The following is a 57,671-nucleotide window of genomic DNA, read 5'->3' as shown; positions in this document are numbered from 1 at the left end:
GACGACGGTGTCGGCATAGCGGGCGAAGGCGTCCACCGTCACGCGTGACGTCCAGCCGCCGCGGTCTTCCAGGGCTTGCGGCAGGTCCCAGTGGAAGAGCGTCACCCAAGGCTCGATGCCATGCTTCTTCATGCTGGCGAAGAGGCGGCGGTAGAAGTCGAGACCCGCGGGGTTCAGTTCGCCGTCACCCTTGGGGTAGATGCGCGGCCAGGCGATGGACAGGCGGTACTTCTTGATGCCGAGCGAGGCCATCAGCGCGAAGTCCTCGTCGAAGCGGTGGTAGTGGTCGCAGGCCACGTCCGGCGTCTGGCCCTGGTAGACCTTGCCGGGGATGCGCGCGAAGCGGTCCCAGACGGATTCGCCCTTGCCGTCCTCGAAGGCCGCACCTTCGATTTGCGGCGCCGCCGCAGCGACGCCGAAGGCGAAGTCGGCGGGGAAGGGGCTGGAATATGTCAGCGCTGTCATCGCCGGCGCGGCAGGGCGCTGCTGGGTTGCGGCCAATGCGGCAGGCGCGAGCACCGGCAGCGTGGCGGTGGCAAGGAGTTGGCGGCGGCGCAGGGGGCGGGTCGGGGTCATCTGGATCTTCCTCGGTAGGCCGCGAGGCGGGCGGAAATCCGCTGCGGCGCGAGGAATATAGGCTTCACGGTTTCAGCCCGGTTTCAGGTCAGAGGATGCGGCGATGCCGGATGACATCGGCGTAGTAGTGCGCCGACAGCTTGGGCGTGCGCACTTGCGTGGCGTAGTCGCAATGCACGATGCCGAAGCGGCGCTGGTAGCCGTCTTCCCACTCGTAGTTGTCGATGAAGCTCCACAGGAAGTAGCCGTGCAGCGGCACGCCGTCGCCGATGGCGCGGTGGGCTTCGCGCAGGTGGTTGCGCAGGAAGTCGCGGCGGTGCAGGTCCAGCACCTCGCCGTTCACCACCGGCTCGTCGTTGTAGCCGCAACCGTTCTCGGTGATGTAGAGGGACTGGTGGCCGTAGCACTCATGGGCCAGGCGCGTGGCCCAGTAGATGGACTGGGGCACCAGGCGCAGCCAGGGGCTGTCGGCGCGCGGGTAGTTGACGGGCGGAGGCAGGGCTTCGAAGGCCGCGCCGTTCTTGCCGGCGCGCACATAGGTGCCGGTGTAGATGTTGAGGCCGAGATGGTCGGTGGGCAGGCTGATGAGATCGAAATCGCCGGGCTCGACCTTCGGCGCGTCGGGGCCGACGCGCTCGAGGTAGTCGGCCGGGTAGTGGCCGGCATGCATGGCGCCCAGCACATGGGCGTTCATCTGCAGGAACCAGGCCTTGGCGGCGGCGATGTCGGCGGGGGTCTCGGTGACGGGGATGCAGACGTCGAGGTTGTCCGTCAGGCCGACGACCGCGCCGGCACCACCGAACTCGCGCACCGCGCGCACGCCGTGGCCGTGGCAGAGCAGGGCGTGGTGGAAGGTCTGGTTGACGACGGCGGCGCTCTCCTGGCGGCCCGGCGCCTTGGTGCCATAGCCATAGGCCAACTGCGTGAAGCAGCGGATCTCGTTCATCGTGATCCAGTGCTTGACTTCACCGGCGAAGGCCTTGACGACGGTGTCGGCATAGCGGGCGAAGGCGTCCACCGTCACGCGCGAGGTCCAGCCGCCGCGGTCTTCCAGAGCCTGGGGCAGGTCCCAGTGGAACAACGTGACCCAGGGCGTGATGCCGTGCCTCTTCATGCTGGCAAACAGCCGGCGATAGAAGTCCAGGCCGGCCTGGTTCAGTTCGCCGTCGCCGTTGGGATAGATGCGTGGCCAGGCCAGGGACAGGCGGTAGTTCTTGACCCCCAGCGAGGCCATCAGCGCGAAGTCCTCGTCGAAGCGGTTGTAGTGGTCGCAGGCGACGTCGAGGGTGTCGCCGTCGTGCACCTTGCCGGGTTGGCGGGAGAAACGGTCCCAGATGGATTCGCCCTTGCCGTCGGTGAAGGCGGCGCCCTCGATCTGCGGGGCTGCGGCGGCAACGCCGAAGACGAAGTCGGCGGGGAAGGGGCTGGAGTAGGTCAGGGAAGTCATGAGAGGTACTGCGGCCGTCCGTCAGGGAGCGAGCCAGGGGGTCAAGGTGGCGTCCAGGCTGCGGGCCCAGATGTCGTAGCCCTGCGGGCTGAGATGCAGCCAGTCCGGCAGGATGTCCTTGGACAGCGTGCCGTCCGGATTCGTGAGCGCGCGGCCGATGTCGAGGAAGACGACCTGCTTGCCATCCGCCAGTCGCGGCAGCAGCGCGTTGATCTCGGCGTTGTGGCGGCGCATCAGGTCGTCGGGCTTCTCGCCGCGCGGGAACAGGGCCAGCAGCAGCACCTTGGCCTGGGGCTGGCGGCGGCGGATCTCGTCGAGGTTCTTCCTGATGCCGGCGAGGGTCAGTGCCGGGGCTTCCAGGCGGTCGCCAGTGTTGTTGGTGCCGATCATCATGACGACGGCCTTGGGCGTCATGCCGTCCAGCTCGCCATGCTGCAGACGCCAGAGCAGGTTCTCGGTGCGGTCGCCACCGAAGCCCAGGGCCACGGCGTTGTACTTGGCGAAGTTGGCGGCCCAGGCCGCCTTGCCCTCGTTCTCCCAACCCTGGGTGATGGAGTCGCCGAGGAAGACCAGGTCGACACGCCGGCCGGCTTCGCGGTGGGCCCGGATCTCGGCCAGCTTCTGCTCATGGCGCGGCAGCCACCAGTCCACGGCCCAGGATTCCTGCAGGCGTTCCGGCGTGACGGACTGGGTGCGGTAGTCGGGGCAGGCCGTCGTCGCCTTGCCGTGCTTGTTGAAGCGCAGCTGGTTGATCTGCACTTCGCCGCTGCCCGTGCCTTCCAGCGTGAAGGGCACGTCGACGTTGGAGAAATCGTCGCCATCGCGCCAGAAGCACTTGAGCGCGAAGGACAGATGCTGCTTGCCTTTGCCGATCAGCTCACGGCCGGCGAACAGGAAGGGGATCTTGCGTTCGCAGTCCTTGCCGCAGCCGAGCTTGAACTTCATGCCGCCGTTGGCGAGGTCGACGACATTCAAGTCAAACTCGACGGTGCCCTGGGCCAGGTAGGGGTTCAGGTTCAGCGGCTTGCCGCCCTGCCAGCGCAACTGGGCGATCCAGGAGTTGCTGAACTGCAGGGTCAGCGCGCCATCGTCGCTGCGCTTGGCGGCGACATGGCTGTTGGGCACGCGCGGGTTGGCGGGCTTGGGCACGGTGACGTTGTCGCCCGTCAGCTTGGCCTCGCCTTCGAAATCGGTGACGGCGATCTGCCAGCCTTTGCTGAGGTCGAGTGACTGCGCTGTAAGCGGCAGTGCGGCGAGGAGGGCGACAAAAAGAAAGCGATTCATCTTCTTCAGTGAATGGTCTTGGCCTGGCCAGGCTTGAGATGCAGGGCTATCACGCGGTCGCCGATGCGCACGCGGCCACCACCGGCGCCGGCCACCGAGCGCACGGTGGCGCTCGTGACGCGGCCGCGGGCCCAGGCGATGTCGACCTCGAAGCCGCCGCGGGCGCGCAGGCCCTTGACCGAGCCTTCAGGCCAGGCGGCAGGCAGGGCGGGCAGCAGGTCGATCACGCTGCCATCCTGCGATTGCACCAGCATCTCGGCGATGGCCGCGGTGGCGCCGAAGTTGCCGTCGATCTGGAAGGGCGGATGGGTGTCGAAGAGATTGGGATAGGTGCCGCCCTGGTGGACCTCGGCGCCCGCAACGGCCTTGTGGGCGCCGGGCGTGGCCAGCAGGCCGCGCAGCAGGCTGTGAGCATGGTCGCCATCGCGCAGCCGCGCCCAGTAGCCCATCTTCCAGGCCATGGACCAGCCGGTGCTGACGTCGCCGCGGGCTTCCAGCGTCTTGCGCGCTGCAGCGGCGAGTTCGGGCGTGCGCGCCGGCGAGATCTGGTGGCCGGGGAAGAGGGCGAACAAGTGGGACACGTGGCGGTGGGTATCGCGCGGCGTGTCCAGCACCGGGTCCTTCAGCTCTTCCAGCCATTCGAGCAACTGACCCCAGCTGCCGACACGCGGGCCGGCAAGGCGGTCGCGGATGCCGACCGCCTTGGCCTGTGCGGCCTTGTCGCCCAGCACGTCGGCCGCCTGGGCCATGTTGTCGAACAGGTCCCACAGGATCTGCTGGTCATAGGCCACGCCGTCCTGGATGGGCCCGTGCTCGGGCGACCAGCCGTTGGGTGCGACCAGCCTGCCGTCGGGCGTTTCCTTGAGCCGGTCTTCCCAGAACTCGCCCACTTCCCTCAGCACCGGCCAGGCGGTGTCTCGCAGCCAGGTCTTGTCCTGGGTGAAGGCGTAGTGCTCCCAGAAGTGGCGGGCATACCAGGCGTTGCCCGTCATGTTCCAGAGATAGCCCATGGCGCCGAAGGGATTGGTCTCGGTGCGCAGCGTCCAGCCGCGCACGGGTTGTCCGTCCCGGGTCAGAAAGGTCTCGACCGGCGGTTGCACCGAGTTGTCCCAGGGCGGCGTTTCGGGCGGCAGGGACTTGACGTCTTTCAGTGCCAGCGCCGCGCGTTCGGCGACGGGCTTGCGCCACTCGGGAATGAGTCGCTGCACAAAGCGATGCAGGGGGCGCGCGGCTTCGGCGAGGTTGGTGACCTCGGCCGGCCAGTAGTTCATCTGCAGATTGATGTTGGAGTGGTAGTCGCTGTTCCACGGCGGCTGCAGATGGTCGTTCCACAGGCCCTGCAGATTGGCGGGCAGGGCATCGCGCGAGCTGCTGACGAGCAGGTAGCGGCCGAAGTGGAAATACAGGGCCTCAAGTTCGGCGTCGCCGCCTTCCTGGGTGTAGGCGGCCAGGCGGGCGTCAGTCGTCAGCGCGCGGCGTTCGGGTGGCGTCTTGCCGACGTCGAGCTGCACGCGGCCGAGAAGCTTGCCGACGTCGCGTTCATGCTCGGCGCGCAGCAGGGGCCAGGGTTTGGCGGCGGCAACTTGCGCCTTCACGCGCGGCAGCGGCGGCTGGCCGTCGGCAAAGCTGGTGCCGGCGCCGAGGACCAGCGTCAGCGCGTTGCAACCGCGGAAGACCAGCGTGTTGCCGTCAATGACGACGCTGCCGCCCTCGTTGATCACGCGCAGCTGGCTGGCGTAGACCAGGCCATTGGGCAGGCTGCCGATGGCCGTGAGCGTCTGGTTGGCCTGACTCAGCGTGGCGCCATGACGGTCGGTCAGCGCGATGCGGCCGTTGTAGCGGCCCGGCTTGTCGGAAGTGAGCCGCCAGGCAATGACCTGGGCCGGATGGCTGGCAATGGCTTCGCGGGTGAAGCGAGCACCGGCCTGGGTGTAGCTGAGGCGGTTGATGGCATGCGCAATATCGAGCTCGCGGCGGTAGCCGCTCACCGGCGCGTCGCCCTCCAGCTCCAGCACCACATCGCCAAAGGGCTGGTAGGCGCCCATGGCCTTGGTGTTGCCGGTCCATAGCGTGATGTCGTTGAACTGCAGCCGGTCGCGCGTGACCTGGCCGAAGAGCATGGCGCCAAGCCGGCCATTGCCGATGGGCAGGGCCTGCTGCTCCCAGCCCTTGGCCGTGTCCGGCGCGGGCTGGTCATAGCGCAGCACCAGCTCGGCCGCGTTCGAGTTGAGCATGACCGAGCCGCCGAGCATGACGGCGGCGCGCAGCAGCCGCCCCATCCAGCGGCCGCCGTGGAACCGGCTTTGCCGGGCCACCAGCGGCGCCCCCTTGAGGGGGCCGGCGAAGCCGGTAGGGGTGGAGCTCATTGCCGGGGGCGGCCCATCTTGACCTTGAGCATGACGGGCTCGGCCGGCAGGTTCAGGCCGTAGTCGACCTGGTCGCCGTTCCAGACGCGTTCCATGACCCAGCGGCCCTTGTCATCGAAGCGGCCCTGCTCGGCGCGCAGCATCATGCCGCTGGTGCCGGCGGCGGGTTCCATGCGCACACGCACGCGGTTGCCGATGATGAGGAACTCGTCAGGGCCTATCTGGGCCAAGGCGGCGCCGCCGTTCGGCTCCTCGGTGCCGGGCGCGGGCTTGGCGAACTCGCCGCCCCAGCTGGCTTCGCCGAAGCGGCCGAGGCGGTAGGTCAGCTTGGCCGTCCAGCCAGGGAAATCCAGCTGCTGGGGCTTGCGGTCGTCGCCCTCGCCCATGCCTTGCGTCTTGCCGTCGAAAGCCCATTGCGCCCACTGACGCTGGATGGGCGCGAACATGCGGTAGACGCGCTCGAAAGGTTCGACCAGGGTTTTGTCCGTCGCCGTCGTACCCAGCGGATGGTTGGTGTAGTTGAAGTAGTCGACGCCGAAGGGCGAGACGCCGATGGCGCCGCGGCCGAGCATGGCGTAGAGGTAGCGGCCATAGGCCGGCTTGGTGCCGAACTCGGGGACCCACAGCGGGTTGTCGGCGCGCTGGAACAGGCCGAGGTTGGCGTTCACCTGCGCCGACTCGGGGTTATAGATGTCGGGGCTGGCGATGTCGATGGCCGGCGCCGCGGCCTTGTAGATGTCGATGACGTCCCAGGTCGGGCCGCCGCTGGCGTACTCGCCCTTCCAGGGCTTGGGCGGCTGTTCCAGCGGGTTGCGCAGCGCGTTGTTGACGTACATGGGCAGGTTGTAGACGGCGCGGCCGGCGGCGGCGATGTCGCCGATGTAGCGGGCGATGGCCCAGGCGTGGAAATACTCGTCGGCGTAGTCGCCGTAGACCTCGCGCCAGCTGCCCGAAGCGGCCACCACCGGCTTCTTGCGCGCCAGCACCGCGGCCGGCACGGGCTGCTCGAAGGCGGCCTGCGCCTTGCTGCCGAAGTCACGCACCAGGCCATAGGTGCCGACCTCGTTCTCGACCTGCACCATCAGCACGGTGCGCTTGTCGGCGTCGATCTTCTTCAGATGGCCCATCAGTGCGACGAAGGCGCGTCTGTCGGCCTTCAGCGTCTCGTCGCCAAAGGGCGTCAGGCAGTAGCTGGGCTTGCCTTCCTTGTCGAGCATGGCGGGGAAGCGCTGGGGTGCCAGCTTGACCCATTCGGGCGTGTACTGGGCGCTGGTGTTCTTCCAGGTGGCGAACCACAGGATGACCAGGCGCTTGTTTTCCTTGCGGGCTTCGGCGACGAGGGTGTCGACGAAGCTGAAATCGAAACGCCCCTCCTCGGGCTCGACCTGCTCCCAGGCCACCGGCATCAGCACGGTGTTGGCCTTCAAGTCCCGCGCCGCATCCCAGACGGGCTTGAGGGCGCCGGGATAGTTGCTGGAGTTGTGGGCCTGGGCGCCGAGGATCAGGAAAGGCTTGCCGTCGACGAGCAGCGCATGGCGGCCGTCCCGCGTGACAAGGCGGGGTGCCTCGGCCGCGAGTGCGGTTTGCGTCGTGATCAGGCAGGCCAGTGCCGCCGCGAGAAGGGGTGTGGTCTTCATCGGAATTCCGGGTGAAAGGCCCGGCGGCCGGAGCAGCCGCCGGGCGTTGCCAACGCTCAGAAAGAGTAGCTGGCTTGCACCGAGTAGCGGCGACCGGTGTAGTTGACGCCGCGGGTCATGAAGCCGATGTGCTGCTGCATCAGCTGCCGTGCCAGCGCGTTGTTCAGGTTCTGCCCTTCCAGGCTCATGCTGAAGCTGTCGCTGAAGCGGTAGGTCACGCCGGCATCGAGCTGGCCATAGCCGTCGCTCCAGGTCGGCAGGGCCCAGGCCACGCCACCGCCGTTGTTGGGCAACTGGCCGTCGCCACCGTTGGTACCGTTGACGTTGACGCCTTGCAGATACTTGGAGCGCCAGCTGTAGGCCAGGCGCGCCGAGACCGGGCCGTAGTCATAGAGCATGGCCAGGTTGTAGGCGTTCTTGGACAGGTTGATCAGCGGCAGGTTGCCGAAGGTGCGGCCGTCGGTGTCGCAACCGTTGATGTTGAGGTTGAAGTTTTCCGGGCCGGTGCTGGTGCCGCTGCAATACGCCGACATGACCGGGTTGTAGGGCGTGGTCTTGCTGTCGACGTAGGTGTAGTTGGCCTGCACGCCGAAGCCCGACAGCCAGCCCGGCAGCATGTCGAGGTAGCGCTGGAAGGCGATCTCCAGGCCGCGGGCATGGCCCTTGGCACCGTTGACCGGCGAGGTGATGGTGAAGTTGACCGGGTTGCCGGCGCCGTCGCGCAGCGTCGTCGTGGCCGACTGCTTCACGATGACGTCCTTCAGCTCCTTGTCGAACAGGGCCACGGTCAGCGAGCCCGTCTTGGAGAAGTACCACTCGCCGGTCAGGTCCAGCTGGTTGGACTTGACGGGTTTGAGCATCGGGTTGCCGTTGGCCTTGCCGGTCAGGGCGACGTTGTCGACGACGACGGTGTTGCCGACCGTGTGCTGGGTGGTGTCCAGCGACAGGGCCGTGTAGGCCTGCATGTCGGAGAAGTCGGGGCGCGAGATGGCCTGGGCCGCGGCGAAGCGGAACTGCAGCTGGTCGCTGGCCTTGAGGCGCAGATTCAGGCTGGGCAGCACATTGGTGTAGGCCTGGTTCGCGTCCAGCGGCTTGGCGAAGGCGGTCACCGACGGAATGGCCACGCCGCCCAGCGACTGGCCTGCCTGCAGCGTCGGCGCGTTGGTCTTGAAAACCATGTAGCCGGCTGCCTTCATGTCCGTGCGCACGACGCGCAGGCCGATGTTGCCGTCCACGGGCATGGGCTGGTCTTCCCAGCCGAAGCGCAGCTGGCCGTAGGCCGCTTGCGTCTTCTCATGCTGCTCGTTGGTGCCCAGCGGGTCCGTGCCGAAGGTGGCCGGCGTCCAGGCCGCGCAGCCGCTGCCCCAGCCGGCCGCGGCCGTCTGCTCGGCGCAGAGGATGTCGTGGTATTTGTGCAGAGCCGTGTAGGTGCTCGGGTAGCCCTGGGCCAGCGACACGGCCGGCACATAGATGCTGGGCACGCTCTGGCCGCCGAAGAAGTTCTTGAACTCGTGCAGCGTCGTCGGCGCGTTGAAGCGCGGATCGTTCAGGCGGGCCACATGGTTGATGTCCCAGCCTTGCTGCCAGGTCTGGGTGATGGCGGCCCAGTTGTAGCTCGGCGTGGAATTGATCGTCGTCGCGTTGCGGTCGGTCAGGCGGATGCCGAAGCGCAGGTCCTGCAGCACGGCGTTGTCGAAGTTGAACTTGGCATCGGCGCGCCAGACCTTGGAGTCGGCCTTGCTCTTGTCCAGGTGTTCCATCGTGAACGCCCAGTAGTAGTTGCCAAGGTCCTTCAGGCCCGCCAGGTCAGCCGCGTCGAAGACGACGCGAGGCGTCGAGCCGGTGAGGTCCAGGGTCTCCTTGGGCATCTGCAGGCCGGTGGCGACGGTGGAGTCGAAGGCCTGGGTCTTGGACTTGACGATCTGCAGGTCGGTGCTGAAGCTCCAGCGGTCGCTGGCCTTCCACTTCAGGTTCCAGCCCAGGTCGCGGGTGCGGGAGTCACGCGTCATGTAGCGCGTGTCGGCGCCGAAGTTGATGCCGCCGTCGGCCGGGTCGGTCAGCGTGCCGGTCAGCAGCGCGCCATTGGCGCCATAGGTGGCGCCGGAAGAGATCTTCAGGTTGGACGGCGTGGACTGGGCGAACAGCGCGTTCTCGTCCCAGTGCATGCGGTACTTGGATTCGAAATAGGTCAGCGAACTGCTGACGTCGTCCTTCTTCCACTGCAGGGCGCCGTAGGCACCATCGCGGGTGCGGTCGAAATTGGAGTCGCGCCATTGCGCGCCCTTGGGCGCCCAGTGCGTGCCGTCGATGTTGTAGTAGGGCTCGGCCTGCCAGAGGTCGGTGCGCGTCGTCGTCTTGCTGCGCGCCAGGCTCAGCAGGGCACCGAACTCGCCGGCGTCGGTCTTCCAGCGGTTGGAGATCAGGCCAGAGGCTGCGGGGCTCCACTTGCCCTGCAGGTCGTTGTAGTTGCCGCCCAGCGTGATGGCACCCTTCAGGCCCTGGTAGTCGAAGGGCATGGCGGTGCGCAGGTTGACCAGGCCGCCCACGGCGCCTTCGACCTGCTCGGCCGAGGGGTTCTTGTAGACGTCCACGCCGGCCATCAACTCGGGCGGCACGTCTTCGAAGTTCAGCGCGCGGCCGCCGTTGGCGGAGAAGGTGTCGCGGCCGTTCACTTCGGAGCGCACATAGGACAGGCCGCGGATGTTCACGCCCGAGCCTTCCACCGAGTAGTGCTCGGGGTCGCCCTTGGCCATGGTGCGATCGATGGTCACGCCGACGATGCGTTGCAGCACCTCGGTGACGGACTTGTCCGGCAGCTTGCCGATGTCGTCGGCATTGACGGAGTCGACGATTTCGTCGGCCTCCTGCTTGATCTTCTGTGCGGACTGCAGGGCCGCGCGGCGGCCGCTGACGGTGACGGTCTCGATCTTCTGCGTCTTGGCGTCGGGTGCGGACGCCGCGGCGGCCGGGGCGGGTGCGGTCTGCGCAAAGGCAAAGCCGCTGGCGAGCAGGGCGGCCTGGGCGGCGGCCAGGGATATGGCGGTTCGGCGGTATTGGGTTTTCACTGTGTCTCCTCTCGTTGTCATCTGGGGGGCTCTTGGCCTGTGTCTTACTGCTGGTTCGGCGGGATGGTGGGGATCAACATCGGCCCGACCGATCGGCGCCTGTCGTTTGAGCGAGGGTGTTCGTCATTGGCAGCGTTGTCGGTCGGGCTGAGCTGGGCGGGACTGCGTGGAAATGGAGGGTCAGGGCGTCAGGCGCAGAAGCGGAGAGCGAAGGTCAACCGCAGAAGCGGTTGAAGAGGTTCTCCAGCACCTCCTGGCGGCCCGAGACGGGCGCCACGTCGGTGTTGGCTTCGAGCACCTGGTTGGCGAGCTCGCTCAAGGAGCGACGGCCTTGCAGGATGTCCTGGCCGGCAGGCTGGTCCCAGCCGGCGTAGCGGGCGTCGACGGCGGCCTTGAGGCGCCCGTCATTGATCATCTTTTCGGCAATCAGCAGGCCCTGGGCACAGACGTCCATGCCGCCGATGTGGCCGTGGAAGAGGTCGGCCGCGTCGATGGACTGGCGGCGCACCTTGGCGTCGAAGTTCAGGCCGCCCGAGCCCAGGCCGCCGGCCTGCAGCACGTGGTAGAGCGCCAGCGCCGTCTCGGGCACGTTGTTGGGGAACTGGTCGGTGTCCCAGCCCAACTGCGGGTCGCCGCGGTTCATGTCCAGGCTGCCGAGAATGCCCAGCGCGCCGGCGGTGGCGATCTCGTGCTCGAAGCTGTGGCCCGACAGCGTGGCGTGGTTGGCTTCGATGTTGACCTTGACCTCCTTTTCGAGGCCGTAGCGGACGAGGAAGCCGTAGACGGTGGCGGTGTCGAAGTCGTACTGGTGCTTGGACGGCTCGCGCGGCTTGGGCTCGATGAGGACGGCGCCCTTGAAGCCGATCTTGTGCTTGTACTCGACCACCATGCTCAGGAAGCGGCCCAGCTGGTCCAGCTCCTGGCCCAGGCGGGTGTTCAGCAGGGTCTCGTAGCCTTCGCGGCCGCCCCAGAGCACATAGTTCTCGCCGCCGAGCTTGAGCGTCGCGTCCATGGCGTCGCGCACCTGCAGCGCCGCCATCTTGAAGAGCTCGGGGTCGGGATTGCTGGCCGCGCCCGACATGAAGCGGCGGTGGCTGAAGAGGTTGGCCGTGCCCCACAGCAGCTTCAGGCCGGTGGCCTGCTGCTTCTCGCCGAGCACGTCGACGATGCGCAGGAAGTTGTCGTGGCTCTCGCGCGGCGTGGCGCCTTCGGGAGCGACGTCGCGGTCATGGAAGCAGTAGTAGGGCAGGCCGAGCTTGGCGAAGAACTCGAAGGCCGCATCGGCCTTGGCGCGTGCCAGCTCCATCGGCGTGCCGCCCTGGAACCAGGGGCGCTCGAAGGTCGCGCCGCCGAAGGGGTCCAGGCCGGTCCAGACGAAGTTGTGCCAGTAGCAGGCGGCGAAGCGCAGGTGGTCCTCCATGCGCTTGCCCAGCACGATGCGGTCCTTGTCGTAGTGCTTGAAGGCCAGCTCGTTTTGGCTGTCGGCGCCCTCGTAGCGGATGGGCTGGATGTGTTCGAAGTAGCTCATGTTCAGTCGGAATAAGACTCAGTTGTCTTTGGCGAATTGAATTTGCGGGCCGAGCGCCGGGCCGCTCCCTAGCCGGCCCGAAGGGCGACGTGCTTGCGGCTCAATGCCGCAAGCGGCGCCGTCCCCTCGGGGGACCGGCTGGGAGCGCCCGCGTTCAGCGGGGCGATCACGGACGAGGGGCTCACGTTGAGGCGCAGGTACAGGTCACGGAAGCGCGCCAGGCGCGGGGCCAGGCGGGCATGGCGTTGGGGGTCGGGAGAGAAGAGGGCGGCAACGGGTGGTCGGCTGCAGACGGTGTCGACGCTGCCGCCGGTGGCGAGCCAACCGAGGCGCGCAGCACCCAGCGCGCCGCCGGCTTCGCTGCCGGTGTGCAGCACGATGTCGACCTTCAGCGCATCGGCGATCAGCTGGGCCCAGAAGTGGCTGCGCGAACCACCGCCCACCAGGGACAGCTGATGGACCTGGGTGCCGGCGGCGCGCAGCGCGTCCAGCCCGTCGGCCAGGCCGAAGGTGACGCCCTCGAGCACGGCGTAGGTGCAGTCGGCTCGATTGGTGAGCGCCTTCAGGCCGTGGAAGACGCCGGGGGCGAAGGGGTCGTTGTGCGGGGTGCGCTCACCTGCGAGGTAAGGCAGGAAGATTGGCGCATTGACTGCGCTGTCATTTGGTGAAAGCTCAGCCAGCAAAGTGGCTTCATCCGCGCCGACCAACTGGCAGAACCAACGCAGGCAGCTGGCCGCCGACAGCATCACGCTCATCTGGTGCCAGCGCTGCGGCAGGGCATGGCAGAAGGCATGCACCGCCGACGCCGGGTTGGGGCGGTAGCGGTCGTTGACGACAAAGAGAACGCCGGACGTGCCCAGCGAGATGAAGCCGTCGCCCGGCTGCGTCGCGCCGATGCCGATGGCGCTGGCCGCGTTGTCGCCGGCGCCGCCGGCAATGACGACCTCGGGGCCCAGGCCCCAGGCGGTGGCCAGTTCGGGCTTCAGCACGCCGCTCGGCTGGTTGCTCTCGACGAGGCGCGGCATCTGCGCACGCGTCATGCCGCAGGCCGCCAGCAGCTCGTCGGACCAGTCGCGCTTGGCGACGTCCAGCCACAGCGTGCCGGCCGCATCGGACGGATCGGATACCTTGTCGCCGCTGAGCTGCAGACGCAGCCAGTCCTTGGGCAGCAGCACGCTCTTCACGCGGGCGAAGACCTCGGGCTCGTGCTTGCGAACCCACAGCAGCTTGGGGGCCGTGAAGCCGGGCATCGCGAGGTTGCCGGCGATGTCGTGCAGGCGCGGCGCGGCGGTGGTCAGCGCTTCGCACTCGGCGTGGCTGCGGCCGTCGTTCCACAAGATGGCCGGGCGCAGGATGGCATCAGCCTCGTCGAGCAGGACTGCACCGTGCATCTGGCCCGACAGGCCGATGCCGCGCACGGCGGCGAATTCGGTGGGATGAGCGGTGCGCAGCTTGGCGATGGCGGCTTGCGTGGCAACCCACCAGTCGTTGGGGTTCTGCTCCGACCACAGCGGTTCGGGCGACGACAGCGTCAACGCGCTGCCCGCCGTGCCGACGATGTTGCCGCTGTCGTCGAGCAGCAGCAGCTTGACTTCGGAGGTGCCGAGATCGATGCCGAGGTACATCAGGCTGTCTCCTCGCTGATGTTCTCGCCCAGGGCCGTGACGGCGCCGCTGTCAGCCAGAGGCAGGGCAGGGCGGGTCAGGCGATAGCGAGCCAGCGCCGCTGCACCGACAGCAACGGCATTGGCGCCGAACATCGATGTGCGCACGCTGGGCGGCGGCAGGCTGGCGGCGGTCGCGTAGTCCAGCAGCGTGTCCAGCGCCGGCTTCAAAAAGGGCTCACCCAGCTCGACCACGCTGCCGCCCAGCACGATGCAGGCGGGGTCATAGGCCGTGGCCAGGTTCTGCAGCAGCACGCCGAGATAGCGGCCGGCGGAGTTGACGGCCTTCAGCGTCTCGGCGTCCTCATCGACGAGATGTGCTCTCACTTCGGCCAGCGAGCGCAGGGCCGCCTCGTCGCCGCTGCCATGCAGCATGGCGCGCGTGGCGATCAGCGCTTCGGCGCAGCCGCGACGGCCGCAGGAGCAACGCGGGCCGTTGAGTTGCAGCACCATATGGCCGACCTCGCCGGCAAAGCCGCGGCTGCCGGTCAGCAGGCGGTCGCCGACGATGACGCCGGCGCCCAGGCCCTGGTTGATGGAGACATAGAGCAGCGGGTCGGCCCCCGGCGCGGGGTTGAACTCCATCTCGCCCAGGGCCGCCACATCGGCTTCGTTCTGTATGAAGAGGGGCACACCGGCCAGCGAAGTGTCTTGCAGCTTGTCGGCCAGCAGCGTGCCGAAGGGGATGTCGCGCCAGCCAAGATTGGGTGCGAAGTGCAGCACGCCGCGTGCCTCGTTGACGCCGCCGGGCAGGCCGACGCCGATGCCGAGGATCTGCTGGCTGGCGTCCAGCTGCTTGCGCAGCTTGACCAGGGCCGTGGCCAGCGTGCCGATGCAGGCCTTGGCCGTGCGGCTGGCGCCATGGTTGGCGACGGTGCAGGCCTGCACTTCGCCGGTCAGCGAGGTGGCGACGACGCGCACGGATTCGATGCCGACCTCGGCGCCCAGCAGCAGCAGGCGGGTCGGGTCGATGAAGAGGGGCGTGGGGCGGCGGCCCAGGTCGCCGGTGGCGACGACCTCGCGCTCGATGAACCAGCCTTCGGCGATCAGCTCGCGGGCCAGCAGGCTGACGGTGGACTTGGTCAGGCCCACGGCCACGGCCAGGTCGGCGCGCGACAGCCCCGGGTTGGCACAGAGGTGCCTCACCAGCGCCATGCGATTGATGACCTTGAGCAGCTGTTGGCTGCCTGCGGCTTCTGCCTGCACCTTGTCTCCTGTGTTCTGCGGCCCCCGGTTGGTGGGAGTGGGGACCTTGTTGAACACATATTAGTTCGGCCATCGAACGAAGTAAATACGGTGTTGACCCCTATCGCGATGCCATCGACCTGGCCGAAGATCGCGCCGCCCGCCGGTCCTTGCCGGTCAGGTACACAAGAATTCCTTTGGCCCGAGACAGCCATGTCAGACCCTTCCATCCGCAAGATCGTCATCGTGGGCGGCGGCACCGCCGGCTGGATGGCGGCCGCGCCGCTGGCCCAGCGCTTCGCGCCCGTGGGCGGGCCGTCGGCTTGCGAGATCGTGCTGGTGGAGTCGCCCGACATCGGCACCATCGGTGTCGGCGAGGCCACGCTGCCGCCCATCCGCGCTTACAACAGAACGCTGGGCCTGGACGGCGCCGACTTCGTCAAGAAGACGCAGGGCAGCTTCAAGCTCGGCATCGAGTTCCGCGACTGGGGCCGCGTCGGCCACCGCTTCTTCCACGGCTTCGGCGATTTCGGCCCGGCCATCGAGAACCGCGCGCCCTGGCAGCACTGGCTGCGCCTGTCCCGCGTCACCGATGGGCTGCCAAGCTATGAGGACTGGTCAACGTCCACCGTCATGGCCAAGGCCAACCGCTTCACGCCGCCGGTCGACGGCGCGCCGTCGGCGGCCAATGCCTATTCCTTCGCCTACCACTTCGACGCCGGCCTCTACGCCGCCTATCTGCGCGAGTACGCGATGGAGCGAGGTGTCCAGCGCATCGAGGGGTTGATCATCGACGTCGAGCTGCGACCCGAGGACGGCTTCGTCGCCGCGGTCAAGCTGAAGGACGGCCGCCGCATCGAGGGCGATCTCTTCATCGACTGCTCGGGCTTTCGTGCCCTGCTGATCGGCGGCGCCATGCAGTCGCCCTTCGAGGACTGGACGGCCCTGCTGCCCTGCAACAGCGCCCAGGCCGTGCCGAGCGAACGTGTCGAGCCGCTGACGCCCTACACCATGTCCACCGCCAAGGCCGCGGGCTGGCAGTGGCGCATTCCGCTGCAGCACCGCACCGGCAATGGCCATGTCTATTGCAGCCACTTCATCAGCGACGATGAAGCCACCGCCACGCTGCTGGCGGGCCTGGACAGCAAAGCCCTGGACACGCCGCGCCAGCTGCGCTTCACCACCGGCCGGCGCAAGCAGGGCTGGGTCAAGAACGTCGTTGCCGTCGGCCTGGCCGGCGGCTTCCTGGAGCCGCTGGAGTCCACCAGCATCCAGCTCATCATGGACGCCGTTGGTCGGCTGATCCAGTTCTTCCCGGACAAGCACTTCAAGCCGCATCTGGCCGCCGAGTTCAACCGCCGCATGGCCCTGCAGTACGAGTCCATCCGCGACTTCATAGCTCTGCACTACAAGCTGACCGAGAGAACCGACTCGGAGCTGTGGCGCTATTGCGCGGCCATGCCCATTCCCGATTCGCTGGCCCACCAGATCGAGCTTTTCCGCAGCGCCGGCCGTGTCGCCATCTTCGATCCCGAGGGCTTTGCCGAGCCCTCGTGGGTCAGCCTCTTCCTCGGCCTCGGCCTGCGGCCCGAGAGCTACGACCCCTTCGTCGACCACGTCGATCCGCAGGCCCTGCTGCAGCACTTCGCGCGCCTGCGCCAGGCCATCCAACAGACCGTGGGCGGCATGCCCGGCCACGGTGACTACATCTCACGCCACGTGAAGGCACCATCCATTTGAGGAGTTTGAGACAGCCATGAAGTTCACTGACGGACAGTGGATGCTTCAGCCAGGCATCGCCGCGCACTACGCGGCCGAGGCCTACGCCATCGAAGCCCACGAAGACCGCCTCGTCGTGCTCGCCACGACCCGCCCCATCAAGCACCGCGGCGACACGCTGCAGGGCCCCACGCTGACCGTGACGCTGAGCTCGCCCCTGCCCGGCGTCATCCGCGTCAGCGTCGAGCATTACTCGGCCTCGCAGGCGCCGCGCCTGCACATCCCCATGGTCGGTGCCGGCAAGCATCCCGTGCAGATCGTCGACGGCGAGACCCAGGCCACGCTCACTTCCGGGCCGATCTCGGTCGACGTGAAGAAGGGCGAGGGCTGGGGCCTGGTGTTCCGCGAAGGCGAGCGCGTGCTGACGAAGAGCGACTGGCGCGGTCTGGGCTATATCCAGTGGGGCCCCAAGGGCAACCATGTGCACGAGCAGCTGAGTTTGGCCGTCGGCGAGAACGTCTACGGCCTGGGCGAGCGCTTCACGCCCTGGGTCAAGAACGGCCAGATCGTCGAGAACACCAACAAGGACGGCGGCACGGCCTGCGAGCAGGCCTACAAGAGCGTGCCCTTCTACCTGACCAATCGCGGCTACGGCGTCCTCGTCAACGAGGCCGGCCCGGTGTCCTTCGAGGTCGGCTCCGAGAAGGTCGCACGCGTGCAGTTCAGCCGCGAGGGCGAGAGCCTCGACTACTGCGTCATTGCCGGCCCCACGCCCAAGCAAGTCGTTGGCCGGTTGACAGCGCTGACAGGTCGCGCGCCCCTGCCGCCGGCCTGGAGCTTCGGCCTGTGGATGACGACCTCGTTCACCACCAAATACGACGAAGCCACGGCCACCCACTTCATCGATGAGATGGCCCGCCGCGAGTTGCCGCTGTCGGTCTTTCACTTCGACTGCTTCTGGATGCGCGAGTTCCAGTGGTGCGACTTCGAATGGGACCGCCGCGGCTTCCCCGAGCCCGAGGCCATGCTGCAGCGCCTGCATGCCAAGGGGCTGAAGATCAGCTTGTGGATCAACCCCTATGTGGCACAGAAGTCGCCGCTGTTCGCTGAAGGCGTCAAGCAGGGCTACTTCATCAAGAGAACGAACGGGCTGACCTTCCAGACCGACCAATGGCAGCCCGGCATGGCCATCGTCGACTTCACCAACCCGGCCGCCAAGGCCTGGTACCAGGGCCATCTGCGCCGCCTGCTGGCCACCGGCGCGGACTGCTTCAAGACCGACTTCGGCGAGCGCATCCCGAGCGAGGGCGTCAGCTATTTCGACGGCTCCGATCCCGTCGAGATGCACAACCTCTACGCCCTGCAATACAACCAGGCGGTGTTCGAGCTGCTGCAGGAAGTGCAGGGCAAGGACGCCATCGTCTTCGCGCGTTCGACTTATGCGTCAGGCCAGCGCTTCCCCGTGCACTGGGGGGGTGACTGCTGGTCCACCTTCGAGTCCATGGCCGAGAGCCTGCGCGGCGGTCTGTCGCTCACCTCCTGCGGCTTCGCCTTCTGGAGTCATGACATCGGCGGCTTCGAGGGCAACCCGCCGCCGGCCGTCTACAAGCGCTGGATCCAGTTCGGCCTGATGTCCTCGCACAGCCGCTTGCACGGCAGCAGCAGCTACCGAGTGCCATGGCTGGTCGACGAAGAGAGCTGCGACGTGCTGCGCGTCTTCACGCGGCTCAAGCACCAGCTCATGCCTTATCTCTACGCCAAGGCTCACGAGGCGACCGAGACCGGCGTGCCGCTGATGCGCTCCATGCTGATGGAGCACCCGCAGGACCCCGCCTGCGCAACGCTGGACCGGCAGTACCAGCTCGGCGAGAGCCTGCTCGTCGCCCCCGTCTTCATCGAAAGTGGCGAGGTGGACTTCTATCTGCCTGGAGCGGAAGGTTCGGGCCAATGGACCCATCTGCTGTCCGGCGAGAAGAAGCAGGGTGGCCGCTGGCATCGCGAGACGCATGGCTTCCTTTCCATGCCGCTCTATGCGGCACCCAACAGCGTCATCGCCTGGGGCGCCGAGACCGAGAAGCCGGACTACGACTACAGCCGCGGCACGGTGCTGCGCGTGTTCGAGCTGGACGACGGCGCGAGCGTGGCCTTCACGATCGTGGCGGCAGACGGCAAGGTCGCTGCGCGCGGCACGGTCAGCCGCCAGGGCCAGCGCTACGCCGCAGAGGTGACCGAAGGCCAGCTGCGCGACTGGAGCCTGGACGTCGACGGTCGCCGCAGCCCTGTACAGGGCGACGGCAAGGCGCTGTACTGGACCATCAGCTGATGCGCCGCCTGCTGCTGTCGCTGGCGTTGATGGCGGCAGGCGTCGTCAGTGCTGAGGGCATTGCCGTCAACCAGATCGGCTACCCGCCCGGTGCGGTCAAGGTCGCGGCCGTGCCGGCGGTGGCGGCTTCGGCCTTCACCGTCGTCGATGCCGACACCGGCGGCACCGTGCTGCGCGGCCGCCTTGGTTCGGCCGCACGTTGGGAGCCTTCCGGCGAGGACGTGCGCCTGGCCAATTTCTCCGCGTTGAAGAAGCCGGGCCGCTACCGGCTGCGGGTCGACGGCCTGCCCGACTCGCCGGCCTTCGACGTTGCCGCTGATGTCTATGCCGCCGTCAACGCGGCCAGCCTCAGGGCCTATTACTACAACCGCGCCAGCACACCGCTGCTGGGCGTGAATGCCGGCCGCTGGGCTCGGCCCGCAGGTCATCCCGATGACCACGTCATCGTGCACGCCTCCGCCGCCGGTCCCGGTCGCCCGGAAGGCACGGTCATCGGTGCGCCCAAGGGCTGGTACGACGCCGGCGACTACAACAAATACATCGTCAACTCCGGCATCACGATCTACACGCTGCTGGCCGCTTGGGAGCATTACCCGGCGGTGTTCAAGGCGCAGAACCTCAACATCCCCGAGAGCGGAAATGGGTTGCCGGACCTGTTGAACGAAGCGCTGTGGAACCTGGAATGGATGCTGGCCATGCAGGACCCGGCCGACGGCGGGGTCTATCACAAGCTCACCAACAAGGGCTTCGACGGCGTCGTCATGCCGGCCGATGCCCGGGGCGAACGCTATGTGGTGCAGAAGACGACTGCCGCGGCCCTGGACTTCGCCGCCGTCATGGCCCAGGCCAGTCGCGTCTTTGCAGCTTTCGAGAAGCAGAGGCCGGGTCTGTCGGCGCGCATGCTCGCCGCATCCCGCCGCGCCTGGGACTGGGCGCAGGCCCATCCCAAGGACGTCTACAGGCAGCCACCCGACATCCGCACCGGCGGCTACGGCGACGACAAACTGGACGACGAATTCGCCTGGGCGGGTACCGAGCTCTGGGTGACCACCGGTGACGCCCGCTACCGGCCCAACCTCGACAAGCTTGCCATCAGCGTGCCAGGCTGGGGCGATGTAAAGGGCCTGGCATGGGTAACCCTAGGGCAGTTCCAGCGCAAACTCGGACAAAATGACAGCGTTGTCTTCAAAGCCAAGCTGATGGAACTCGCGGATGAACTCGTTGCGACCTGGAAGGGCTCGGCCTGGCGCGTCGGCATGCGTTCGCGCGACTACGTCTGGGGCAGCAATGCCGTCGCGCTGAACCAGGCGCTGATGCTGGTGCAGGCCTATCGCCTGAGCCCCAAGGCCGACACCCTGGCCGCGGCTCAGGCCCTGTTCGACCATGTGCTGGGCCGCAACCCGCTGGGCCAGTCCATGGTGACGGGCTTCGGCACCAAACCGCCGCTGCATCCGCACCACCGGCCCTCGGAAGCCGATGGCGTCGAGCCACCCGTGCCGGGCTTTCTCGTCGGCGGACCCAACCCGGGTCGGCAGGACCAGAAGGGCTGTCCCGCCTATCCGTCCGCGCAGCCGGCCATGGCTTACCTCGACAACTTCTGCAGCTACGCCAGCAACGAGATCGCCATCAACTGGAATGCGCCGCTGGTCTATGTCTCGGCGGCCCTGCAGGCGCTGACGCCGCGACCGCACTGACTCAATAGAACACAACGGAGACCCCATGTCCTCGACCTCCCGACACCCGCTCATCTGGGTGCCCTCGCTCTACCTCGCCATGGGCCTGCCCAATGTCATGGTGGGCGTCGTCGCGGCCATCATCTACAAGAACCTCGGCATCTCCAACGAGGACATTGCCCTGTACACCTCGCAGATGTACCTGCCCTGGGTGCTGAAGCCGCTGTGGGCGCCGCTGCTGGAGACCTACCGCAGCAAGCGCTTCTGGGTCATCAGCATGGAGTTCACGATGGCCGCGGCCCTGGGCCTCGTGGCCCTGTGCCTGCCCATGGAGGGCTTCTTCAAGCTGTCGCTGGCCTTCTTCTGGATCGTCGGTTTCGCCTCGGCCACGCAGGACACCTGCGCCGACGGCGTCTTCATGACGACGGTCAGCAAAACCGACCAGGCGCGTTACTCCGGCCTGCAGGGCATGTGCTGGAACCTGGGCGCCGTTGTCGCCTCGGGGCTGTTCGTGTCGCTGACCGGCTATCTGCACAACCACCAGGGCATGAGCTGGGTGCAGTGCTGGGTCGTCGTCGTGTCGCTGGCCGCCGCGGCCATGGCTATCTTCGGTGTCTACCACCTGCGCGTCTTGCCGCCTGGTTCGCCCTCGCACCTGCATGGCGCAGGTCTCGGTGGCGGTCTGAAGGCGACGGCCGAGGCCTGGATCACCTTCTTCCAGAAACCGCAGATCTGGATGATGCTGGCGGTCATCTTTTTCTACCGATTCGGCGAAGGCTTCATCGAGAAGTTCGGCCCGCTCTTCCTGCTGGACTCGGTGAGCGCCGGCGGGCTGGGCATGGACAACGAAGCCCTGGGCCACATCAACGGCACCGTCGGCACGCTGACCTTCATCGCCGGCGCCTTCCTCGGTGGCTTCCTGGTGGCGAAGCGCACGCTGCCGCGTACCTTCTTCATCCTGGCCCTGGTGCTCAACATTCCGCACCTGACCTACTTCTACCTGGCGCAGACGATGCCGACGGACACGGTCACCATCGCCGTCATCGTCTCCATCGAGAAGTTCGGCTTCGGCATGGGCTCGGTCGGCCACATGCTCTACATGATGCAGCAGATCGCCCCGGGGCCCTTCCGCATGGCCCACTACGCGATGGCCACTGGCGTCATGGCCCTCACCAAATGGGGCACGGGCAGCGTCAGCGGCCTGCTGTGGAACTACGTCAACCACCAATACATGAGCTTCTTCGGCTGGGTGCTGATCTTCTCCATTCCGCCGGTCATCCTGGCCTGGCTGGCGCCCTTCCCGCATGACCACGAGCAGGCGCCCGAAGGTCACGAGGCCGCGGTAGGGGCGCACTGATGGCGGGCCTGCTGATGAGCCTCGCTCTGGCCGCTGCCGCCCAATGCGGGCCTGACGTGCTGGGTACCTCGCGCACGCTGACCCTCAAACGCGAAGCCGCCGCCTGGGGCTCGGCCCAGCACGCCGCCCTGCCGACGCTCGCGCCCAAGGAAGTCGTGCTGACCTTTGATGACGGCCCGCGGCCCGAGTCCACGCCCGTCGTGCTGAAGGCCCTGGCCGAGCAATGCTCACAGGCCAGCTTCTTCATGATTGGCGAGCCGCTGCGCCAGCACGCGGCCCTGGCCCGCCAGGTGCGTGACGCCGGCCACACGGTGGGTATTCACAGCGACCGGCACGAGCATTTGCCGCAGCTGCCGCCGGCCGCGCAGACGGCCGACCTCGACGCCGTCGTGGCAAACTACCGCACCGTATTCGGCACCGAGCCGGCTGCCTACCGCTTCCCCTTCCTCGAAGAAACGCCCACGCTGCTGGGTGCCTTGAAGGAACGCGGCCTGACCGTCATGTCCATCGACGCCGGCGCCGAGGACTGGCTGTCCGACCAGACGCCGCAGATGCTGGCGGACAAGCTGTTGGGACAGCTCGCCAAGAGCGGCGGCGGCATCATCCTGCTGCACGACGCGCAAGACCAGACGGCCAGGGCGCTGCCGTTTCTGCTGCAGGCGCTGAAGAGCAACGGCTATCGGGTCGTGCATCTGAACTGGAAATAGTTCAGCGACTGCCTCGCCCCCAAACCCTGAGTTCGCCTTGAACTCAGGGTTTTCCTTTTTGGGCGCCGCGCATCCAACTAGTTGACGTTTGAACTATTGATTTCTAAAGTTGTGTGATGCGCATCACCTGCATCGGCGGCGGCCCGGCCGGCCTCTACTTCGCCCTGTTGATGAAGAAGGCCGATCCGGCACACCAGGTGCGCGTGCTGGAGCGCAACCGCGCCGGTGACACCTTCGGCTGGGGCGTCGTGTTGTCCGACCAGACCGTGGACGCGCTGCGCGAGGCCGACCCGGAGACGGCGGCTGAGATCGCCGACGCCTTCAACCACTGGGACGACATCGCCGTCCACATCGGCGGCCGCAGCATGGTCTCCAGCGGCCACGGCTTCTGCGGCATCGGGCGCAAGAAGCTGCTGAACATCCTGCAGGCGCGCTGCGAGCAACTGGGCGTGGAGCTGGTCTACGAAACCGACGTGCCGGACGACACCGGCATCGAGGCTGACCTCATCATTGCCGCCGACGGCCTGAACAGCCGCATCCGCCAGAAGTACGCCACCACCTACCAGCCCGACATCGACCTGCGCGCCTGCCGCTTCGTGTGGCTGGGCACCACCCAGCTCTTCGACGCCTTCACCTTCGATTTCCAGCAAACCGAGTGGGGCTGGTTCCAGGCCCATGCCTACCGCTTCGACGCGACGCACTCGACCTTCATCGTCGAGGCCCCCGAAGACGTCTGGCGCGCTGCCGGCATCGAGGACATGAGCAAGGAAGAGGGCATCGCCTTTTGCGAGAAGCTGTTCGCCAAGGTGCTGGACGGCCACCCGCTGATCTCCAATGCGTCACATCTGCGTGGCTCGGCCTCGTGGATCCGTTTCCCACGCGTCGTCTGCAAGACCTGGGTGCACCGCAACGACCGCGGCATCCCCGTCGTGCTGATGGGCGACGCCGCCCATACGGCCCACTTCTCCATCGGCTCGGGTACCAAGCTGGCGCTGGAAGATGCCATCGACCTGGCGCGTGACATCCAGGCGAACGCCGATCTGTCGACGGCGCTTGCCGCCTACGAAGCCACCCGCAGCATCGAGGTGCTGCGCATCCAGAACGCGGCCCGCAACTCCACCGAATGGTTCGAGAACGTCGAGCGCCACGCCCGCCTGGCACCCGAGCAATTCGCCTATTCGCTGCTGACGCGCTCCCAGCGCATCTCCCACGAGAACCTGCGCCTGCGAGACGCCCGCTACGTCGGCGAGTTCGAACGCTGGCTGGCCGGCCGCAGCGGTGTGGATGCACAAGTGCCGCCGATGTTCACGCCCTTCAAGCTGCGCGGCCTCACGCTGAAGAACCGCGTCGTCGTCTCGCCCATGGCCCAGTACAGCTGCGAGGACGGCATCCCGGGCGACTACCACCTGGTCCACCTGGGCGCGCGGGCCCTCGGCGGCGCCGGCCTCGTCATCGCCGAGATGACCTGCGTGTCGGCCGACGCGCGCATCACGCCCGCCTGCCCGGGCCTGTGGAGCGATGCCCAGGGCGCGGCCTGGCAGCGCATCGTCGAGCACGTGCATGCCAGCAGCAGTGCCAGGATCGGCATGCAGCTCGGCCACGCCGGCCCCAAGGGCTCGACCTGCGTGCCCTGGGAAGGCGAAGATCAGCCGCTGATCGAAGGCAACTGGCCGCTGATCTCGGCCTCGCCGCAGCAATACCTCAAGGGCATCAGCCAGACCGCCCAGGCCATGACGCGTGCCGACATGGACCGCGTGCTGGAGGACTTTGTCGCCGCGGCCCGCCGCGCCGCCGATGCCGGCTTCGACTGGCTGGAGCTGCACTGCGCCCACGGCTATCTGCTCTCAAGCTTCATCTCGCCGCTGACCAATCAGCGCGAGGACGACTACGGCGGCTCGCTGGAAAACCGGCTGCGTTATCCGCTGCAAGTCTTCACGGCCTTGCGCGAAGTCTGGCCGCTGGACCGTCCCATGTCGGTGCGCATCTCGGCCCACGACTGGGTGCCCGGCGGCACCACGCCCGAGGACGCCGTCGCCATCGCCGCCGCCTTCAAGGCCGCGGGTGCCGACCTCATCGACGTGTCTTCCGGCCAGGTCAGCAAGGCGCAGAGGCCGGTCTACGGCCGCATGTTCCAGACGCCGTTCGCTGAAGAAATCCGCAACCGCGTCGGCATCGCCACCATGGCCGTTGGCGCCATCTCCGAGGCGGATCACGTCAACAGCATCATTGCCTCGGGCCGTGCCGACTTGTGCGCCATCGCCCGCCCGCATCTGGCCAACCCGGCCTGGACGCTGACCGAGGCCGCGCGCATCGGCTACGCCGGCCCCATCGGCCTGGAATGGCCCAAGCAATACCTTTCCGGCAAGAGTCAGCTCGAACGCGAGTTCGAACGCCAGCGCGCCGGCAATGTGGCCGCGGCTGAACAAGCGAACAAGGCATTGGGCGTATGAAGAATGCAGTCGTGACCGGTGGTGGGAGCGGCATTGGCGCCGCGGTGGCGAAGCGGCTGCTGGCAGAAGGCATGCGTGTCACGCTGATGGGGCGCAACCCGGCGCGCCTGCAGGCCCAGCAGCTCGAACTCGGCGACGTCGCCATCCAGGCCTGCGATGTGTCCGACGAGGCCAGCGTGAACGCGGCCTTCGCGGCGGTCGGCGATGTGGACATCCTCATCAACAACGCCGGCCAGGTCGAGACCGCGCCCCTGCACAAGACCTCGCTGGAACTCTGGCAGCGCCTGCTCAACGTCAACCTCACCGGCACCTTCCTCTGCAGCCGCGCCGTGCTGCCCGGCATGCTGGCACGCAAGCAGGGTCGCATCGTCAATGTGGCCAGCACCGCAGCGCTCAAGGGCTATGCCTACGTCGCGGCCTATTGCGCGGCCAAGCATGGCGTGCTGGGCCTGACGCGCGCCCTCGCGCTGGAGGTGGCGACCAAGGGTGTGACGGTGAACGCCGTCTGCCCCGGCTACACCGAGACCGACATCGTGGCGAATGCTGTCGACACCATCGTCGCCAAGACCGGCCGCACGCCCGAGCAGGCCAGGGCCGAATTGGCCAAGGCCAATCCGCAGGGCCGGTTGATCCAGCCCGAGGAAGTGGCCGACACGGTGGCGTGGCTGGTCCATGCGGCCGGCGTCAACGGCCAGGCCATTGCCGTCTGCGGCGGGGAGACGATGTGATGGCAGAGATGGATCTCGAAACCCGCCTGTCCGACGACGACCACCAGGCGCTCAGACTCTGGCTGCGTCTGCTGTCCTGCACCACGCGCGTCGAAGACCAGATCCGCCAGCGCCTGCGCGCCGACTTCGGCACCACGCTGCCGCGCTTCGACCTGCTGGCCCAGCTGGAGCGCCACCCCGACGGCCTGACCATGCGCGAGCTGTCCAAGCGCCTGATGGTGACGGGCGGCAACGTGACCGGCATCACCGACCAGCTCGAGGCCGAGGGCCTGGTGCTGCGCGAGACGCGTGCCGAAGATCGCCGCAGCTTCATCGTCAAGCTCACGCCCCAGGGCCGTCGCCAGTTCAAGCGCATGGCGGCCACGCACGAGGGCTGGATCGTCGAGCTCTTCGCGGGCTGGTCGCCAGCGCAGAAGACCCAGGTCCACGATCTGCTCGCCCAACTGAAAACGCATCTGGCCAAGGACAACGCCCCATGACGCCCCACCTGACCTCCGGCAACCACCTCAGCCTGGTCGGCCACGAAGCCCAGCACTTCCTCTGGCAGCAGCAGGGTACTGTCGGCGTCATCACGCTGAACCGCCCCGAGCGCAAGAACCCGCTGACCTTCGAGTCCTATGCCGAGCTGCGCGACCTGTTCCGCGCCCTGGCCTATGTGGACGAGGTCAAGGCCATCGTCATCGAAGGTGCGGGCGGCAACTTCTGCTCGGGCGGCGACGTGCGCGAGATCATCGGCCCGCTGACCGGCATGGGCATGCCCGACCTGCTGGCCTTCACGCGCATGACGGGCGACCTCGTCAAGGCCATGCGTGCCTGCCCACAGCCCATCGTCTCGGCCATCGACGGCGTCTGCGCCGGCGCCGGCGCCATCATGGCCATGGCCTCGGACTTGCGCGTGGGCACGGCCCGCAGCAAGACGGCCTTCCTCTTCACCCGCGTCGGCCTGGCCGGTTGCGACATGGGCGCCTGCGCCATGCTGCCGCGCATCGTCGGCCAGGGCCGCGCGTCGGACCTGCTCTACAGCGGTCGCAGCCTGGGCGGCGAGGAGGCGCTGAGCTGGGGCTTCCTGAATCGCCTCGTCGAGCCCGAGCAGCTGCTGGACGAAGCCCTGAAATGGGCCGGTGAGATTGCCGCGGGACCCAGCTTCGGCCACGCCATGACCAAGCGCATGCTGCACCAGGAATGGTCCATGGGCGTGGACGAGGCCATCGAGTCCGAGGCCCAGGCCCAGGCCATCTGCATGATGACCAAGGATTTTCATCGGGCCTACGAGGCCTTTGTGGCCAAGCAGAAGCCGACGTTCCAAGGAGACTGACCGTGGAGCATCTCGACTGGCCCTTCTTCGATAACAGGCACCGCGAGCTGGCGAGATCGCTGGACGCCTGGTGCGTGGCGAATCTGCAGGTCGACCATGACGCCGATGTCGACGCGCAATGCCGCAGCCTGGTCGCCCAGCTCGGCGCCGCCGGCTGGCTGCACCATGCCGTGGCAGGCGAAGGCCAGGCCATCGACACCCGCGCCATCTGCCTGATCCGCGAGACCCTGGCCAGGCATGACGGCCTGGCGGACTTCGCCTTCGCCATGCAGGGCCTGGGCTCGGGCGCCATCTCGCTGCAGGGCTCGCCGGCCCAGCGCGAGCGCTATCTGCCGCGCGTGGCGCGCGGCGAGGTGCTGTCGGCCTTCGCGCTGTCCGAGCCCGAGGCCGGCTCCGACGTCGCCGCCATGCAATGCAGCGCCACCGAGGACGGCGACGCCTATCTGCTGAACGGCGAGAAGACCTGGATCTCCAACGGCGGCATCGCCGACTTCTACGTGCTGTTCGCGCGCACCGGCGAAGCACCCGGTTCGCGCGGCATCTCGGCCTTCATCGTGGACGCCGGCATGCCCGGCTTCGAGATTGCCGAGCGCATCGACGTCATCGCGCCCCATCCGCTGGCCCGGCTGCGCTTCACGAACTGCCGCGTGCCCAAGAGCCAGATGCTCGGTGCGCCGGGAGAGGGCTTCAAGCTGGCCATGCGCACGCTGGATGTCTTCCGCACCTCCGTTGCTGCCGCGGCCCTGGGCTTTGCGCGGCGCGCGCTGCAGGAAGGCCTGGCCCAAGCCAAGGCGCGCCCGATGTTCGGCGCCCGCCTGGCCGATCTGCCGCTCACGCAAGCCAAGCTGGCCAACATGGCCTGCACGGTGGACTCGTCGGCCCTGATGGTCTATCGCGCCGCCTGGCTGCGCGACCAGGGCAAGACCATCACGCAGGAGGCGGCCATGGCCAAGCTGATGGCGACCGAGGGCGCCCAGCAGGTCATCGACGCGGCAGTCCAGCTCTTCGGCGGCCGCGGCGTGCGTCGCGGCGAGATCGTCGAATCGCTGTATCGCGAAATCCGTTCGCTGCGCATCTACGAGGGCGCCAGTGAAGTGCAACAGCTCATCATCGGGCGTGAGCTTTTGAAGCAGGCTTGACCATGCATCCATCGGCCCATCAGGACACGTTCGCAAGAGATCACCTGCCGCCGCAGGACCAGTGGCCCGAGCTGGTCTTCGACCTGCCCGAGCTGCAGTTCGGCCCCCGGCTGAACGCGGCGACCGAGCTGCTGGACCGCTGGGTCGAGCAGGGGCAGGGCGGCCGACCCTGCGTGAAAGGTGGCGGCGTACGCTGGACCTATGCCGAGCTTCAGGCCGAGGCGAATCGCATTGCCAATGTGCTGGTCAACGAGCTGGGCGTCGTTCCCGGCAACCGCGTGCTGCTTCGTGGCAGCAACACGCCGCAGATGGCGGCCTGCTGGTTCGCCGTCATCAAGGTGGGCGCCATCGCGGTGGCCACCATGCCGCTGCTGCGCGCGGTGGAACTGGGCAAGGTCATCGCCAAGGCCGAGGTCACCCACGCGCTCTGCGACGCTGCCCTGGCTGCCGAACTGGCAACGGCTCAACAGCAGAACCCGGTGTTGCGCGGCATCTGCCATTTCCGCAGCACTGAGCCCGACGGCCTGGAGGCCCGTGCCGCGCGCCAGCCCGCCACGTTCGCGAATGTCGACACTGCCAGCGACGACTGCGCATTGATCGCCTTCACCTCCGGCACGACCGGCCAGCCCAAGGGCACCATGCACTTCCATCGCGACATCCTCGCGATCTGCCGCTGCTGGCCGGTGCATTGCCTGCGCGCCGAGGCCAGCGACGTCTTCATCGGCAGCCCACCGCTGGCCTTCACCTTCGGCCTGGGCGGCCTGCTGCTCTTCCCGATGAGCGTCGGCGCATCGACCGTGTTGTTGGAGAAGGCTGCGCCCGACCTGCTGCTGGCGGCTATTTGCCAGCATCGCGCCACGGTCTGCTTCACGGCGCCAACGTCCTACCGCGCCATGGCGCCGCTGGTGGCCCAGCACGACATCTCGTCCCTGCGCAAATGCGTCAGCGCCGGTGAGGCCCTGCCGGCCGCCACGCGAGCGCTGTGGAAGCAGGTGACGGGCCTCGAACTGCTCGACGGCATCGGCGCCACCGAGCTGCTGCACATCTTCATCTCGCACACCGAAGACAACGCCAAGGGCGGCGCCACCGGCAAGCCGGTGCCCGGCTACCAGGCCTGCATCCTCGACGACGCCGGCCAGCCGCTGCGCGCCGGACAGGTCGGCCATCTCGCGGTGAAGGGCCCGACCGGCTGCCGCTATCTGGCCGACGAGCGCCAGCACCAGTATGTGCAGGACGGCTGGAACCTGACCGGCGACTCCTACCTCATCGACGACGAGGGCTACTACGTCTACCAGGCCCGCACCGACGACATGATCATCTCGGGCGGCTACAACATCGCCGGCCCCGAGGTCGAGGCGGCGCTTCTGAGCCATCCGGCCGTCGCCGAGTGCGCCGTCATCGGCGTGCCCGACGAGGAGCGCGGCCAGTTGGTCAAGGCCTTCGTCGTGCTGCGCGAAGGCCATGCCGGCGACGCGCGCGCGCTGCAGGAGCATGTGAAGGCGACCATCGCGCCCTACAAATACCCGCGGGCCATCGAGTTCCGCCATAGCCTGCCGCGCACCGAGACGGGCAAGCTGCAGCGCTTCCGCCTCAGAGACACTGCCTGATCCTTTCACCGGAGAGCCTGTTCATGAAGAAGACCCTCGCCGCAGTTGCCTTCGGCCTCGCCCTGCTCCCCGCGGCCCAGGCCGCCGACAAGCTCAAGGTCGGCTTCCTCAGCACGCTGTCCGGCCCCGGCGCCGGCTTGGGGCTAGACATCCGCGACGGCTTTGCGCTTGGCCTCAAGCACAGCGGCGGCAAGCTGGGCGGCCTGCCCGTCGAAGTGATCACGGCCGACGACCAGCAGAACCCCGAGGTCGCCAAGCAGACTGCCGAGCGCCTGATCAAGCGCGACAAGGTCGACTTCATGACCGGCATCGTGTTCTCCAACATCATGCTGGCCGTCGGCCCCGCGGTCTTCGACGCCAAGATCCCTTATGTCAGCGCCAATGCCGGCCCCTCGCAGTACGCCGGCGAGCAGTGCAACCCGTACTTCTTCAACGTCGCCTGGCAGAACGACAACCTGCACGAGGCCGTCGGCAAGACGGTGACCGAGAAGGGCTTCAAGAAGCTGGTGCTGCTGGCGCCCAACTACCCGGCGGGCAAGGATGCGATGACGGGTTTCAAGCGCTATTACAAGGGCGCCGTCGTCGAGGAGATCTACACCAAGCTTGGCCAACTGGACTACGCCGCTGAGCTGGCCCAGGCCCGCGCCGCCAAGCCGGATGCGATGTACATCTTCCTGCCGGGCGGCATGGGCATCAACTTCATCAAGCAGTTCGTCGGCGCCGGCCTGTCCAAGGACGTGACCCTGTTCGGCCCCGGCTTCTCGGCCGACGAGGACGTCATCAAGGCGGTGGGCGAGCCCATGCTGGGCATGTTCAACAGCTCGCATTGGGCGCACGACATGGACAACCCGGCCAACAAGAAGTTCGTCGCCGACTTCGTGAAGGACTACGGCCGCCTGCCGTCGCTGTATGCGAGCCAGGGCTATGACGCGGCGCTGCTGATGAATGCGGCGGTGCGCGACGTGAAGGGCAAGACGGAGGACAAGGCTGCGGTGCTGAAGGCGCTGAAGGCGGCGAAGTTCGAGTCGGTGCGGGGGGCGTTCAAGTTCAACAAGAACCAGTACCCGATTCAGGACTACTACCTGCGTGTCATCACCAAGGATGGCCAGGGAAGGGTGACGAACCGGACGCTGGGCAAGATCTTCACGCAGCATGAAGACGCCTACGCGGCTTCCTGCAAGATGAACTGAGTTGGGCTGCGCGGTGGGAGCGGTGTTTTGCGTGAGGCCCAGCCGGGAGTTCGCCCCGGCGGGCGACCTACTTCTTTGGGCGCCCAAAGAAGTAGGCAAGTTCTCGAAGAGCGGCGAAGCCAAAGCCGCCCCGACAAAACCGCCCCTGCGGGGTGCTCTGCGATGCTCGAAGACCGAGGCCGCGCGGAACTCCCGCCGCCACGCTCTGGTCAAACACCCGCGCTCGAGTCAGTTCTTGAGGCGTGCAAAGCACGCGCCTCGGTCTTCTGTGCTTCTCGGCGGTTTTGAAGGGGGAGTTGCCAAAACAGCCGAACAGCCAACGGCCAAGCCCGCAAGCCGTTCGCAACGAGGTATTTCTCTTCCCCCCTTGAGCCCCGCCGAGGAGCGCACGGCCTTGAGGCCGCGTGCGCAGCACGCTTCAACAACTGACTCCGCGCAACTGTCTGACCAGAGCGTAGCGGCGGGAGTTTTGCGCGGGGCCTCAAGGGCGGCGCACCGCAGGGAACCCCTCGCTGTGCGAGGGGCGGGGCGGTCGGGGGCGATTTCTTTGCCTACTTTCTTGTTCGCACAAGAAAGTAGGTCGCCCGCGGGGGCGAACTCCCCGCTGGGCCTTCGCGTCAACCAGCCATCAGCGAAAGCAACCAACTGATGGACTGGATCCTCATCACCGAACAAGCCCTCAACGGCCTCCAATTCGGCCTGATGCTCTTCCTGCTCGCCGCCGGCCTCACGCTCGTGTTCGGCATCATGGACATGATCAATCTGGCCCATGGTTCGCTCTACATGGTGGGCGCCTACCTGGCCGCCGCCACCGCTGCAGCCACCGACTCCTTCCTGCTTGCCGTCCTCGCCGCACTCGTGGGCACTGCCATCCTCGCCATGGCTCTCGAAGTCACGCTGCTCCGGCGCCTGTACGCGAGAGACCACCTCAGTCAGGTGCTCGCCACCTTCGCGCTCATCCTGATGCTCAACGAAGGCGTTCGCATCGTCTGGGGTGACCAACCCTTGATGCTGAACACACCCGCCGCGCTGTCCGGCCCCGTCGAACTGCTGCCGGGCCTGAACTACCCGGCCTACCGCCTGCTCATCATCGGCGTCGGCCTTGCGGTCGCGCTGCTGCTGTGGGTGCTGGTCACGCGCACGCGCTACGGCGCCTGGGTGAGGGCGGGCGCCTCCAACCGGCAGATGGCCACGGCCATGGGGGTCAACATCCGCATGCTGTTCACTGCCGTGTTCGGCCTCGGCGCGGCACTGTGCGCGCTGGCCGGTGCGCTGCTCGGCCCGCTGCTGGCCGTGCAGGTGGGCATGGGCGAGAGCATCCTGATCCTGGCCTTCGTCGTCATCGTCGTCGGCGGCATCGGCTCGGTGCGCGGGGCCCTGGTGGGCTCGCTGTTGGTCGGCGTCGTCGATACCGCCAGCCGCACGCTGCTGCCGGCCCTGCTGCGCCAGCTCGCCTCGCCCGAGGTCGCCTCCAACCTCGGCCCGGCGCTGGCCTCCATCCTCATCTATGTGCTGATGGCGGCCATCCTGTTCTGGAAGCCTCGCGGCCTCTTCCCGGCCCATGGCTGAAGCTCACAGCCTTCATCACCGGGGCCTGGGCCGTTGGGTCTGGTTGCTGCTGGCCGCACTCGCGGCTTTGCCGCTGCTGCTGCAAGCGACTGGTCTGGAGTTCTATACCGTCGTCGCGACGCGCATCCTCATCTTCGCCATCGCGGCGTCCAGCCTCAACCTCATCCTCGGCTTCGGTGGCCTCGTCAGCTTCGGGCACGCGGCCTATGTCGGCGTGGGCGCCTACACGGTGGGCGTGCTGATGGATGCGGGCGTCACGTTGGCCTGGGTCGCCTGGCCGGCAGCGATGGCGGTCAGTGCGATTGCGGCGGCAGTGATCGGCGCCATCAGCCTGCGCACCCGCGGCGTCTACTTCATCATGATCACGCTGGCCTTTGCCCAGATGTTCTATTTCCTGGCTGTCTCCTTGAAGGCCTACGGTGGCGACGACGGGCTGCCGCTGGCGCAGCGTTCGGTGATGGTTTTCGGTCTCGACCTGAAGGACGACGCGAGCTTCTATTGGGTTGCGTTGGCCTTGGTCGCCACCGTCATGGCCGGCCTGCAGCGCCTCGTGAACTCACCCTTTGGCTGGTTGCTGCAGGGCGCGCGTGAGAATGAGGTGCGCGTCGCCGCCGCGGGTGGCCGCGTGTTTGCGCTCCGATGGCAGGCCTTTGTTCTGGCCGGAGCGCTGGCAGGCCTTGCGGGTGCGCTGCTGGCCAATCTCAACGGCCTGGTCACGCCGCATCTGATGCATTGGTCGCAATCCGGCCAGTTGATGGTCATGGTCATCATTGGCGGCGCCGGTGCCTTGTGGGGCGGGCCGCTGGGTGCCGCTGTGCTGTTGCTGCTGGAGGCGCTGCTGCCCGCCTACACCCTGCATTGGCAGCTGGGCCTGGGCGCGTTGTTGCTGCTCGTGGTGCTGTACGCGCCGCGGGGACTGGCTGGAGTCTGGCGTCGTGCTTGAGGTCCGAAATCTCGTCAAACGCTTCGGTGCGTTGGCTGCAACCGATGGTGCGAGCTTCGAAGTGCGAGCGGGCGAACTGCATGCGTTGATCGGCCCCAACGGTGCCGGCAAGACGACGCTGATCCACCAGATCTCCGGAGCGCTGGCGCCGGACTCGGGACAGATCGTTTTCGATGGCCGGGACGTCACGGGCCTGGACGTCGCCCGCCGCGTGCAGGCCGGCCTCGTGCGCAGCTTCCAGATCACCAGCCTGTTCAAACCCTGCACGGTGCGCGACAACCTCGTGCTGGCCGTGCTCGCCCGAGATGAGCGCGCGCCTTCGTGGCGGCGATCCGCAAAGCTGGATGCAGTGGCGCATGAACAAGCCGACAGCCTGCTGGAACGCGTCGGCCTCACCGCCCAGGCCGACCGCATCGCCGGCGAGTTGGCCCATGGCGAGCAGCGCCAGCTCGAAGTCGGCCTGGCCCTGGCCGCCCGCCCGCGCCTGCTGCTGCTGGACGAACCGCTGGCCGGCATGGGGCCGGATGAATCGACGCGCATGGTCGAGCTGCTGCAGGCCTTGAAGGCCGAGGGTCTGACGCTGCTGCTGGTCGAGCACGACATGGACGCCGTCTTCCGCCTGGCCGACCGCATCTCCGCGCTGGTGGGCGGCCGCGTCATCGCCAGCGATGTGCCCGGTGCCGTCCGCGCGCACCCCGAGGTGCGCCGCGCCTATCTCGGCGACGAGCTGGAGGCCGCCGCATGAGCGCCCTGCTGGAGATCGAACAACTCGAGGCCGGCTACTGCGCCAGCCAGGTACTGTTCGGCATGCAATTGAGCATGCAGCCCGGCGAGGTTGCCACGCTGCTGGGCCGCAACGGCATGGGCAAGAGCACCCTGCTGCGCTGCCTGTGCGGTTGGTTGAAACCCAGCGGCGGACGCATCCGCTTCTGCGGCGAAGACATTGCCGGCTGGCCGGCCGACCGCATCGCGCGCCTGGGCCTGGCCCTGGTGCCCGAGGGTCGGCAGGTCTTTCCCAACCTCAGCGTGCGCGAGCATCTCGATGCCTTCACGGCCAACCGCAGCGGTGCCGCCGAGCCGTGGACGACGGCGCGTGTCTTCGAGCTCTTCCCGCGCCTGGCCGAGCGTGCAGGCAACTCCGGCCAGCAGTTGTCGGGCGGCGAGCAGCAGATGCTGGCCATCGGGCGGGCCCTCGTCACCAATCCGCGCCTGCTGGTGCTGGACGAAGCGACCGAAGGCCTGGCGCCGCTGGTGCGCGAGGAGATCTGGCGGTGTTTGGACCTGCTGCGCGCCGCTGGCCAGACCATCCTCGTCGTCGACAAATACGTGCAGCGGCTGATCCGCCTGGCCGACCACCACACGCTGGTCGAGCGCGGCCGCGTCGCCTGGGCCGGCCCGTCTGCCGCACTCGCGGCCGAGCCCGCGTTGTGGCAGAAGCATCTGGGGGTCTGACGATGAGCGGCTTTGCCTTCCAGCGTGAACAACTCGTGCGCTTCGGCCACTGCGACCCGGCCGGCATCGTCTTCTACCCGCGCTATTTCGAGATGCTCAACGAGCTGATCGAGGACTGGTTCGCCAACACCCTGGGCCTGCCCTTCGACGTGCTCATCGGCCAGCGCCGCATCGGCATGCCGACGGCCCAGCTCGACACCCGCTTCCTGCGCGTCAGCCGCCATGGCGACCGCCTGCAGCAATCCATCCATATCGAACGCCTGGGCGGCGGTTCGCTGAAGCTGAACATCGCCTTCATCGGCACCGACGGCCCGCGCGTCGAATTCACGCAAGTGCTGGTCTGCACTTCGCTGGCCACCCACAAGCCCCAGGCCTTTCCCGCCGATCTGCGTGCCGCGCTGGAGCGCTCGCTCGCCGCACAACAGGAGACAAACACATGACCAGCAACAAGCAAATCCTGCAGCCCGCCGGCTGGACCCAGCCGCGCGGCTATGCCAATGGCGTCGCCGCGAGCGGCCGCCAGGTCTATGTCGCCGGCCAGATCGGCTGGAACGAACGCTGCGAGTTCGACAGCGACGACTTCATCGCCCAGGTGCGCCAGACCCTGCTCAACATCAAAGCCGTGCTGGCCGAGGCCGGCGCCGCGCCTGAGGACATCGTGCGCATGACCTGGTATCTCATCGACAAGCGCGAATACATCGCCCGTGGCCGCGAGGTCGGCCAGGCCTACCGCGACGTGCTGGGCCGCGACTACGGCATCGCCATGAGCGCCGTGCAGGTGTCGGCGCTGATGGAGGACCGGGCCAAGGTGGAGATCGAAGTCACGGCCGTGGTGCCGGCGTGAACTTCCACAGCTCGTAGCGCTCCTGGCCCGTGCCGACGCGGCCGGCGAAGTGGTCGTTCAGCGAGCTGGCGGTGAGGACGAGATCGCCGTTCGGCAGCAGGGCCGGCGTGTCGGGCCAGTGCACGCCGTCGTCAGCGCCCACGAGCGTGAAGCGGCCGTCGCGCGGGTCATAGCTGACGATGCCGTTGCGCGTGACGTCGGTGATGTAGACGCGGCCATCAGCGGCTACGACCAGGCCGTCGGTGTTGCCGCCGACGTTGCCCAGGTCGCGCATGGCGGCGGCGAGTTGTGCGTCGGGCGCCCTCGCATTGCGCAGCAGCGCGGTCGGCGCCGAGAACAGATGCGTGCCCGTCGTGACGGCCCAGTACAGCGTCGCGCCGTCGGGCGACAGGCCGATGCCGTTCACGCCCAGCAGCAGCGGGTTGCCGGGCCAGACCTCGGCGCCATGCGACATCACCTTGGCTCCCGGTTCAGGCAGCACGCTGGCGTGGCGGTGCAGCACGCGCCGGGCACTGCCTGAGGTGAAGTCCAGCACGATCAGTCCGGCCTGGTTGTTCGGCGCGCTGCGCAGGCCGCTGTCGGAGATGAAGGCGATGCGGCGTTTCTCGTCCACGGCGATGTCGTTGAGGAAACTGCCGCGGCGGTCGGCCACGCCGTCCAGCGACAGGGCCTTCACGAGCTTGCCGGTGGTCAGTTCGAACACCAGCACCTTCTGCGCTCCGGCCGGCGCTTCGGCCTCGCCGGCGACATAGCCCTGGTCCAGGGCCCACAGCCAGCCGTTGCGGCGGTCGATGTGGAAGCCCAGCACGTTGCGCAGGTGAGTGGCCGGCGCAGCGGTGGGATCGTTGGCTTCGGTGGAGGGAAAGGCCGTCAGCCGCGCCGGGCCTTCGGTGGCCGAGGTGTCGAGCCGGCTCAGCGTGGCCGGCGTGTTCGCAGCCAATACGCGCGGGGTGCTGACGAAGGCGCCGCCTTGGGCATCGAAGTGCAGGCCGGCGATGGGCGACTTGGCCGAGTCGGCATAGGGTGCCGGTGCGCTCCAGGTGACACCGGTATAGCTGTGCCAGCGCTGCAGCGGCCGGTCGGCAAAGGCGCTGTGGCTGAAGGCGAGGGCGAGCAGAAGCGAAGTGAGTTTCATGGTGAGTCTTCCTTGATCAGTGGGCGAGCGGGCGAGCGCCAGCGGGCATGCGGTCGGGTTGGCCTTCGCGGCGGTCGAGGCTGCCGCTCCATTGCGTCAACGCCAGCGCGCCGAGGACGACGAGGGCGCCGATCCAGGGCGTGTGCATCAGGCCCAGGTGGGTCACGATCAACCCACCGGCCCAGGCCGCGAAGGCGATGCCGAGGTTGAAGGCGGCGATGTTCAGCCCCGAGGCCACGTCGACGGCCTGAGGCGCAAAGCGCTCGGCCTGGCGCACGACATAGAGCTGCAGGCCCGGCACATTGCCAAAGGCGACGGCGCCCCACAGCAGCACGGTGGCGAGGGCCGCTGCCTTCGAGTGGATGGTGAAGGTCAGCACGAACAGCACGGCGGCCAGCAGCGCAAAGATCAGCTTCAATGCGGCGATCGGCCCCTTGCGGTCGGCCAGCTTGCCGCCCCAGATATTGCCGACGGCCACCGACAGGCCATAGACCAGCATGACGGCGCCGACCGAGGCGGCGCTGAAGCCGGCCACGTCCTGCAGCAGCGGCGCGAGGAAGGTGAAGGGGATGAAAGTGCCGCCATAGCCGATGGCCGTCTTGGCATAGACCAGCAGCAGCCGAGGCTGGGCCAGCACGCCGGCCTGTTGCGCAAGGGACGCCGGCGGCGCACCGCGCAGGCCGCGCGGCACGAAGGCCAGGCTGGCGATGAAAGCGATGGCTCCCAGCAGCGACACGGCGAGGAAGGTCTCGCGCCAGCCGAAATGCTGGCCGATGAAGGTACCCAGGGGCACGCCGGTGACGAGGGCGACGGTCAGGCCGGCGAACATCGTCGCGATGGCGCTGGCAGCCTTGTCCTTGGGCACGAGGCTGGTGGCCAGCGTCGAACCGATGGAGAAGAACACGCCGTGGGTCAGCCCGGTCAGCACGCGAGCGCCGATCAGCGCTTCATAGCTCGGCGCTTGCCAGGCCAGCAAGTTGCCGGCGGTGAACACGGCCATCAGCGCCAGCAGCAGGGCCTTGCGCGGCAGGCGGCCGGTGAGGGCGGTGAGCACCGGCGCGCCGATGGCGACGCCCAGGGCATACAGGCTGACCAGCAGGCCGGCCGACGGCAGGGTGATGCCGAGATCGGCCGCGACCGTGGGAATGAGGCCGACGATGACGAACTCGGTCGTCCCGATGGCGAAGGCGCTGATGGTCAGCGCGAGGAGGGCGAGAGACATGGGAGAAGTCCAGAGACTGCGAAGGCCCGCAGTGTGTGGATTTCATTCATGCCGAAAAACTAGCATTGGCGCAGAATATTCTTGACTTGGAATCAAGAGTCATGAAAACCAGCCTCGACGAACTCCTCGCCTTCACTGCCGTCATCGACAGCGGCTCCATCACCGCGGCTGCCGAGCAGCTGGGGCAAACGGTGTCGGGCGTCAGCCGGTCTTTGAGCCGCTTGGAAGAGAAGCTCGGCACCACGCTGCTGACGCGCACCACGCGCCGGCTGGAGCTGACGCCCGAGGGGCATCTCTTCCTGGCCAGCGCGCGCAGCATCCTCGCGTCGGTGGAGGCGGCCGAGGAGCAGATGGCCGTCTGCCGCCAGAAGCCCGCCGGCCGGCTGCGCGTCAACGCGGCTTCGCCCTTCATGCTGCACGTCATCGTGCCCCTGGTCGATGACTTCCGCCGCCAGTTCCCCGACATCGAGCTGGAGCTGAACAGCAACGAGGACATCATCGACCTCATCGAGCAGCGCACCGACGTGGCCATCCGCATCGGCACGCTGCGCGACTCGACGCTGCACGCCCGGCCGTTGGGCAGCCACCGGCTGCGTGTGCTGGCCAGCCCGGCCTATCTGGAGCGGGTTGGCAGACCGCGCAGCGTGGCGGGGTTGGGTGGGCACAGCTGCATCGGGTTCACGCAGCCCGACAGCTTGAATCACTGGCCGCTACGCAGCGTGGCAGGCGAGCGCTACGAGATCACGCCGTCCATGCGCGCCTCCAGCGGCGAGACGGTGAGGCAGTTGGCGCTGGTCGGCGCGGGCATCGCCTGCCTGGCGGACTTCATGACCGCCGAGGACCGCAAGCGCGGCGATCTCGTGCAGATCCTCGCCAAGGACACCGTGGAGGTGAGGCAGCCGGTCAACGCGGTGTACTACCGGAACACGGAGTTGGCGTTGAGGATTCGGTGTTTTCTGGATTACTTGGCTGGGCGATTGAAAGACTTGGATTGACGCCGAGCCAGTTCGCACTCGTCAAAGATCGCTGAAGCTCCTGATCAGTGGCTCACTGACCGACAGGACATTCATGCAGCCATTGGAGGTGCAGATGAACCATTCCCTGAAGGTGCCGACAGCATCCGTCGTGCTCAACATGCCCGGGTGCTGGCGTTCCTGATCAAGCCAGCCGCCGGCCACGATTTCGAAGAGATGGTGGCCGCCGGCGAACGCCTTGCTTTGCCAGTAGGCCAAGAGGTCGCCTTCATCGAGGTAGCGAAAACCGCGGGGAACCTCGAAGTGAAACTCGATGCTGCGTCTCTCATCCTTGCCGCTTTCAACCAGCACGCGCAGGCCCGAACGTCCTAGCAGGACTTCCGTGATGTCGGACTCGCCTTGGCTGGCGAAGGAGGTGGTAACAGGCTGCGCTGATATTTGCATGCGGTCTCGCGCGGGCTATGGCGGGCAATATTGGGACGGCGGACGTCCTCGCTGTACTTCCTCGATTTCCACCAGAAGGCTCTTGGTGATCCGGTCATTCGGATCCAACGCGAGGGCCTCCTTGGTGACGCCATGGGCCTCCGCCAGTTGCCCGTTCGCCAGCAGAGCAAGGCCAAGGTTTGCCCGCAGGCCCGCGTTCGAGGCATTGGACGTCGCTACCCCTCGCGCCGCAGCGACAGCTTCCGACGTGGCATTGACGCAAATGGCCTCGATGACAAATTCTCTGGCGACATCCGGGTGGAGCGGCTTCAGCGCGAAGGATTGCTTGAATGCTGCGTACGCGGCGGGATGCTCTCTGAGCGCTTGATGCGCTTTCCCCATGAACCAGAAAGACGGCCAGTGATCAGGGCGCGCAGCCGTGACCTGTTTCAGCATTGCCAGCGCGCCAGCAATCTGTGCCCTGCCGACTTCCGTTTTCGCGTTTGCTGCCGTGCGCTCGGTCAGGACGAGGTAGGGCTGGAGTTTTGCCGTCGCTTCCTTGAAGTTGGATTCGAGGTCTTCAGCCCCAGCGCTCGACGAGAACGACAGAGCGAACGCCAGGGTGGCAAGGACAAGCGATGGGGATTTCGCGCGACGCATAGGAGCGAAGCCTAAGCCAACACCACCTCAATCCCCCGCCCCCGCAACTGATCCACGATGGCCTGATCCGCGCCGCTGTCGGTGATCAGCACATCCAGCTGCTCCACCGGCGCAATGACCGACAGGTTGCGTTTCATCAGCTTGGACGCGTCCGCCACGGCGACGACCTGGCGGCTGATCTTCATCATCTGGGCGTTGAGCTGCGCTTCCAGCAGATGGGGCGTCATCAGGCCGATGTCCGGGTCCAGGCTGTCGACACCCAGGAACAAGCGGTCGGCATACAGACCCTGCAGCGCGGCCACGGCCTGGGGGCCGGACAGGGAGAAGGAATTGGGCCGCAATTGGCCGCCCGGCATGATGAGGTTGATGTGAGGCACCGTCGCCAGCAGGGCGGCGATATTGAGCGCATTGGTGATGACGTTCAGCGACGTCAGGCGCAGGCCGCGGATCTGCTTGGCGATCTCTTCGGTGGTGGAACCCGAGTCGAGCAGGATGGTCTCGCCGTCCTTGATGAGCTTCACGGCCTCGGCGGCGATGCGGGCCTTCTGCTCGTGGCGCAGCTTCTGCTTGACGCCGATGGGCACTTCCTCGGTGTCACGCTGGGCGAGCGCGCCGCCATGCGTGCGCAGCACGGCGCCGGTGGAGGCCAGGGCGTTCAGGTCGCTGCGTATGGTGACGACCGAGGTGCCGAAGCGCTCGGCCAGTTCGTCCACCGTGACGCGGCCTTGCGTCTGCACCAGCTCGCGGATCAGGCGGCGCCGCTCGTCAATGAGCAGCGGGCTTTCGGTTTTCGCGGGCGAAGGTGCAGTGGCGGACATGCGGGGACGAAAGTCGATGAGCGGCTTTCGAATGATATCGACCTGCCTAGCTTTCGAGTTTCGCCAGCGCCGCCGGCGACAGCGGCCGGCCGCCCAGACGCGCGGCGTACAGCGCCGCGCCCAGTTCGGGTCCGAAGCGCGGCGTCTTCAGCGTGGCGCCCGGCAGGCGGCGAGCCAGGGCCGCCTGCAGCGGGCCCAGCACGAGGTCGCCAGACGCGAACACGCCACCCGAGTACGACACGGGCACCGCCTGGATGCCGGCGAGGCCCAGGTTGCGCGCCACGCCGGCGGCCAGGGCGGCAAGCTCGTCGCCGGCGCTCACCAGCAGCTGGCGGGCCTGCACGTCGCCGGCCTGAGCGGCGGCCGTGGCCAGGCGGGCGATCTGGGCCAGCTCGCTGCGGGCGGCGCTGCCGTTGATCTCGCCGCAGAGGTCGAGGTCGTGCTTCAGCTCGAAATGCTCGCGCACCAGGCCGAGCAGGGGGCCGGGTTCGGCGCGGCAGTCGGCCATGCGCGAGAACAAGGCCAGCACTTCGCGGGCCAGCCAGTGGGCCGAGCCTTCGTCGCCGAAGACTTCGCCCCAGCCGCCGCAACGCGCGCCGCGGCCCATCCATTCGCCATAGGCGATGGAGCCGGTGCCGGCGACCAGGCTGATGCCGTCGGCGCCGGCCAGCGAGCCGGCCCAGCTGCAGACCATGTCGTTGCCGATGGTGCTGCGCGGCACGATGTCGGTCAGCAGACCGTCGAAGGTGGTGAACAGCTCGCTGTCCTCGCCATGGGCAGGCAGGCCGGCAAAGGTGTGGGCGATGTCGCTGGCGGGCACGCCGGCCAGGCGCAACGCGGCGTTGACGCCGTCGCGCAGCAGGGCGCGCAGAGTGTCGAAGCCGATCTCGATGTAGTAGCTCGTCGTCGACTCGTGGCGGGCGAGCAGGCGGCCGCTTTCGTCGATGAGGACGAAGGCGGTCTTGGTGCCACCGCCGTCGATGCCGAGGAAAAAGGCGCTCATCAGGATTGCTGCTGCGATTGGGTCACAGGATGGATGGTGACACCGCTGACGACGCGGGTCACGGTGCCCGAGGCGCTGGGGTTGTCCGGCGTGATGCCGAGCTGCAGGGAGGCGAGCAGGGCCAGGCACTGCGCGAAGACCAGGGCCACGGGCGCCAGGGCCAGGTCGGGCGCGGCGGCGGGCAGAGCCAGGCGCACGTCGTCTGCATGCGGGGCCTCGGCGCCATTCAATGTGAAGGTTCGCAGGGCCAGCACGCGGGCCGGGCCCTGGCGGCGCAGCTCGCGCAGCAAGTCGAGGTCGTACTGGCGGGTGTAGGGGTCGTTGGACAGGATGATGACGACGAGCGTCTTCTCGTTGAGGATGGTCTTGGGACCGTGGCGGAAGCCCAGGGTCGAGTCGGCCAGGGCGACGAGCTTGCCGTCGGTCAGCTCCAGCATCTTCAGCGCGGCCTCGCGGGCCAGGCCGAGCAGGGTGTTGCTGCCGAGGAAGACGACGCGTTCGAACTGCTGTTCGGCCAGCGCATAGAGACGGTCGGTCTCGTTTTCTGCCAGCGTCTGCGCGGCCTGGGCCAACGCTGTCACCGGCGGCAGGGCGAGGCCGAAGGCCCAGACGGCGGCCAGCAGCATGCCGCTGAAACTGGATGTCATCGCGAACGCGCGGTCGTTGGTTTCGTCGGGCAGCAGCAGCACCGCGGCATTGGCCTGGTCGGCCATGCGGCGGTTCAGCGTGCCGTCGGCGGCGCAGGTGATGACGAGGTGGTGGCAGTGCTTGACGAAGCGGTCGGCCAGCTCGACGGCGGCCAGGCTTTCGGGGCTGTTGCCGGAGCGGGCGAAGGAGACGAGCAGGGTCGGCACCTCGGGCTGCAGGCATTGCTCGGGGCTGGAGACGATGTCGGTCGTCGCCAGGGCCTCGACGCGGATGCCGGGGCGCTGGCTGAAGCTGCGCAACAGGGCAGGCGCCAGGCACTGGCCGATGAAGGAGGAGGAGCCGGCGCCGGTCAGCACGATGCGCAGATCGGGCAGGGCGAGCAGCGGGTCCAGGAAGGCGTCCAGCCTGGGGCGCTCGGCCTGCAGCTGGGCGTGGACGGTCTGCCAGACGGCCGGCTGGTGGGCGATCTCGCGTGCCGTGTGCGTGGCGCCGCGGTGATCGAGGTCGGTGGGGTCGAGGTGGAGCAGGGTCATGTTCAGGATGCGCAGGCGGTCAGATAGGGGCGCAGGGCTTGGACGGTGCCGTCGCGCAGCAGGGCGTCCGTGCGTGTGGAGATGCGGCCGTCGCGCACGGCCTCGTACTGGCGGGGCAGGTACTGGCTGAGCAGGGTCAGCGGCGGCGGTGCGGCGTCGAGGCGGGCCAGCATGGTCCGGCAGGCCTCGCGCACGGCGGGATGGGCCCAGTAGTAGCGGATGCGGTCGCTCAAGCTGTAGGCGAGGTCGACGTCCAGGCGCTTGGGGTCCTGGTAGTAGCCGCGCCAGTGCTCGGGCTCGGCGCGCATCACGTCGAGCACGGTGCTGACCAGACCTTCACCTTCACCCACCCATTCGCGCTCGACGGCGGCCAGGGCCCACAGGGTCTCGCGCAGCGCGAAGGTCACGCCGGGGCCGACCTTGAGGATGGCGAAGTGGTCGCGGGCCAGCTGGGCCAGGCGCTCGGGGGTCTGGTAGTCGGTCGAATGGGCTTCGAAGACCAGGCCGGGCTGGCTCTCGATGAAGGCGCTCAGATCACGGGCCTTCTCGGGGCGGTAGTCGATGACCTTGTGGTGGTCGAACTCGACGCCGGGTTGCACGACCATGGCGATGACGCGTTCCCAGGCAGCCTCGAGGCCGGCGCGCTGGAAGGCGACGCGGTGCAGCTCCAGCGTGGACGCGGCGGCGTCGGGCGAGGTGACGGCCAGTTCGCCCAGGTCCTCGTGCGCGCCACCGGGCACGGGCACTTCGGTGCCGATGACGTAGACGGGCGGCTCGCTGCGCTCGGGGGCCTGCAGCCAGGCCATCTCGGCGGCGCGGCACAGCCGCACGGCGCGGGCGGCGATCTCTGGCTCGGGCAGCGGCACGGGGTCGCCGGCGCAGGACATCGAGCAGTCGAGATGGATCTTGCGAAAGCCCGCGGCCACGTACTGCGACACCATCACTTCGGCCTTGGCCATGGCCGCATCGGCCGGCAGCTTGCGCCAGGCGTTGGGCCCGAGGTGGTCGCCGCCGAGCAGCAGCAGCTCGGGGGCCAGGCCTTCGGCAGCCGCCAGCTCCTGCACATAGCGGCGGAAGTCGGCGGGCGTCATGCCGGTGTAGCCGCCGTCCTGGTTGACCTGGTTGGACGTGGCTTCGATGAGGGCGGGGCGGCCCTGGGCGGCGCATTCGCGCAGCGTGGCGGCGATGACGACGGGGTGGGCCGAGCAGACGGACGGGATGCCGACGGCAGGGCCGGCGCTGGTTTGCTTGTGGCGGCGCACGAGGTCGAGCATGAGCTTCATGCGGCGTCTCCTTGAACGGGTTGCGGGGAAGAAGGGGTTTCGGGTTGCAGGGCCAGCAGCAGGGCGGCCAGCAGAGCCAGGCCGACGCCGGCCAGCTTGGAACCGCTGGGCGCGGCGCCGCTGAGGGCCATGGAGATGACGGCCGTCAGCAGCGGCGCGCCAGCATTGACCAGGGGCGAGACGACCAGGGCCTTGCCGTAGCGGAAGGCGTAGACCAGGGTCAGGGCGCCGATGGCGTTCAGCACCTGGATGAGGGCGGAGAGGCCCGGGCCGCTCCAGCCCCAATTGATGGGCTGGGAGAAGTCCGTCATCCACAGCGCCACCGGTGCGCAGGCGATGGCGCCGAGGGCCATGTAGAAGAAGATGCTTTCGGCGCTGCTGCCCGCATTTGCCAGCTTGATGAAGTAGGCCTGCAGGCCCCAGGCCACCAGCACCAGCAGGGCCAGCACGAACCACAGGCCCATGCCCTGACCGCGCTGACCCAACTGCAAATCGAACAGCGGCAGGGAGCACAGCGCGAGGACGATGCCCGCCACGCCCAGCTTGCCGGTGCGTTCGCCCAGCAGGCCGAAGGACAGGGCGATGGTCAGCGCCGGCGACAGCGACACGATGGGAAAGATCAGATAGGCCGGGCCGGACTGCACGGCGCGGAACAGCAGCATCTGGCCGCCGGCGCCGAGCAGCCCCACGGCCAGGCCAAGCACGACGGAGCGGCGGTCGCGGTCGATGCGCCAGCCGGCGCGGGCCAGCACGATGACGGCCGGCGGGATCATGGTCAGGGCCCACACGACGTAGATCAGCGTGTCGGGAAAGCCGTGTTCGGACGGGATGCCGGTCAAGGCACCCCACAGGCCCCAGAGGCCTGTCGTGATCAGCGTGTAGAGGAGCCAGTTGCTCTGCATGGAAGAAGTCTTTCGTGAGGTCGGAAGGCCTGGTTGGCGGCTTTCGAGCGAAAGAATAAACGAACGAAAACGAAAACACAACAGCGAAAGCCCTTTCGTATGCCAAATCCCGCGGGTCGGGGGTGAATCGCGATATAGCTCAGGGCGTTCTCTCCATGTCAGCTCTGTGGAAGGCTTTCGTGGCACCATTCATCGAAAGTATTCGGCATCCGTGAAAACCATATACGAAATCAAACGAAAGAATTCGTAGACTTGCGTCAAGCCGGTTCGAGGGCATCCGAGGAGCCGGCACAAGCACCGGGGGAGAGCTGCCCCGGCATCCACAGCAGATGACATCGCGCTGCCCTGACGGCAGCCCCGACACACAAAATCAAAGGAACTGTTCGATGAGTCCTCGCCTGCAACCCCCGACGCATGCCTTTCCCCGCTTCGCGCTGCACCCGTTGACGCTGGCCGGCCTGGTGGCCCTGGCCGCCTTCGGTGCCGCTGCTCCGGCCCTTGCTCAACAGGCCACCCAGGAGGCCGCCAAGACCGACAAGGATGTCAACGAGCTGGACCGCGTGGAAGTGACCGGCACCCGCGCCAGCCTGCAGAAGTCCCTGGCCCTGAAGCGCAATGCCGCCGGCGTGCAGGACAGCATCAGCGCCACCGAGCTGGGCCGCTTCCCCGACAACAACGTGGCCGACTCGCTGAGCCACATCACCGGTGTGTCGATCTCGCGCACGGCCGGCGGCGAAGGCCAGAAGGTCAGCATCCGCGGCCTGGGCCCCGAGTACACGATCACCACCTTCAACAACCGCCTGCTGGGCACCGACAGCGCCGGTCGCTATTTCGCCTACGACGTGCTGCCCGCCGACGTCATCAGCGGTGCCGACGTCATCAAGTCCACGCAGGCCTCCCTCATCGAAGGCGCCATCGGTGGCCTCGTGAACCTGCGCTCCGCCAGCCCCTTCGACCAGAAGGGCCAGCGCGGCCTGCTGCGCGTGGAGGCCGACCGCAACCAGATGAGCAGCCTGAACGGTCAGAAGGTTTCGGGCACTTACAGCAACACCTTCGGCGACACGCTGGGCGTGCTGTTGGGCGTGGTCTATGCGAACCGGGACGTGCGCACCGACACGGCCGGCAACGACGGTGGCTGGAGCCGCAACCCCAAGCCCAGCGACCCGTCGGCCTTCTGGCCCTGGGGCAACACCTGGGGCGGCAACATCGACCCCAATGGCAACGGCCAGCTGGACCTGAACGAGGAAGGCCTGATCGGCCCGGGCCAGTTCCGCTTCGGCACCATCATGGAGAAGAAGAAGCGCACGGCGCTGTCGGGCAAGGTGGAGTGGCGGCCGAGCAGCGACGTCAAAGTCGTCGTCGACGGCTTCAAGACGCGGCTGGACTCGCCGCAGGTGGGCTACCAGCTGTCCTTCTACCCGCTGTATGCGCCGGGCCGCTGGTCCAACATGAAGATCACCAATGGCGTGGTGACCGACCTGACGCTGGCCAACCCCGACCCGGAGATGGCGCTCAACCCCGAACTGCTGAACAAGACCGAGTACCGCGTCGTCGACACGGCGATGTACGGCGCCAACGCCGAGTGGAAGCTCTCGCCCACGCTGAAGGCGACGGGTGACATCTACGAGTCGACCTCCAGGCGCCACTCCGGCGGGCAGGACAGCTATGTCGTGCTGCGCATGAACCAGCCCAACGTCACGCGCATCCAGCTGACCGGCTCGGCCGTGCCTGACGTGAAGACCACCTTCAACGATGGCCGCGACCTGCAGACCGGCTTGGCCCAGGGCCTGTTCACGGCCAAGGACTTCAAGACCCACTACTTCAGCCTGGCCGGCGACAACATCGACGACAAGATCAACGGCGCCACCGGCAACCTCGAATGGAAGCTGGACCGCTTCTACATCGACCAGCTGAAGTTCGGCCTCAGCCAGACCAACCGCAAGAAATCGCGCGACCTCATCAACAACGCCTTCAATGCGGGCGATGGCCAATACTCGGGTGCCAATGCCATCAACGTCGGCGCGCTGGGCGGCAACGTCATCAACCAGACGCTGAGCCCGTCGGGTTTCATGGACGGCGTCAGCGGCAACTTCCCGCGCAGCTTCCTGGGCTTCGACATCAACAACTATGTGCAGGCGCTCAAGGCCTACGACGGCAAGCCGCGCCCGGGCGGTGGCGTCTACGACTTCAGCAAGGCCGCGCCTGCGTGGAATCCGCTGGAAAGCTACCGCGTGACCGAGAAGACGACGACCGCCTTCGTGCAGGCTGACCTGTCGGGCGACGGCTGGAACGCGGACGCCGGTGTGCGCTTCGTGAAGACCAAGACGACGTCGCAGGCCTGGGACGCCAAGATCACCGACATCATCGAGAACGGCGCCTTCAACTACACGGCCGTCTACGCGGCGCCTTCGGTGATTCAGCAGGAGTCGACCTACAACTTTGCCTTGCCGTCAGTCAACTTCACCTGGCTGATCACCAACGAGCTGCAACTGCGCCTGGGTGCGGCCAAGACCATGGCTCGTCCGTCGGTGGACAAGCTGGCACCGACGAGCACGACGCAGAGCATCTCCTGGGGCGACTTCACGCAGGTGTTCGGCGGCAATGCCGACCTCAAGCCCTACAGCGCCCGCCAGGCGGATGTGTCGCTGGAGTGGTACTACGCCAAGGACTCGGCGCTGAACTTTGCCGTCTACCAGAAGAACATCAAGAACCAGATCACCAGCGAGTACCTGACCGGCCAGAACATCGGCGCACCGGGCGGCCGCCTGTTCAACATCAGCCGCCCCATCAATGGCGACAAGGCCACGGCGCGCGGCTTCGAGATCGGCCTGCAGCATCTGTTCGACAACGGCTTCGGCGTGCGTGCGCAGTACACCCGCAACAAGTCGCGCAGCTGGGTGGGCGGCGAGGAGCGCGCGCTGGAAGGCATCGCGCCGGCCACGTCTTCGGTGGGCGTGCTGTACGAGAAGGGCCCGTGGAGCATGAGCGCCACGGCCGACCACACCGACGCCTTCGTCACTGCCACCAATGTGCTGGGTGCCGGCTTCAACGAACGCGCCAAGGCGGTGACCTGGGCAACGGCCCAGATCGCTTATGAGGTCAACAAGTGGCTGCGTATCAGCATCGAAGGCAACAACCTGACCGATGCGACGCAGGAGTACACGCTGGGCAACGACAGCGTGAAGCTGCCGCAAGGCTATTACCGTTATGGCCGAGCCTTCACCCTCGGTGCCAGCATCAAGTTCTGATGCAGAACGAAGGCCCCTCGTCCGGCCCTGCACCGCTGAACGCGGGCAGGCCCAGCCGGTCCCCCGAGGGGACGGCGATGCTCGCGGCGTCGGGCCGCGAGCACATCGCCAGCGCGGGCCGGCTAGGGAGCGGCCCGGCGCTCGGCCCGCAATACTTGGATTACTGATGCGATCTCTTGTCTCCTCCGTTGCCGCCCTGCTTGCCGGGGCGGCTTTTTTGCCCGCGATGGCCGCCGAGCCGAGCTACACGATGGCCGACTACGGCCGTGTCGCGAAGATTGACGTGCACCTGCATCTGCACAACCCGTCGCCGGCCTTCATGGAGGCCGCGCGGCGTCAGAAGTTCAAGGTGTTGACGATCAATGTCGACTACCCCGACTTCCCGCCGCTCGACGACCAGCAGCGCGTGGCCATCGAGCTGAAGCGCCAGTTCCCGCAGGACGTGGCCTGGGCCGCGAGCTTCTCGGTGGATGGGTCCGACAAGCCCGAGTGGCTGCCCGCCACGCGCCAGCGCATCGCTGCGTCCATGCAGGCCGGTGCCGTGGGCGTGAAGGTGTGGAAGAACATCGGCATGAGCCTGCGCGGCAAGGACGACCAGCTCGTGATGATCGACGACGCCCGCTTCGCCCCGCTGTTCGACGACTTCGCGAAGCAGGGCATCCCGCTGCTCGGCCACCAGGGCGAGCCGCACAACTGCTGGCTGCCGCTGGACCAGATGACGGTCAACAATGACCGCGAATACTTCAAGGCCCACCCGCAGTACCACATGGCCCTGCACCCCGAGATGCCGAGTTGGGAGGCCCAGATGGCCGCACGCGACCGCATGGTGGCGGCCCACCCCGGCCTGCGCTTCGTCGGCGTGCACCTGGCCTCCCTCGAGCGCAACGTAGACGAGCTGGCGGCCTTCCTCGATCGCTTCCCGCAGGCGAAAGTCGACGTCGCCGCGCGTATCGGCCAGCTGCAATACCAGAGCCAGAAGGACCGCGAGCGCGTGCGCCGCTTCTTCATCAAATACCAGGACCGCGTCATGTACGGCAGCGACATGTCGCAGACGCCGGACCAGGACGGCGCCGCGCTGGGCAAGGAGGCCGAGGGCGTGTGGCGCATGCACTGGCGCTACTTCAACACCGCCGACAGCTTCAAGGTGGCCGACCTCGACAAGCCGGTGAAGGGCCTGGCCCTGCCCAAGGGGGTGGTGGAAAAGCTCTATCGCAAGAACGCCGAACGCAGCTTCCCCACGGCCTGGGGCGCCAAACAATGACAGCTCGCCGGGCTTTTCTACAGTGGCTGGGCGCGGCGCCGCTGGCGGCCCGGCTGCCGCTCGCGCACGCCCAGGGTCGCGGCCATGTGCGCGTGCAGGACGCTGCGGTGTCGCTGCAGTTCGACGAGCAGATGCGCTGCCGCGTCGTCAGCCTGTGGGGCAAGCAGCCGGTCGAGCTGACCGGCTTCGACGCCAGCGAGCATGTCGTCGTCAACGGCAAGCCCTTGACCCGCTTCGAGCTGCAAGGTGCGGAGCCCGGCAAGACTGCCACGCCATTCGGCACCGGGCAGTTGCTGCGCCTGGTCGGTCGTTCGCTCGAAGGCATCGAGAAGCGCGTGACCGTCACGCTGCTGGACGAGCACCCCGGCGTTGCGCTGCTGGACGTCGCCTACGTCAACACCGGCGACAAGCCCCTCGCCATCGACGCCTGGATCAATGCCGCCCACCGCCTGGCCGCCGCACCGCGCCATGCGGGCGGCGCGAACGGCTATTGGACCTACTCCGGCGCCAGCCATGCCGACCGGCGCGACTGGGTGCAGCCCGTCAAACGCGGCTTCGAGCAGCGCAACTTCATGGGCATGAATGCGTCGGACTACGGCGGCGGCACGCCCGTCGTCGATGTCTGGCGGCGGGATGTCGGCCTGGCCGTCGGGCATCTGGCCCTTCAACCGCAGCTCGTCGCGCTGCCCGTGAAGGCCAGGGGCGACCAGGTCGACATTTCTCTTCGAGGTGATACGCCGCAGAGCCTGGCCCCCGGCCAGACCCTGGCCACGCCGCCCAGTTTCATCGCCGTCCACCGCGGCGACTTCTTCGTGCCGCTGGACCGCTACCGCCGCCTGATGGCCGCCCAGGGCCTGGCCGCGCCACAACCGCCGCAGAGCGCCTACGAGGCGCAGTGGTGCGCCTGGGGCTATGAGCGCGACTTTTCGCTCGACTACGTGCGCGCCACCCTGCCCAAGGTGCAGGAGCTGGGCTTCAAGTGGGCGGTGCTGGACGACGGCTGGCAGGTCAAGACCGGCGACTGGACGCCCGACCGCGCCAAGTTCCCTCGCGGCGAAGAGGACATGAAGGCCTTGGTCGCCGACATCCACGCCCGCGGCATGAAGGCGCGGCTGTGGATCGCTCCGCTGGCCGTCGCGCCCGGCAGCGACGAGCTGCACGAGCACACCGACCTGCTGCTGCTGGACAAGGACGGCGCGGTGCAGAACGTGACCTGGTGGAACAGCTTCTACCTCTGCCCGGCCTACGAAAAGACCCAGGCCCGCCTGGCAGCCACGGTGAAGAAGATCATCGGCGACTGGGGCTTCGACGGCCTCAAGGTCGACGGCCAGCATCTCAACGGCGTGGCGCCCTGCTTCAACCCGGCGCACAAGCACGCCAAGCCGGAAGACGCGGTCGAGCACCTGGCCGACTACTACCGCGTGCTGCACGACTCGGCCCACGCGGCCAACCCGGAGGCGGTCGTCGAGGTCTGCCCCTGCGGCACCGGCTATGCCTTCCACAACATGCCCTTCATGGACCAGGCGCCGGCCTCGGACCCGACGTCCAGCTGGCAGGTGCGCCACAAGGGCAAGACGCTGAAGGCGCTGATGGGCCCCTGGGCGGCGTACGCGGGCGACCACGTTGAGCTGAGCACCGGCGGGCAGGACTTCGCCTCCAGCGTCGGCATCGGCGCCGTCGTGGCCACCAAGTTCACCTGGCCGGTCGATCCCAAGCCCAAGGACAGTTTTTTGCTGACGCCGGAGCGCGAGCAGCATTGGCGCCAGTGGGTGGACCTGTACAACAAGCAGCGCCTGGCCGAAGGGCGCTATCGCGGCGAGCTCTATGACCTCGGCTTCGACAAGCCCGAGACCCATGTCGTCGAGCAGGGCGGGGCGCTGCACTACGCTTTCTATGCCGAGCGCTGGGACGGCCCGGTCACCTTGCGCGGTTTGGGCGCAGGGCGCTGGACCTTGCGTGACGTGCTGAGCGGCCAGCCCCTGGGCACGGTCAGCGCCGACAAGCCGACGCTGCCGCTGCGCTTCGCGCACAGCCTGTTGGTCGAAGCCCGCCCCGTGGGTGGAGATGCGCTGCCCGTCGCCTTCGCCGGCAAGCTCACACAGCTTGGCGCCGATGGTTTCCCGCTGGCCTCGCAATGGGCCGATGCACCCGCGACCTTCTTCCGCCACGACTGGCAGGGCAAGACGCTGGCCGGCGCACAGTCCACCCGCGTGCAGATGCTGCGCGGCACGGACCGGCTCCATCTGCGCTTCATCTGCAAGTACGAGGCGCTGAGCACCTTCGATCGCGCGGCTTCGGCCACCGACATCTGGCCGCTGTGGGAACGCGATGTCGTCGAGGTCTTCCTGCAGGCGCCGGAGCGCGCGGGGCTGAAGAGCTATCGCGAGGTCGAGGTGTCGCCCAACGGGCTGCTGCTGGAGATCGCCGTCGAGGCCTCGGGCAAGAAGCGAATCAATGGCGAGAGCCGTGCCAGGGTCAGCATCGATGCCGAGCACAAGGTCTGGACGGCCGAGCTGGCCGTGCCCATGCGTGGGGCTGAAGAGGGCTGGCGCCTCAACCTGTTCCGCGTCGAAGGGCAGGGCGCTGGCCGTGTCTATTCCGCGTGGAGTCCGACCCAGACCGCCACGCCCGACTTCCACGTGCCGACCGCCTTCGGCCGCCTGCTGTCCGCCGCATGAAACTGCTTGCCCTTTCGCTGCTCGTCGCGTTCTCGGCCCAGGCCCAGCCATCGCTGGAAGCCACGGGCCGCTGGCAGCACCAGCCCGTCGGTTCGGCGCCCACGCCGCCCATGGGCTGGTCGAGCTGGAACGCCTTCCGCGTCGACATCACCGAGCAGAAGGTGCTGGACTCTGCCCAGGTCATCGTCGACTCCGGCTTGGCCAAGGCGGGCTATCGCAGCATCAATGTCGACGACGGCTGGTGGTTGAAGCGCCGCACGACGGACGGCCGTTTGCAGGTGCGCACCGGCCTCTTCCCCAGCGCGGCCACGGGCAAGGACTCATCGCTGCGTCCCTTCACGGACAAGATCCACGCCATGGGCCTGAAGGCAGGGCTCTATACCGACATCGGCCGCAATGCCTGCTCGCAGGCCTATGACGCCGACAGCCCCAACCTGCCCGAGGGCACGCCCGCCGAGCGCGAGGTGGGGCTGATGGGCTTCGTCGAGCAGGATGTGAAGCTCTTCTTTGGCGACTGGAACTTCGACTACCTGAAGGTGGACGGCTGCGGCCTGTCGTCCTATGGCCGCGACCGGCCGCATGTGGCCTCGGGCCAGTACCGCGAATACAAGCCCACCATCGTCGAAGGCAATGTCAACCAGTCCGACGTCGACGGCACCCGCAAGCTCTACGTCGGCCTGAAGCAGGCCCTGCACAAGACCCGGCCGGCCGGCGACTATGTGCTGTCGGTCTGCCTGTGGGGCACGGTCAACGTCCGCAGCTGGGGGCAGGACGCCGGCACGATGTGGCGCACCAGCCGCGACATTGCGAACACCTTCTCGCAGATGGTTCACAACTTCGACAGCGTGGCCACGCGCGAGTTCTACGCCGGCCCGGGCCGCTGGAACGACCCCGACATGCTGGAGATCGGCAACGGCGAGTTCGACGGCAACCACCTGCTGGAAGCGCGCACGCATCTGGGGCTGTGGGCCATCGCAGCCGCGCCGCTGATGATAGGCACCGACCTGTCCAAGGTCTCGCCGGCCCTCATCGATGTGCTGAAGGCGCCTGAAGTCGTCGCCATCAACCAGGACCCCGCCGGCCACCAGGGCGTCATCGCCTATGCGGACAGCGACCGCCACATCCTCGTCAAGAGCCTGTCCGATGGACGCAAGGCCGTGCTGCTGTTCAACCGCACCAGCGCGCCCGCCAAGTTCACCTTGACGGCCGAGCACCTGAAGATGGATGCCACCTCGCCCATCGCGCTGCGCGACGCCTGGTTGCGTGCCGATGCGGGCAACTTCACCGGCCAGCGCGAGTTCGAGCTTCAAGCCCGCGAGGCCCTGCTGTTCACGGCCACCGGCAAGCACATGCTGCCGCGCGGCTACTTCGTGTCAGAGCGGCCCGGCAGCGTCTACGTGGCGCGCGACGGCATCCACGCGCTGGAGCAGGACCCCATCGGCTACCGCTCGCTGGCCTCCTGGGCCACGACCGACAACGGCGGCACCCGCCCGGCCTATGCCGGCTGGGGCGGGCCGCGCGCCGACTCGACGCCCCATGACCAGACCTTGAGCGTGCAGCGCCAGGTCTTCCGCCAAGGCATCGGCGTGCTGGCCGACTCGCGCCTGCAGGTGCAGCTGGCGCCCGGCTCGCAGCGCTTCATGGCACGAGTCGGTGTCGACGATTCGACGCGCGGCAAGACCGCGGCGGTCAGCTTCGAGGTCTGGGGCGATGGCCGCCGGCTCGCGGCGACCGCACCCCTGAAGTTCAACCAACCGGCGCGTGAACTCAGCGCCGACCTGCGCGGCGTGAAGCTGATCGAGCTGATCGCGCGCCAGCACGGGGCCGACACCGCGGGCCCCCTTGTCGTGACCTGGGGCGAGGCTCGCATCGAGTAGCCGCCCGGCACGCCTTCCTCTGCTTCTCATCGCCTTTGGCACCGGTCGCGCCGGTGCCCCGGCCGCGTTCGCGCCGACGCGGCCTGGTTCTCAGCTCCAGCGCACTCCACACCCTCGGGCCTGACGCCCGAACTTTCGAGGAGAACCCGATGCCCTCCATGCGTCCCTGCCCCCGGCCGCGCTCCCGCAGCGTGGCGAAGCTCGCCGGTCTCGGTGCCGTGCTGCTGGCCGCCATGCCCGCGACCGCGGCACCGCTGGTGTCCAACCCGCTGGGCGCCTGCCTGGAAGCCAAGGTCGACAGCTGGGACATCCGCCTGGCGAGCTGCAATGGCAGCACGCAGCAGGACTTCACCCTGGCTGCGGTCAGCACCGGCAGCAGCATCTTCACGATCAAGAACGTGCAGGCCAATCTGTGCGTCTCGGCCACCGGAACGGGCTCCGGGTCCTTCGTGGAGCTCGCCACCTGCGCGCCCACGCAGACGCGCCAACGCTTCCAGTCGGTGGCGCTGGCAGACGGCTCGACCGTCCAGCTCAAGCTCGCCTCGAACAATGTCTGCCTGACCGCGCCGACCCAGGTGGGCCAGGTGGCCTTCTCGGTCGCCAGTTGCGCGACCGGCAATGCCAACCAGGCCTGGCGTCTCAACGCGCCCGCACCGGCGCCGACACCCGCGCCGACACCCGCCCCCACGCCTGCACCGACCCCGGCGCCGACACCCGCCCCAACGCCTGCACCGACCCCGGCGCCCGCGCCGACTCCCGCGCCGGTCGAGACCAGCTTCACCGTCAGCACCGCCGAGATCGCCAACCCCGAACGCGGCATGTACACCTGGGCGGCCGACAACCTGCTGCTGTGGACGCAGGCCGATGCCGATTCGCAGTTCGCGGCCGGCTATCGCGTCGTCTATGCCGCCGTGCGCCTGGACGCCTATGCGAACACCACGCTGCCGGCCAGCCTGCTAACGCAGCTGACGGATCGCTTCACGATGGCGCGCCGCGCCGGCTTGAAAGTCGTGCCGCGCTTCCTCTACAACTACCCGGCCAACGAGACCGAGTACCAGAACGTCACGGACGCACCCCTGGCCCGCGTGCTCGGCCACATCGACCAGCTCAAGCCGGTGCTGGCGGCCAATGCCGACGTCATCGCCTATCTGCAGGCCGGCTTCATCGGCGCCTGGGGCGAATGGCACACCTCGTCCAACAACCTCACCGCCGTCAGTCCCCGCACGCAGATCCGCGACGCGCTGCTGAATGCGCTGCCGACTGAGCGCTTCCTGCAGCTGCGCTACCCACCCTATCTGATGCAGTGGGCGGCCACCGTGCCGAGCTGGCGCGACGGCTCGGCGGCCTCGCGCATCGGCGTGCACAACGACTGCTTCCTGGCTTCGGCCACCGACGTCGGCACCTACAGCGAGGACGCCGCGACGCGCCAGACCGAGCGCAACTACACCGCCTCGCTGTCGCGGGTGGCGCCCTTCGGGGCTGAAACCTGCAACCCGGCCGACGAGGCCGGCGCGGTGCCGCGCACCAGCTGCACCGACATCCTGGCCGAGGGCAGGCAGTTCAACCTGACCTATCTGAACAATGACTACTACCGCGACCTCTTCCACACCCAGTGGGAGGCCCTGGGCTGCATGGCCGAGATCAAGCGCAGCATGGGCTATCGCTTCGAGCTCGCCACGCTGCGCCACAGCTCGGCGGTGACGGCCGGGCAGGCGGGTGACCTGCTGCTCACCGTGAAGAACAGCGGTTGGGCACGCGCGTTCAATCCGCGTGCGGTGCAGCTGCTGCTCAAGCACAAGACCAGCGGCGCCGTGGTGCGCATCCCGCTGCCGGCCGTCGACCCGCGGGGCTGGTTGCCCAACTGCACCAGCACCGCGTCGGCCGGCTTCACCGTGCCCGCGGGAACGCCGACGGGTGTCTACGACGTGCTGCTGGCCCTGCCCGACGGCGCCTCGTCGCTGAGCACCGACGTGCGCTACAGCGTGCGCCCCGCCAATGCGGACAACGCGGCCAAGGCCCAGGCCTGGGATGCGGTCCTCGGCGCCTTCCGCGCCGGCACCACGCTGACCGTGCGCTGAATTCCGACCCCTGTTGAACCTTCAAGGAGAAACGAATGTCCGACTTCCGATTGAAGCTCGCTGCCGCGAGCCTGCTCAGCCTCGGCGCCACGCTGGCCACCGCCGCACCGACCGGCTTCGGCATGGTGGCCTACTGGGGCGAGACGCCCAGCACCTATGGCGGCCAGATCCCCAGTGGCGCCTATGTCGTCATCAACCCCAACAGCGGCGCCACCGGCCTGACCGGCAGCCAGGTGACGAACTGGAAGGGCGTGATCGCCAGCATTCGCGCCCAGGGCGGCAAGGTGCTCGGCTATGTCGCGACCGGCTATGACCACAACACGGCCGACGAGCTGGCCCGCTACAACGCCATTGACGCCAATCTGACGGCCTACAAGTCGACGCTGGGCGGCGTGGACGGCTATTTCTTCGACGAGGCGGCCTTCGACGACGCGGCCCTGACCGACACGCAGAAGTGCAACGGCACGCCCCCCAAATGGAGCGCCATCCGCGCCAAGATGACGGCCACCGGCACCGGCGGCACCGTGGTGTGGAATGCCGGCTGGCCGGGCGCCAGCAGCTGCTTCGTCGGCGCCGCCAGCTATGGCGAGCATGTCGTCATCTACGAAGCGGCCTATGCCGACTACCTGAACGCGGCGAGCTGGCTCAACGGCGGCGTGCAGAGCTATGCGGCGTCGCTGGGTGTGAAGACCTGGCTGCTGGTCCATTCGGCCACCCAGGCCCAGATGCAGGCGACGCTGAAGGGCAGCGCGGCCAACTATGTCTACGCGACGAGCATGACCTACAACCCCAGCCTGCCCTGGGGCGGACCGATCTGGAACTACACGCCGACCTATTGGGGCAATGAGACGCTCAGCGGTTCGGAGCGCTGGTGCCTGAAGAGCCTGAAAACCGGCGGCAGCTGCTGAGGAGCCCGGCCATGAAGCCACTGAAGACCCTCATCGCCGCGCTGGCCCTCGCCACGGCTGCGCCCTTCGCGTCGGCCATCGAGATCATCGTGCCGGCCTATTTCTATCCGTCCTGGATGCCGTCGCAGAACGAGTGGCACCAGCTGAGCTGGGCGGCCAGCCAGGGCGCCGACGTGACGGCCATCATGAACCCGGGCAACGGGCCGGGCCTGGCGTCCAACAGCGACTACGTGGCCTCGGTCGACGAGTTCCG

The 57,671-nt window shown here is 67.7% G+C and carries 44 protein-coding genes (2 of these 44 cut by a window edge); 26 read left to right on the top strand and 18 right to left on the bottom strand.

Annotation, left to right across the window (positions count from 1 at the left end; translation table 11 throughout):
* The 9 genes from AC3WOE_RS12390 to AC3WOE_RS12350 form a co-directional block, all read right to left on the bottom strand.
* Window positions 1–576, bottom strand: partial view of a GH1 family beta-glucosidase gene (locus AC3WOE_RS12390; RefSeq protein ID WP_492690798.1) — the start only. Its footprint begins 894 nt before the window's first position; only the first 576 of its 1,470 coding nucleotides appear in the window; the start codon lies at window positions 574–576; its stop codon lies beyond the left edge, outside the window.
* A gap of 88 nt (window positions 577–664) precedes the next feature.
* On the bottom strand, window positions 665–2,023 hold the full coding sequence (locus AC3WOE_RS12385; protein ID WP_492690796.1) for a GH1 family beta-glucosidase: 1,359 nt from the start codon (window positions 2,021–2,023) through the stop codon (window positions 665–667).
* A 21-nt stretch (window positions 2,024–2,044) separates the two neighbouring features.
* The gene (locus AC3WOE_RS12380; RefSeq protein WP_492690794.1) at window positions 2,045–3,307 is read right to left on the bottom strand and encodes a GDSL-type esterase/lipase family protein; all 1,263 of its coding nucleotides are present in this window, start codon (window positions 3,305–3,307) and stop codon (window positions 2,045–2,047) included.
* A 5-nt stretch (window positions 3,308–3,312) separates the two neighbouring features.
* Entirely contained in the window at window positions 3,313–5,673 is a 2,361-nt protein-coding gene (locus tag AC3WOE_RS12375) for a glycoside hydrolase family 95 protein (protein WP_492690792.1), read from the bottom strand.
* The gene (locus AC3WOE_RS12370; RefSeq protein WP_492690790.1) at window positions 5,670–7,310 is read right to left on the bottom strand and encodes a DUF5597 domain-containing protein; all 1,641 of its coding nucleotides are present in this window, start codon (window positions 7,308–7,310) and stop codon (window positions 5,670–5,672) included. Before AC3WOE_RS12370 ends, AC3WOE_RS12375 begins: the two co-directional genes overlap by 4 nt.
* A 56-nt stretch (window positions 7,311–7,366) precedes the next feature.
* On the bottom strand, window positions 7,367–10,375 hold the full coding sequence (locus tag AC3WOE_RS12365; RefSeq protein WP_492690788.1) for a TonB-dependent receptor: 3,009 nt from the start codon (window positions 10,373–10,375) through the stop codon (window positions 7,367–7,369).
* Between the two features lie 214 nt (window positions 10,376–10,589).
* Window positions 10,590–11,903 carry a xylose isomerase gene (xylA, locus tag AC3WOE_RS12360; protein ID WP_492690787.1) on the bottom strand — a complete coding sequence of 438 codons (1,314 nt, stop codon included), beginning with the start codon at window positions 11,901–11,903 and terminating at the stop codon, window positions 10,590–10,592.
* Window positions 11,904–11,971: 68 nt separating this feature from the next.
* Window positions 11,972–13,528: a xylulokinase gene (gene xylB, locus AC3WOE_RS12355; RefSeq protein WP_492690785.1), complete on the bottom strand. Its 1,557-nt coding sequence runs from the start codon at window positions 13,526–13,528 to the stop codon at window positions 11,972–11,974.
* On the bottom strand, window positions 13,528–14,772 hold the full coding sequence (locus tag AC3WOE_RS12350; RefSeq protein WP_492690784.1) for an ROK family protein: 1,245 nt from the start codon (window positions 14,770–14,772) through the stop codon (window positions 13,528–13,530). Before AC3WOE_RS12350 ends, xylB begins: the two co-directional genes overlap by 1 nt.
* 192 nt (window positions 14,773–14,964) lie before the next feature.
* Here AC3WOE_RS12350 and AC3WOE_RS12345 point away from each other — a divergent pair, with 192 nt between their 5' ends.
* The 18 genes from AC3WOE_RS12345 (at window position 14,965) to AC3WOE_RS12260 (ending at window position 35,767) form a co-directional block, all read left to right on the top strand.
* Window positions 14,965–16,491, top strand: a complete 1,527-nt coding sequence (locus AC3WOE_RS12345; RefSeq protein ID WP_492690782.1) for a tryptophan halogenase family protein — start codon at window positions 14,965–14,967, stop codon at window positions 16,489–16,491.
* A gap of 16 nt (window positions 16,492–16,507) precedes the next feature.
* A complete protein-coding gene (gene yicI / locus AC3WOE_RS12340; RefSeq protein ID WP_492690780.1) occupies window positions 16,508–18,793 on the top strand; it encodes an alpha-xylosidase in 2,286 nt (761 codons plus the stop codon).
* Window positions 18,793–20,487 (top strand): glycoside hydrolase family 9 protein, encoded by a 1,695-nt coding sequence (locus AC3WOE_RS12335; protein ID WP_492690778.1) that lies wholly within the window; start codon window positions 18,793–18,795, stop codon window positions 20,485–20,487. The genes yicI and AC3WOE_RS12335 overlap by 1 nt, the downstream gene beginning before the upstream one ends.
* Window positions 20,488–20,512: 25 nt before the next feature.
* On the top strand, window positions 20,513–21,823 hold the full coding sequence (locus AC3WOE_RS12330; RefSeq protein ID WP_492690777.1) for an MFS transporter: 1,311 nt from the start codon (window positions 20,513–20,515) through the stop codon (window positions 21,821–21,823).
* Window positions 21,823–22,530, top strand: coding sequence for a polysaccharide deacetylase family protein (locus AC3WOE_RS12325; protein ID WP_492690776.1), 708 nt, complete (start codon window positions 21,823–21,825; stop codon window positions 22,528–22,530). The genes AC3WOE_RS12330 and AC3WOE_RS12325 overlap by 1 nt, the downstream gene beginning before the upstream one ends.
* A 116-nt stretch (window positions 22,531–22,646) precedes the next feature.
* Entirely contained in the window at window positions 22,647–24,980 is a 2,334-nt protein-coding gene (locus AC3WOE_RS12320; protein ID WP_492690775.1) for a bifunctional salicylyl-CoA 5-hydroxylase/oxidoreductase, read from the top strand.
* A complete protein-coding gene (locus tag AC3WOE_RS12315; RefSeq protein ID WP_492690774.1) occupies window positions 24,977–25,708 on the top strand; it encodes an SDR family NAD(P)-dependent oxidoreductase in 732 nt (243 codons plus the stop codon). Before AC3WOE_RS12320 ends, AC3WOE_RS12315 begins: the two co-directional genes overlap by 4 nt.
* 8 nt (window positions 25,709–25,716) lie before the next feature.
* Window positions 25,717–26,187, top strand: coding sequence for a MarR family winged helix-turn-helix transcriptional regulator (locus AC3WOE_RS12310; RefSeq protein WP_492690773.1), 471 nt, complete (start codon window positions 25,717–25,719; stop codon window positions 26,185–26,187).
* On the top strand, window positions 26,184–27,023 hold the full coding sequence (locus AC3WOE_RS12305) for an enoyl-CoA hydratase family protein (RefSeq protein WP_492690771.1): 840 nt from the start codon (window positions 26,184–26,186) through the stop codon (window positions 27,021–27,023). Before AC3WOE_RS12310 ends, AC3WOE_RS12305 begins: the two co-directional genes overlap by 4 nt.
* A 2-nt stretch (window positions 27,024–27,025) precedes the next feature.
* Window positions 27,026–28,162: an acyl-CoA dehydrogenase family protein gene (locus AC3WOE_RS12300; RefSeq protein ID WP_492690770.1), complete on the top strand. Its 1,137-nt coding sequence runs from the start codon at window positions 27,026–27,028 to the stop codon at window positions 28,160–28,162.
* A gap of 2 nt (window positions 28,163–28,164) precedes the next feature.
* The gene (locus AC3WOE_RS12295; RefSeq protein ID WP_492690768.1) at window positions 28,165–29,769 is read left to right on the top strand and encodes an AMP-binding protein; all 1,605 of its coding nucleotides are present in this window, start codon (window positions 28,165–28,167) and stop codon (window positions 29,767–29,769) included.
* Between the two features lie 23 nt (window positions 29,770–29,792).
* Window positions 29,793–30,959 (top strand): ABC transporter substrate-binding protein, encoded by a 1,167-nt coding sequence (locus tag AC3WOE_RS12290; RefSeq protein WP_492690766.1) that lies wholly within the window; start codon window positions 29,793–29,795, stop codon window positions 30,957–30,959.
* Between the two features lie 648 nt (window positions 30,960–31,607).
* The gene (locus AC3WOE_RS12285; RefSeq protein ID WP_492690765.1) at window positions 31,608–32,528 is read left to right on the top strand and encodes a branched-chain amino acid ABC transporter permease; all 921 of its coding nucleotides are present in this window, start codon (window positions 31,608–31,610) and stop codon (window positions 32,526–32,528) included.
* On the top strand, window positions 32,521–33,471 hold the full coding sequence (locus AC3WOE_RS12280) for a branched-chain amino acid ABC transporter permease (RefSeq protein ID WP_492690763.1): 951 nt from the start codon (window positions 32,521–32,523) through the stop codon (window positions 33,469–33,471). Before AC3WOE_RS12285 ends, AC3WOE_RS12280 begins: the two co-directional genes overlap by 8 nt.
* The gene (locus tag AC3WOE_RS12275; protein ID WP_492690843.1) at window positions 33,449–34,216 is read left to right on the top strand and encodes an ABC transporter ATP-binding protein; all 768 of its coding nucleotides are present in this window, start codon (window positions 33,449–33,451) and stop codon (window positions 34,214–34,216) included. Before AC3WOE_RS12280 ends, AC3WOE_RS12275 begins: the two co-directional genes overlap by 23 nt.
* 5 nt (window positions 34,217–34,221) lie before the next feature.
* Complete coding sequence (locus tag AC3WOE_RS12270) at window positions 34,222–34,923, top strand: ABC transporter ATP-binding protein (RefSeq protein ID WP_492690842.1); 702 nt, start codon at window positions 34,222–34,224, stop codon at window positions 34,921–34,923.
* A gap of 2 nt (window positions 34,924–34,925) precedes the next feature.
* Window positions 34,926–35,363 (top strand): acyl-CoA thioesterase, encoded by a 438-nt coding sequence (locus tag AC3WOE_RS12265; RefSeq protein ID WP_492690761.1) that lies wholly within the window; start codon window positions 34,926–34,928, stop codon window positions 35,361–35,363.
* Window positions 35,360–35,767 (top strand): RidA family protein, encoded by a 408-nt coding sequence (locus tag AC3WOE_RS12260; protein ID WP_492690759.1) that lies wholly within the window; start codon window positions 35,360–35,362, stop codon window positions 35,765–35,767. Before AC3WOE_RS12265 ends, AC3WOE_RS12260 begins: the two co-directional genes overlap by 4 nt.
* Here the strand turns inward: AC3WOE_RS12260 and AC3WOE_RS12255 are convergent.
* Window positions 35,745–36,902, bottom strand: a complete 1,158-nt coding sequence (locus tag AC3WOE_RS12255) for an L-dopachrome tautomerase-related protein (protein ID WP_492690757.1) — start codon at window positions 36,900–36,902, stop codon at window positions 35,745–35,747. The genes AC3WOE_RS12260 and AC3WOE_RS12255 overlap by 23 nt on opposite strands.
* A gap of 16 nt (window positions 36,903–36,918) precedes the next feature.
* Window positions 36,919–38,124: an MFS transporter gene (locus tag AC3WOE_RS12250; protein ID WP_492690756.1), complete on the bottom strand. Its 1,206-nt coding sequence runs from the start codon at window positions 38,122–38,124 to the stop codon at window positions 36,919–36,921.
* A 101-nt stretch (window positions 38,125–38,225) separates the two neighbouring features.
* Between AC3WOE_RS12250 and AC3WOE_RS12245 the strand changes: the two genes are divergently transcribed.
* A complete protein-coding gene (locus AC3WOE_RS12245; protein ID WP_492690755.1) occupies window positions 38,226–39,119 on the top strand; it encodes a LysR substrate-binding domain-containing protein in 894 nt (297 codons plus the stop codon).
* Between the two features lie 21 nt (window positions 39,120–39,140).
* Here AC3WOE_RS12245 and AC3WOE_RS12240 read toward each other — a convergent pair whose 3' ends face one another.
* Genes AC3WOE_RS12240 through AC3WOE_RS12210 form a run of 7 tightly spaced genes read right to left on the bottom strand, consistent with a single transcriptional unit; the run spans window position 39,141 to window position 45,368 of the window.
* The gene (locus tag AC3WOE_RS12240; protein WP_492690753.1) at window positions 39,141–39,542 is read right to left on the bottom strand and encodes a hypothetical protein; all 402 of its coding nucleotides are present in this window, start codon (window positions 39,540–39,542) and stop codon (window positions 39,141–39,143) included.
* A gap of 15 nt (window positions 39,543–39,557) precedes the next feature.
* Window positions 39,558–40,181 carry a tetratricopeptide repeat protein gene (locus AC3WOE_RS12235; protein ID WP_492690751.1) on the bottom strand — a complete coding sequence of 208 codons (624 nt, stop codon included), beginning with the start codon at window positions 40,179–40,181 and terminating at the stop codon, window positions 39,558–39,560.
* Between the two features lie 11 nt (window positions 40,182–40,192).
* Entirely contained in the window at window positions 40,193–40,999 is an 807-nt protein-coding gene (locus AC3WOE_RS12230) for a DeoR/GlpR family DNA-binding transcription regulator (RefSeq protein WP_492690750.1), read from the bottom strand.
* Between the two features lie 46 nt (window positions 41,000–41,045).
* Entirely contained in the window at window positions 41,046–42,002 is a 957-nt protein-coding gene (locus AC3WOE_RS12225) for a BadF/BadG/BcrA/BcrD ATPase family protein (RefSeq protein ID WP_492690749.1), read from the bottom strand.
* Window positions 42,002–43,183, bottom strand: a complete 1,182-nt coding sequence (locus tag AC3WOE_RS12220; RefSeq protein WP_492690747.1) for an SIS domain-containing protein — start codon at window positions 43,181–43,183, stop codon at window positions 42,002–42,004. The genes AC3WOE_RS12225 and AC3WOE_RS12220 overlap by 1 nt, the downstream gene beginning before the upstream one ends.
* A 2-nt stretch (window positions 43,184–43,185) precedes the next feature.
* Window positions 43,186–44,466: a D-tagatose-bisphosphate aldolase, class II, non-catalytic subunit gene (locus AC3WOE_RS12215; protein ID WP_492690745.1), complete on the bottom strand. Its 1,281-nt coding sequence runs from the start codon at window positions 44,464–44,466 to the stop codon at window positions 43,186–43,188.
* Complete coding sequence (locus tag AC3WOE_RS12210) at window positions 44,463–45,368, bottom strand: EamA family transporter (protein ID WP_492690743.1); 906 nt, start codon at window positions 45,366–45,368, stop codon at window positions 44,463–44,465. Before AC3WOE_RS12210 ends, AC3WOE_RS12215 begins: the two co-directional genes overlap by 4 nt.
* A gap of 386 nt (window positions 45,369–45,754) precedes the next feature.
* On the opposite strand from AC3WOE_RS12210, the gene AC3WOE_RS12205 reads away from it, so the two are divergent.
* The 7 genes from AC3WOE_RS12205 to AC3WOE_RS12175 form a co-directional block, all read left to right on the top strand.
* Complete coding sequence (locus tag AC3WOE_RS12205; protein ID WP_492690741.1) at window positions 45,755–48,616, top strand: TonB-dependent receptor; 2,862 nt, start codon at window positions 45,755–45,757, stop codon at window positions 48,614–48,616.
* 166 nt (window positions 48,617–48,782) lie between these two features.
* Window positions 48,783–49,877, top strand: coding sequence for an amidohydrolase family protein (locus AC3WOE_RS12200; RefSeq protein ID WP_492690740.1), 1,095 nt, complete (start codon window positions 48,783–48,785; stop codon window positions 49,875–49,877).
* Window positions 49,874–52,555, top strand: coding sequence for an alpha-galactosidase (locus AC3WOE_RS12195; RefSeq protein WP_492690738.1), 2,682 nt, complete (start codon window positions 49,874–49,876; stop codon window positions 52,553–52,555). Before AC3WOE_RS12200 ends, AC3WOE_RS12195 begins: the two co-directional genes overlap by 4 nt.
* Window positions 52,552–54,432, top strand: coding sequence for an NPCBM/NEW2 domain-containing protein (locus AC3WOE_RS12190; protein WP_492690737.1), 1,881 nt, complete (start codon window positions 52,552–52,554; stop codon window positions 54,430–54,432). The genes AC3WOE_RS12195 and AC3WOE_RS12190 overlap by 4 nt, the downstream gene beginning before the upstream one ends.
* 149 nt (window positions 54,433–54,581) lie before the next feature.
* Window positions 54,582–56,510: a DUF4832 domain-containing protein gene (locus AC3WOE_RS12185; protein ID WP_492690735.1), complete on the top strand. Its 1,929-nt coding sequence runs from the start codon at window positions 54,582–54,584 to the stop codon at window positions 56,508–56,510.
* 35 nt (window positions 56,511–56,545) lie between these two features.
* Window positions 56,546–57,418, top strand: coding sequence for a spherulation-specific family 4 protein (locus AC3WOE_RS12180; RefSeq protein WP_492690734.1), 873 nt, complete (start codon window positions 56,546–56,548; stop codon window positions 57,416–57,418).
* An 11-nt stretch (window positions 57,419–57,429) separates the two neighbouring features.
* Window positions 57,430–57,671, top strand: partial view of a spherulation-specific family 4 protein gene (locus AC3WOE_RS12175; protein ID WP_492690733.1) — the beginning only. 634 nt of this gene lie beyond the right edge of the window; the window shows 242 of its 876 coding nt (coding positions 1–242); the start codon lies at window positions 57,430–57,432; its stop codon lies off the right edge, out of view.

Source organism: Roseateles sp. FW305-36 (genome assembly GCF_058787015.1).
Note: the sequence above shows the minus strand (reverse complement) of the source record. Positions and strands in the feature narration are given on the sequence as shown.

Coding starts and splice junctions, on each gene's coding strand:
- AC3WOE_RS12335 (WP_492690778.1), top strand. CDS start 18,793: ATGCGCCGCCTGCTGCTGTCGCTGGCGTTGATGGCGGCAGGCGTCGTC.
- AC3WOE_RS12265 (WP_492690761.1), top strand. CDS start 34,926: ATGAGCGGCTTTGCCTTCCAGCGTGAACAACTCGTGCGCTTCGGCCAC.
- AC3WOE_RS12310 (WP_492690773.1), top strand. CDS start 25,717: ATGGATCTCGAAACCCGCCTGTCCGACGACGACCACCAGGCGCTCAGA.
- AC3WOE_RS12315 (WP_492690774.1), top strand. CDS start 24,977: ATGAAGAATGCAGTCGTGACCGGTGGTGGGAGCGGCATTGGCGCCGCG.
- AC3WOE_RS12380 (WP_492690794.1), bottom strand. CDS start 3,307: ATGAATCGCTTTCTTTTTGTCGCCCTCCTCGCCGCACTGCCGCTTACA.
- AC3WOE_RS12370 (WP_492690790.1), bottom strand. CDS start 7,310: ATGAAGACCACACCCCTTCTCGCGGCGGCACTGGCCTGCCTGATCACG.
- AC3WOE_RS12215 (WP_492690745.1), bottom strand. CDS start 44,466: ATGAAGCTCATGCTCGACCTCGTGCGCCGCCACAAGCAAACCAGCGCC.
- AC3WOE_RS12305 (WP_492690771.1), top strand. CDS start 26,184: ATGACGCCCCACCTGACCTCCGGCAACCACCTCAGCCTGGTCGGCCAC.
- AC3WOE_RS12190 (WP_492690737.1), top strand. CDS start 52,552: ATGAAACTGCTTGCCCTTTCGCTGCTCGTCGCGTTCTCGGCCCAGGCC.
- AC3WOE_RS12250 (WP_492690756.1), bottom strand. CDS start 38,124: ATGTCTCTCGCCCTCCTCGCGCTGACCATCAGCGCCTTCGCCATCGGG.
- AC3WOE_RS12280 (WP_492690763.1), top strand. CDS start 32,521: ATGGCTGAAGCTCACAGCCTTCATCACCGGGGCCTGGGCCGTTGGGTC.
- AC3WOE_RS12235 (WP_492690751.1), bottom strand. CDS start 40,181: ATGCGTCGCGCGAAATCCCCATCGCTTGTCCTTGCCACCCTGGCGTTC.
- AC3WOE_RS12225 (WP_492690749.1), bottom strand. CDS start 42,002: ATGAGCGCCTTTTTCCTCGGCATCGACGGCGGTGGCACCAAGACCGCC.
- AC3WOE_RS12385 (WP_492690796.1), bottom strand. CDS start 2,023: ATGACTTCCCTGACCTACTCCAGCCCCTTCCCCGCCGACTTCGTCTTC.
- AC3WOE_RS12260 (WP_492690759.1), top strand. CDS start 35,360: ATGACCAGCAACAAGCAAATCCTGCAGCCCGCCGGCTGGACCCAGCCG.
- AC3WOE_RS12320 (WP_492690775.1), top strand. CDS start 22,647: ATGCGCATCACCTGCATCGGCGGCGGCCCGGCCGGCCTCTACTTCGCC.
- AC3WOE_RS12295 (WP_492690768.1), top strand. CDS start 28,165: ATGCATCCATCGGCCCATCAGGACACGTTCGCAAGAGATCACCTGCCG.
- AC3WOE_RS12285 (WP_492690765.1), top strand. CDS start 31,608: ATGGACTGGATCCTCATCACCGAACAAGCCCTCAACGGCCTCCAATTC.
- xylB (WP_492690785.1), bottom strand. CDS start 13,528: ATGTACCTCGGCATCGATCTCGGCACCTCCGAAGTCAAGCTGCTGCTG.
- xylA (WP_492690787.1), bottom strand. CDS start 11,903: ATGAGCTACTTCGAACACATCCAGCCCATCCGCTACGAGGGCGCCGAC.
- AC3WOE_RS12375 (WP_492690792.1), bottom strand. CDS start 5,673: ATGAGCTCCACCCCTACCGGCTTCGCCGGCCCCCTCAAGGGGGCGCCG.
- AC3WOE_RS12185 (WP_492690735.1), top strand. CDS start 54,582: ATGCCCTCCATGCGTCCCTGCCCCCGGCCGCGCTCCCGCAGCGTGGCG.
- AC3WOE_RS12330 (WP_492690777.1), top strand. CDS start 20,513: ATGTCCTCGACCTCCCGACACCCGCTCATCTGGGTGCCCTCGCTCTAC.
- AC3WOE_RS12240 (WP_492690753.1), bottom strand. CDS start 39,542: ATGCAAATATCAGCGCAGCCTGTTACCACCTCCTTCGCCAGCCAAGGC.
- AC3WOE_RS12200 (WP_492690740.1), top strand. CDS start 48,783: ATGCGATCTCTTGTCTCCTCCGTTGCCGCCCTGCTTGCCGGGGCGGCT.
- AC3WOE_RS12230 (WP_492690750.1), bottom strand. CDS start 40,999: ATGTCCGCCACTGCACCTTCGCCCGCGAAAACCGAAAGCCCGCTGCTC.
- AC3WOE_RS12290 (WP_492690766.1), top strand. CDS start 29,793: ATGAAGAAGACCCTCGCCGCAGTTGCCTTCGGCCTCGCCCTGCTCCCC.
- AC3WOE_RS12325 (WP_492690776.1), top strand. CDS start 21,823: ATGGCGGGCCTGCTGATGAGCCTCGCTCTGGCCGCTGCCGCCCAATGC.
- AC3WOE_RS12205 (WP_492690741.1), top strand. CDS start 45,755: ATGAGTCCTCGCCTGCAACCCCCGACGCATGCCTTTCCCCGCTTCGCG.
- AC3WOE_RS12345 (WP_492690782.1), top strand. CDS start 14,965: ATGTCAGACCCTTCCATCCGCAAGATCGTCATCGTGGGCGGCGGCACC.
- AC3WOE_RS12180 (WP_492690734.1), top strand. CDS start 56,546: ATGTCCGACTTCCGATTGAAGCTCGCTGCCGCGAGCCTGCTCAGCCTC.
- AC3WOE_RS12245 (WP_492690755.1), top strand. CDS start 38,226: ATGAAAACCAGCCTCGACGAACTCCTCGCCTTCACTGCCGTCATCGAC.
- AC3WOE_RS12255 (WP_492690757.1), bottom strand. CDS start 36,902: ATGAAACTCACTTCGCTTCTGCTCGCCCTCGCCTTCAGCCACAGCGCC.
- AC3WOE_RS12210 (WP_492690743.1), bottom strand. CDS start 45,368: ATGCAGAGCAACTGGCTCCTCTACACGCTGATCACGACAGGCCTCTGG.
- AC3WOE_RS12195 (WP_492690738.1), top strand. CDS start 49,874: ATGACAGCTCGCCGGGCTTTTCTACAGTGGCTGGGCGCGGCGCCGCTG.
- yicI (WP_492690780.1), top strand. CDS start 16,508: ATGAAGTTCACTGACGGACAGTGGATGCTTCAGCCAGGCATCGCCGCG.
- AC3WOE_RS12220 (WP_492690747.1), bottom strand. CDS start 43,183: ATGACCCTGCTCCACCTCGACCCCACCGACCTCGATCACCGCGGCGCC.